The 56,882-nt window shown below is 72.7% G+C and carries 50 protein-coding genes and 1 tRNA gene (1 of these 51 running past the window's edge); 33 read left to right on the forward strand and 18 right to left on the reverse strand.

The genetic code is table 11. From position 1 onward, the window contains the following. On the forward strand, window positions 1-602 hold a 602-nt coding region (locus tag IEZ07_RS14110), incomplete at its 5' end, for a dolichyl-phosphate-mannose--protein mannosyltransferase (RefSeq protein WP_507763582.1). Here the strand turns inward: IEZ07_RS14110 and IEZ07_RS14115 are convergent. Then, entirely contained in the window at window positions 518-2,062 is a 1,545-nt protein-coding gene (locus tag IEZ07_RS14115) for a hypothetical protein (protein WP_191895185.1), read from the reverse strand. The two genes, IEZ07_RS14110 and IEZ07_RS14115, sit on opposite strands and share 85 nt — an antisense overlap. Window positions 2,063-2,162: 100 nt before the next feature. Here IEZ07_RS14115 and IEZ07_RS14120 point away from each other — a divergent pair, with 100 nt between their 5' ends. Both IEZ07_RS14120 and metG read left to right on the forward strand, forming a co-directional pair. After that, the gene (locus IEZ07_RS14120; protein WP_191895186.1) at window positions 2,163-3,452 is read left to right on the forward strand and encodes a glycosyltransferase; all 1,290 of its coding nucleotides are present in this window, start codon (window positions 2,163-2,165) and stop codon (window positions 3,450-3,452) included. A 66-nt stretch (window positions 3,453-3,518) separates the two neighbouring features. Then, window positions 3,519-5,297: a methionine--tRNA ligase gene (metG, locus tag IEZ07_RS14125; protein ID WP_191895187.1), complete on the forward strand. Its 1,779-nt coding sequence runs from the start codon at window positions 3,519-3,521 to the stop codon at window positions 5,295-5,297. Window positions 5,298-5,422: 125 nt separating this feature from the next. Here the strand turns inward: metG and IEZ07_RS14130 are convergent, their stop codons facing one another. Beyond that, window positions 5,423-6,031 carry a TetR/AcrR family transcriptional regulator gene (locus IEZ07_RS14130; protein ID WP_191895188.1) on the reverse strand — a complete coding sequence of 203 codons (609 nt, stop codon included), beginning with the start codon at window positions 6,029-6,031 and terminating at the stop codon, window positions 5,423-5,425. 129 nt (window positions 6,032-6,160) lie between these two features. On the opposite strand from IEZ07_RS14130, the gene IEZ07_RS14135 reads away from it, so the two are divergent. Continuing rightward, complete coding sequence (locus IEZ07_RS14135; protein WP_191895189.1) at window positions 6,161-7,021, forward strand: SDR family NAD(P)-dependent oxidoreductase; 861 nt, start codon at window positions 6,161-6,163, stop codon at window positions 7,019-7,021. A 24-nt stretch (window positions 7,022-7,045) separates the two neighbouring features. Here IEZ07_RS14135 and IEZ07_RS14140 read toward each other — a convergent pair whose 3' ends face one another. After that, entirely contained in the window at window positions 7,046-7,633 is a 588-nt protein-coding gene (locus IEZ07_RS14140; protein WP_191895190.1) for a TetR/AcrR family transcriptional regulator, read from the reverse strand. A gap of 108 nt (window positions 7,634-7,741) precedes the next feature. Here IEZ07_RS14140 and IEZ07_RS14145 point away from each other — a divergent pair, with 108 nt between their 5' ends. Beyond that, entirely contained in the window at window positions 7,742-8,005 is a 264-nt protein-coding gene (locus IEZ07_RS14145; RefSeq protein WP_191895191.1) for a hypothetical protein, read from the forward strand. Between the two features lie 127 nt (window positions 8,006-8,132). Further along, complete coding sequence (locus IEZ07_RS14150) at window positions 8,133-8,978, forward strand: TatD family hydrolase (protein ID WP_191895356.1); 846 nt, start codon at window positions 8,133-8,135, stop codon at window positions 8,976-8,978. A 158-nt stretch (window positions 8,979-9,136) separates the two neighbouring features. Here the strand turns inward: IEZ07_RS14150 and IEZ07_RS14155 are convergent, their stop codons facing one another. Next, window positions 9,137-10,579, reverse strand: a complete 1,443-nt coding sequence (locus IEZ07_RS14155; protein WP_191895192.1) for an FG-GAP repeat protein — start codon at window positions 10,577-10,579, stop codon at window positions 9,137-9,139. Further along, window positions 10,576-12,513 carry a serine/threonine-protein kinase gene (locus tag IEZ07_RS35655; protein WP_239320031.1) on the reverse strand — a complete coding sequence of 646 codons (1,938 nt, stop codon included), beginning with the start codon at window positions 12,511-12,513 and terminating at the stop codon, window positions 10,576-10,578. Before IEZ07_RS35655 ends, IEZ07_RS14155 begins: the two co-directional genes overlap by 4 nt. A gap of 234 nt (window positions 12,514-12,747) precedes the next feature. Between IEZ07_RS35655 and rsmA the strand changes: the two genes are divergently transcribed. The 5 genes from rsmA to IEZ07_RS14185 all read left to right on the forward strand — a co-directional run bounded on the left by rsmA (window position 12,748) and on the right by IEZ07_RS14185 (window position 17,837). After that, on the forward strand, window positions 12,748-13,593 hold the full coding sequence (gene rsmA, locus IEZ07_RS14165) for a 16S rRNA (adenine(1518)-N(6)/adenine(1519)-N(6))-dimethyltransferase RsmA (RefSeq protein WP_068901066.1): 846 nt from the start codon (window positions 12,748-12,750) through the stop codon (window positions 13,591-13,593). Window positions 13,594-13,683: 90 nt separating this feature from the next. After that, entirely contained in the window at window positions 13,684-14,586 is a 903-nt protein-coding gene (locus IEZ07_RS14170; RefSeq protein WP_191895193.1) for a 4-(cytidine 5'-diphospho)-2-C-methyl-D-erythritol kinase, read from the forward strand. A gap of 39 nt (window positions 14,587-14,625) precedes the next feature. Next, on the forward strand, window positions 14,626-15,072 hold the full coding sequence (locus tag IEZ07_RS14175) for a MarR family winged helix-turn-helix transcriptional regulator (protein ID WP_191895194.1): 447 nt from the start codon (window positions 14,626-14,628) through the stop codon (window positions 15,070-15,072). 220 nt (window positions 15,073-15,292) lie between these two features. After that, on the forward strand, window positions 15,293-15,865 hold the full coding sequence (locus IEZ07_RS14180) for a hypothetical protein (RefSeq protein ID WP_191895195.1): 573 nt from the start codon (window positions 15,293-15,295) through the stop codon (window positions 15,863-15,865). Window positions 15,866-16,010: 145 nt separating this feature from the next. Then, the gene (locus tag IEZ07_RS14185; protein WP_191895196.1) at window positions 16,011-17,837 is read left to right on the forward strand and encodes an ABC-F family ATP-binding cassette domain-containing protein; all 1,827 of its coding nucleotides are present in this window, start codon (window positions 16,011-16,013) and stop codon (window positions 17,835-17,837) included. A 54-nt stretch (window positions 17,838-17,891) separates the two neighbouring features. Here the strand turns inward: IEZ07_RS14185 and IEZ07_RS14190 are convergent, their stop codons facing one another. Continuing rightward, window positions 17,892-18,422: a MarR family winged helix-turn-helix transcriptional regulator gene (locus IEZ07_RS14190; RefSeq protein ID WP_191895197.1), complete on the reverse strand. Its 531-nt coding sequence runs from the start codon at window positions 18,420-18,422 to the stop codon at window positions 17,892-17,894. A 57-nt stretch (window positions 18,423-18,479) separates the two neighbouring features. On the opposite strand from IEZ07_RS14190, the gene IEZ07_RS14195 reads away from it, so the two are divergent. Both IEZ07_RS14195 and IEZ07_RS14200 read left to right on the forward strand, forming a co-directional pair. Beyond that, window positions 18,480-19,259, forward strand: coding sequence for a trans-aconitate 2-methyltransferase (locus IEZ07_RS14195; protein ID WP_239320029.1), 780 nt, complete (start codon window positions 18,480-18,482; stop codon window positions 19,257-19,259). 65 nt (window positions 19,260-19,324) lie between these two features. Continuing rightward, the gene (locus IEZ07_RS14200) at window positions 19,325-20,806 is read left to right on the forward strand and encodes a CYTH and CHAD domain-containing protein (protein ID WP_239320030.1); all 1,482 of its coding nucleotides are present in this window, start codon (window positions 19,325-19,327) and stop codon (window positions 20,804-20,806) included. A gap of 130 nt (window positions 20,807-20,936) precedes the next feature. Here the strand turns inward: IEZ07_RS14200 and IEZ07_RS14205 are convergent, their stop codons facing one another. The 4 genes from IEZ07_RS14205 to IEZ07_RS14220 all read right to left on the reverse strand — a co-directional run bounded on the left by IEZ07_RS14205 (window position 20,937) and on the right by IEZ07_RS14220 (window position 26,275). Then, window positions 20,937-21,836 (reverse strand): NUDIX hydrolase, encoded by a 900-nt coding sequence (locus tag IEZ07_RS14205; RefSeq protein ID WP_239320028.1) that lies wholly within the window; start codon window positions 21,834-21,836, stop codon window positions 20,937-20,939. Then, on the reverse strand, window positions 21,829-23,892 hold the full coding sequence (locus tag IEZ07_RS14210) for an RNA degradosome polyphosphate kinase (protein WP_191895199.1): 2,064 nt from the start codon (window positions 23,890-23,892) through the stop codon (window positions 21,829-21,831). Before IEZ07_RS14210 ends, IEZ07_RS14205 begins: the two co-directional genes overlap by 8 nt. Before the next feature lie 183 nt (window positions 23,893-24,075). After that, window positions 24,076-25,068, reverse strand: coding sequence for a TetR/AcrR family transcriptional regulator (locus IEZ07_RS14215; RefSeq protein ID WP_275413818.1), 993 nt, complete (start codon window positions 25,066-25,068; stop codon window positions 24,076-24,078). 265 nt (window positions 25,069-25,333) lie between these two features. Beyond that, entirely contained in the window at window positions 25,334-26,275 is a 942-nt protein-coding gene (locus IEZ07_RS14220) for an acyl-CoA desaturase (protein ID WP_068901090.1), read from the reverse strand. A gap of 361 nt (window positions 26,276-26,636) precedes the next feature. On the opposite strand from IEZ07_RS14220, the gene IEZ07_RS14225 reads away from it, so the two are divergent. The 12 genes from IEZ07_RS14225 (at window position 26,637) to IEZ07_RS14280 (ending at window position 38,427) form a co-directional block, all read left to right on the forward strand. Next, window positions 26,637-26,708 (forward strand) — tRNA-Gln (locus tag IEZ07_RS14225). A 164-nt stretch (window positions 26,709-26,872) separates the two neighbouring features. Then, entirely contained in the window at window positions 26,873-28,327 is a 1,455-nt protein-coding gene (glmU, locus tag IEZ07_RS14230) for a bifunctional UDP-N-acetylglucosamine diphosphorylase/glucosamine-1-phosphate N-acetyltransferase GlmU (RefSeq protein ID WP_191895200.1), read from the forward strand. Continuing rightward, window positions 28,324-29,301: a ribose-phosphate diphosphokinase gene (locus IEZ07_RS14235; protein WP_068901092.1), complete on the forward strand. Its 978-nt coding sequence runs from the start codon at window positions 28,324-28,326 to the stop codon at window positions 29,299-29,301. The genes glmU and IEZ07_RS14235 overlap by 4 nt, the downstream gene beginning before the upstream one ends. Window positions 29,302-29,461: 160 nt before the next feature. Further along, a complete protein-coding gene (locus IEZ07_RS14240) occupies window positions 29,462-30,088 on the forward strand; it encodes a 50S ribosomal protein L25/general stress protein Ctc (RefSeq protein WP_191895201.1) in 627 nt (208 codons plus the stop codon). 54 nt (window positions 30,089-30,142) lie between these two features. Further along, on the forward strand, window positions 30,143-30,757 hold the full coding sequence (gene pth, locus IEZ07_RS14245) for an aminoacyl-tRNA hydrolase (RefSeq protein ID WP_191895202.1): 615 nt from the start codon (window positions 30,143-30,145) through the stop codon (window positions 30,755-30,757). 154 nt (window positions 30,758-30,911) lie between these two features. Next, window positions 30,912-32,318, forward strand: a complete 1,407-nt coding sequence (locus tag IEZ07_RS14250) for a sugar transferase (RefSeq protein ID WP_191895203.1) — start codon at window positions 30,912-30,914, stop codon at window positions 32,316-32,318. Further along, the gene (locus IEZ07_RS14255) at window positions 32,318-33,130 is read left to right on the forward strand and encodes a 3'(2'),5'-bisphosphate nucleotidase CysQ (RefSeq protein WP_191895204.1); all 813 of its coding nucleotides are present in this window, start codon (window positions 32,318-32,320) and stop codon (window positions 33,128-33,130) included. Before IEZ07_RS14250 ends, IEZ07_RS14255 begins: the two co-directional genes overlap by 1 nt. Before the next feature lie 33 nt (window positions 33,131-33,163). After that, window positions 33,164-34,078, forward strand: coding sequence for a sulfate adenylyltransferase subunit CysD (gene cysD, locus IEZ07_RS14260; protein WP_191895205.1), 915 nt, complete (start codon window positions 33,164-33,166; stop codon window positions 34,076-34,078). Between the two features lie 61 nt (window positions 34,079-34,139). Continuing rightward, window positions 34,140-35,402, forward strand: coding sequence for a sulfate adenylyltransferase subunit CysN (gene cysN / locus IEZ07_RS14265; protein ID WP_191895206.1), 1,263 nt, complete (start codon window positions 34,140-34,142; stop codon window positions 35,400-35,402). A gap of 111 nt (window positions 35,403-35,513) precedes the next feature. Then, a complete protein-coding gene (locus IEZ07_RS14270) occupies window positions 35,514-36,476 on the forward strand; it encodes a sulfotransferase family protein (RefSeq protein WP_191895207.1) in 963 nt (320 codons plus the stop codon). Continuing rightward, complete coding sequence (locus IEZ07_RS14275; protein ID WP_191895208.1) at window positions 36,473-37,417, forward strand: glycosyltransferase family 2 protein; 945 nt, start codon at window positions 36,473-36,475, stop codon at window positions 37,415-37,417. Before IEZ07_RS14270 ends, IEZ07_RS14275 begins: the two co-directional genes overlap by 4 nt. Then, complete coding sequence (locus tag IEZ07_RS14280) at window positions 37,417-38,427, forward strand: WecB/TagA/CpsF family glycosyltransferase (protein WP_239320027.1); 1,011 nt, start codon at window positions 37,417-37,419, stop codon at window positions 38,425-38,427. Before IEZ07_RS14275 ends, IEZ07_RS14280 begins: the two co-directional genes overlap by 1 nt. A gap of 43 nt (window positions 38,428-38,470) precedes the next feature. Here IEZ07_RS14280 and IEZ07_RS14285 read toward each other — a convergent pair whose 3' ends face one another. The 5 genes from IEZ07_RS14285 to IEZ07_RS14305 form a co-directional block, all read right to left on the reverse strand. Beyond that, entirely contained in the window at window positions 38,471-39,373 is a 903-nt protein-coding gene (locus IEZ07_RS14285; protein WP_191895209.1) for a sulfotransferase, read from the reverse strand. 94 nt (window positions 39,374-39,467) lie between these two features. Then, window positions 39,468-40,325, reverse strand: coding sequence for a sulfotransferase family protein (locus IEZ07_RS14290; protein ID WP_239320026.1), 858 nt, complete (start codon window positions 40,323-40,325; stop codon window positions 39,468-39,470). Beyond that, window positions 40,322-41,221: a hypothetical protein gene (locus IEZ07_RS14295; RefSeq protein WP_191895211.1), complete on the reverse strand. Its 900-nt coding sequence runs from the start codon at window positions 41,219-41,221 to the stop codon at window positions 40,322-40,324. Before IEZ07_RS14295 ends, IEZ07_RS14290 begins: the two co-directional genes overlap by 4 nt. Next, window positions 41,218-42,513: an O-antigen ligase family protein gene (locus IEZ07_RS14300; protein WP_191895212.1), complete on the reverse strand. Its 1,296-nt coding sequence runs from the start codon at window positions 42,511-42,513 to the stop codon at window positions 41,218-41,220. Before IEZ07_RS14300 ends, IEZ07_RS14295 begins: the two co-directional genes overlap by 4 nt. Next, a complete protein-coding gene (locus IEZ07_RS14305; protein ID WP_191895213.1) occupies window positions 42,510-43,697 on the reverse strand; it encodes a YveK family protein in 1,188 nt (395 codons plus the stop codon). Before IEZ07_RS14305 ends, IEZ07_RS14300 begins: the two co-directional genes overlap by 4 nt. Before the next feature lie 326 nt (window positions 43,698-44,023). Here IEZ07_RS14305 and IEZ07_RS14310 point away from each other — a divergent pair, with 326 nt between their 5' ends. Beyond that, a complete protein-coding gene (locus tag IEZ07_RS14310) occupies window positions 44,024-45,097 on the forward strand; it encodes a glycoside hydrolase family 26 protein (protein WP_191895214.1) in 1,074 nt (357 codons plus the stop codon). Here IEZ07_RS14310 and IEZ07_RS14315 read toward each other — a convergent pair. From IEZ07_RS14315 to IEZ07_RS14325, 3 genes are all read right to left on the reverse strand, one after another. Beyond that, the gene (locus IEZ07_RS14315) at window positions 44,981-45,934 is read right to left on the reverse strand and encodes a sulfite exporter TauE/SafE family protein (protein ID WP_191895215.1); all 954 of its coding nucleotides are present in this window, start codon (window positions 45,932-45,934) and stop codon (window positions 44,981-44,983) included. The genes IEZ07_RS14310 and IEZ07_RS14315 overlap by 117 nt on opposite strands. 178 nt (window positions 45,935-46,112) lie before the next feature. Further along, window positions 46,113-47,381 carry an adenylyl-sulfate kinase gene (cysC, locus tag IEZ07_RS14320; protein WP_191895216.1) on the reverse strand — a complete coding sequence of 423 codons (1,269 nt, stop codon included), beginning with the start codon at window positions 47,379-47,381 and terminating at the stop codon, window positions 46,113-46,115. A 78-nt stretch (window positions 47,382-47,459) separates the two neighbouring features. Continuing rightward, window positions 47,460-48,176 (reverse strand): class I SAM-dependent methyltransferase, encoded by a 717-nt coding sequence (locus IEZ07_RS14325; RefSeq protein WP_068901120.1) that lies wholly within the window; start codon window positions 48,174-48,176, stop codon window positions 47,460-47,462. Between the two features lie 156 nt (window positions 48,177-48,332). Between IEZ07_RS14325 and mfd the strand changes: the two genes are divergently transcribed. The 7 genes from mfd to IEZ07_RS14360 form a co-directional block, all read left to right on the forward strand. Further along, on the forward strand, window positions 48,333-51,911 hold the full coding sequence (mfd, locus tag IEZ07_RS14330; RefSeq protein WP_191895217.1) for a transcription-repair coupling factor: 3,579 nt from the start codon (window positions 48,333-48,335) through the stop codon (window positions 51,909-51,911). Window positions 51,912-51,939: 28 nt separating this feature from the next. Continuing rightward, complete coding sequence (locus tag IEZ07_RS14335; protein ID WP_191895218.1) at window positions 51,940-52,566, forward strand: SurA N-terminal domain-containing protein; 627 nt, start codon at window positions 51,940-51,942, stop codon at window positions 52,564-52,566. Between the two features lie 22 nt (window positions 52,567-52,588). After that, entirely contained in the window at window positions 52,589-53,539 is a 951-nt protein-coding gene (locus IEZ07_RS14340; protein WP_191895219.1) for a nucleoside triphosphate pyrophosphohydrolase, read from the forward strand. 214 nt (window positions 53,540-53,753) lie between these two features. Next, window positions 53,754-55,031, forward strand: a complete 1,278-nt coding sequence (gene eno / locus IEZ07_RS14345; RefSeq protein WP_191895220.1) for a phosphopyruvate hydratase — start codon at window positions 53,754-53,756, stop codon at window positions 55,029-55,031. Between the two features lie 330 nt (window positions 55,032-55,361). Further along, window positions 55,362-55,775, forward strand: coding sequence for an FtsB family cell division protein (locus tag IEZ07_RS14350; protein ID WP_239320025.1), 414 nt, complete (start codon window positions 55,362-55,364; stop codon window positions 55,773-55,775). Between the two features lie 64 nt (window positions 55,776-55,839). After that, window positions 55,840-56,385: a DUF501 domain-containing protein gene (locus IEZ07_RS14355; protein ID WP_191895222.1), complete on the forward strand. Its 546-nt coding sequence runs from the start codon at window positions 55,840-55,842 to the stop codon at window positions 56,383-56,385. Then, on the forward strand, window positions 56,382-56,882 hold the 5' portion of the coding sequence (locus tag IEZ07_RS14360; protein WP_191895223.1) for a Ppx/GppA phosphatase family protein. Its footprint extends 459 nt past the window's final position; 501 of the gene's 960 nt are visible here — the first part of the coding sequence; it begins with the start codon at window positions 56,382-56,384; its stop codon lies beyond the right edge, outside the window. Before IEZ07_RS14355 ends, IEZ07_RS14360 begins: the two co-directional genes overlap by 4 nt.

Here is a 56,882-nt window from a genome sequence, read left to right on the forward strand (position 1 = left end):
TCTTCGACTCCGTCCGCTCCTGGCTGGCCTACCACTTCCAGGTCCTCGGCTTCCACACCGGGCTGGCGAAGCACCACGACTACCAGTCGGAGCCGTGGGAGTGGCCGCTGCTGCTGCGCCCGGTCGTGTTCCACTGGAAGACCCCCGCGAGCGGGTGCGGCGGGGGAAGCTGCGCGCAGGAGGTCCTGGCGGTCGGCACGCCGGTCATCTGGTACGGCGGGCTGGCCGCGCTCGTCGCCATGGTCGCCTGGTACGTCGCCACCCGCGACTGGCGCGCCGGAGCCGTGCTCCTGGCCTACGCCGCCGGCTGGCTGCCCTGGTTCTACTACGCCCTGGCCGACGACCGCACCATGTTCATGTTCTACGCCATCCCCATGGTCCCGTTCATGATCCTGGCCCTCGTCCTGGCCGCCGGACTCGTCATCGGCCCGGCGCGCGCCCCGCTCAACCGCAGGGCGCTGGGAGCCGCGCTGACCGGGACGTTCGCGCTGCTCGCGCTGGCCAACCTCTGGTGGCTCTACCCGGTGCTGACCGGCGAGGTCATCCCGTACGAGGACTGGTCGTCGCGGATGCTCACCGGGGACTGGATCAAGCCCGGCTGACGCCGGGCCAGGGTGATCGCCGCGGCGAGGCAGGCCAGCGGCACCGCGGGCAGCAGGTAGCGGTAGTCGAACTCGGCGGTCGCCGCCGGGGCCAGGATGAGCCCGAAGGCGGCCAGCCACGGCAGCAGCACCGGCCCGCCCAGCGTGCGCCAGCGCACCGCCACCCCGCCCAGGCCGATCAGCAGCAGCGCGCCGAGCACGATGCCGGGCAGCCGGACGATCCGCTGGTAGCCCTGCATGAAGGCGGCCCACGGATCGTGCACGTCGGTGCCGATCACCCGGAGCCTGCCCTCGATCTGCGCGGTGGGCAGATCGGGGTCGTAGATCTGCGCGTCCCGGTCGGTGGTGCTGCCCTTGGGCGAGGACCAGGCGGGCAGCACCTTGTTCTCCGGGAGGAACTCGTACTGCCGGTAGGTGTTGGCGTCGGGGAAGCGCGGCCGGTCCCAGCGGAAGGCGCGGAAGAAGTCCCGGGTGACGACGGCGAGGTAGTCACCGGGCTGGGAGAGGATCGCCCGCTTGGCGAAGTCGCCGGCGGTCTTGTTCATCTCGGGGGTGAAGGTCGTGCCCACCCCGAAGGCGTGGAAGCGCTGGCCGTTGCGCGCCCACCACAGGTACATCTGCCCGAAGAGCCGCTTGTCCGGCGGATCGCTGATGCACAGCAGCGCGAGCTCCAGCTCCCTGCGCTTGTCGATCTCCATCTTGCTGCAGTCGGCGAACATCGCGGTCCGCATGTACAGGATCGCGCCGTCGCTGTTGGTCATCGCGACGTTGCCGTGCGCCGAGGCGAACCAGGCCATGTAGCCGGCCACCGGGATCGCGCACGCGGTCACCATGGCCGCGACCGGCTTCCACCCGGACCGCTTGACCAGCAGGTAGACCACCACCAGGGCGAGGATGGGCAGGCCGATCGAGCGGGTCAGCGCGGTGAGCGCGAGCAGCAGGCCGATCAGCGCCCCCATCGGCCAGGTCATCCGCCGGTGCCAGAGCACGAGCGTGATGACGCCCACCACCAGCAGCATGAACATGGTGTCGGACATGATCAGGTGTTCGAGCTGGATCTGGTAGGCGTCGAAGAGCACCGGCACCGCGGCCAGCGCCGCCCCCCACCCCGGCAGGGAGAACCTCCGGCGCAGCAGGGCGTACACCAGCACGCCGACGGCCAGGCCCATCAGGTGCTGGGTGAACGCCACCAGGCTGAAACTGTGGAACGGCCGCAGCAGGAGCAGCCAGAAGGAATAACCGTTCGGCCGCAGGGCACTGGGTCTATCGGGGTTGACGGCTCCGGAGACGTACTCGTAGGAGTCGTTGAACCACAGCGCCGGGCCGTACCCGAGCATGGTGACCACCCGCAGCGCGAAGGCCGCCGCCAGCACCACCGCGAACACGCGGTGGCGGTGCAGGAACGCCCGGAGACGGGCGCGCGCACCGGTCGGAGGTGGAGGATCCGCGACGGTCACCATGCATTACAGAATGCCAGCCGTTTGACGGACTCGACGCGGGCACCCGGACGAGAGGGCATCATGGTGGGATTGCCTGTGCCGTGACTGAAGGGTTCGAGACGTGGAACTGACCGTGGTCATGCCGTGCCTCAACGAGGCGGAGACCGTGGAGACCTGCGTACGCAAGGCCCTGGCCTGCATGCGGGAACACGGGATCGACGGAGAAGTCCTGATAGCCGACAACGGGAGCACCGACGGCTCGCAGCAGCTGGCCCGGGACGCCGGGGCGCGGGTCGTGCACGTGGACGCCAAGGGGTACGGCAACGCCCTCATCGGCGGCATCCGCGCCGCCCGCGGGACGTACGTCATCATGGGCGACGCCGACGACTCCTACGACTTCACCGCGCTGATGCCGTTCGTCGAGCAGCTGCGCGACGGCGCCGACCTGGTGATGGGCAACCGCTTCAAGGGCGGGATCGCGCCGGGCGCCATGCCCCCGCTCCACCGCTACCTCGGCAACCCGGTGCTCTCCTTCATCGGGCGGCTGTTCTTCCCCAGCGCCATCGGCGACTTCCACTGCGGCCTGCGCGGGTTCCGGCGCGACTCCATCCTCAGGCTCGGCCTGCAGACCGGCGGCATGGAGTTCGCCAGCGAGATGGTGGTGCGCTCGACGCTGTCCGGGCTGGACGTGCGCGAGGTGCCCACCACGCTCTCCCCGGACGGGCGGAGCCGGCCCCCGCACCTGCGCTCCTGGCGCGACGGCTGGCGCCACCTGCGCTTCCTGATGCTCTACAGCCCGCGCTGGCTGTTCTTCATCCCCGGCCTGGTCATGATGACCCTCGGCCTGGTCGCGGGCACCCTGCTGACCTTCGGCCCGGTCTACATCGGCAAGCTCGCCTTCGACGTCGACACCCTCGTCGGCGCCTCGGCCATGCTGGTGATCGGCTTCCAGGCGGTGCTGTTCGCCCTGTTCACCAAGGTGTACGCCGCCGAGGAGGGGTTCCTGCCGGAGGACCGGCGGGTGCGCAAGCTCGTCGACATCGTGAGCCTGGAGAAGGGCCTGATCGCCGGCGGCCTGCTGGCCCTGGCCGGGCTGGGCGGACTGGTCGCCTCGCTGGTCCACTGGCAGACCCGCAGCTTCGGGCCGCTGATCCCGTCCGAGTCGCTGCGCATCGTGGTGCCCTCGGCCACCGCGCTGATCATGAGCTTCCAGACCATCTTCGCGGCGCTGTTCATCAGCATCCTGGGCATCCGCCGTACCAAGGAGACGCCCATCGACGTGGCGGCCTCCGCCGCGGAGGAGGCCGCCGAGGCGGTCAGCCGGGAGCGCGCCGGGAGCGCCGGAAACGCTGGGAGCACCGCGGACGGCGTCGTCCCGGTGGAGACGGGCGCGGACAGCGGCACGGCGTGACCCGCCGCCTGAGCACCGGGGCCTAACCGGGAGGAAGATTCACAGGACAGGCTCTAGGCTTAGAACATGTCCCAGCACATCCTGACCGCGGTCGCCTGGCCCTACGCCAACGGCCCCCGCCACATCGGGCACGTCTCCGGATTCGGCGTGCCGTCCGACGTCTTCAGCCGCTACCAGCGGATGGCGGGCAACAAGGTCCTCATGGTGAGCGGGACCGACGAGCACGGCACGCCCATCCAGGTCCAGGCCGACAAGGAGGGCCTGGGCGTCCGCGAGGTCGCCGACCGCTACAACCGGCTGATCGCCGAGGACCTCACGGCCCTGGGCCTGTCCTACGACCTGTTCACCCGGACCACCACGGCCAACCACTACGCGGTGGCGCAGGAGATCTTCAAGGGCCTGCACGCCAACGGCTACATCTTCCCCAAGACCACGATGGGGGCGATCTCGCCCTCCACCGGCCGCACCCTGCCCGACCGCTACATCGAGGGCACCTGCCCGATCTGCTCCTACGACGGGGCCCGCGGCGACCAGTGCGACAACTGCGGCAACCAGCTCGACCCGATCGAGCTGATCAACCCGGTCAGCCGGATCAACGGCGAGACGCCGGTCTTCGTGGAGACCGAGCACTTCATGCTCGACCTGCCCGCCTTCGCCGAGGTGCTGGGCTCGTGGCTGCAGTCCAAGCAGGGCGAGTGGCGGCCCAACGTGCTGAAGTTCTCCCTCAACCTCCTCGGCGACCTGCATCCCCGCGCGATCACCCGCGACCTCGACTGGGGCGTGCCGATCCCGCTGGAGGGCTGGAGCGACCAGGCCAACAAGCGGCTCTACGTCTGGTTCGACGCGGTCATCGGCTACCTCAGCGCCTCCATCGAGTGGGCCCGCCGCTCCGGCGACCCGGACGCCTGGCGGCAGTGGTGGCAGAACCCCGACGCCCGCGGCTACTACTTCATGGGCAAGGACAACATCGTCTTCCACTCGGAGATCTGGCCGGCGCTGCTGCTCGGCTACAACGGCCAGGGCGCCCGCGGCGGCACGGCCGGCTCGCTCGGCGCGCTCAACCTGCCCTCCGAGGTGGTCTCCAGCGAGTTCCTGACCATGGAGGGGCGCAAGTTCTCCTCCTCCCGCCAGGTCGTCATCTACGTCCGCGACTTCCTGGCCCGCTACGACGCCGACGCGCTGCGCTACTACATCGCGGTGGCCGGGCCGGAGAACCAGGACACCGACTTCACCTGGTCGGAGTTCCTCAACCGGAACAACGGCGAGCTGGTGGCGGCCTGGGGCAACCTGGTCAACCGCTCGATCTCCATGGCCGCCAAGAACTTCGGGGCGATCCCGGAGGCCGGCGACCTCACCGACGCCGACCGCGCCCTGCTGGCCAGGTCCCGGGCGGCCTTCGGCCCGGTGGGCGCGGAGCTGAACCGCTCGCGGTTCAAGAACGCGGTCAACGAGGCGTTCGACGTCGTCCGCGACGCGAACAGATACCTCGCGGAGCAGGAGCCCTGGAAGATCAAGGACGACCCCGAGCGGGTCAAGTCCATCCTGCACGTCGCCCTGCAGGTCGTCGACGACGCCAAGACGCTGCTGACCCCGTTCCTGCCCACCTCCTCCAACAAGATCTACGCGATGCTCGGCGGCACCGGCGTCTGGTCGGGCATGCCGGAGATGAAGGAGGTCGACGAGGACGGCCGGAGCTACCCGGTCATCACCGGGTCCTACGAGGGCGCCGCCCGCTGGGAGTCCGCCTCCATCAGGCCAGGCACCCCGCTGGCCCCGCCGACCCCGCTGTTCCGCAAGCTCGACCCGAAGATCGTCGACGAGGAGCTCGCCCGCCTCGGCGAGTAGCCGCGCCCGCCGGTCTCCCCGCCGGTCGCCCCGTCGGTTTCTGCGGAGCCGCCCGGACCACCCGAGGTCCGGGCGGCTCGTGCGTCTTCCGGGAGGCCGTCGAGCAGCCGGCGAGGGGTCGGCGTTCAGGGACGCGGGCGCAGGCCGTTCAGCGCGGTCTCGACGACGCGGTCGGCGTATTCGGGGGTGAGCGGCCCGCCGCGCAGCATCCACCGGTTCTGCAGCGGGCCCCACAGCATCTCGACGGCCACGTCGAGGTCGAGGTCCGCCGCGAGCTGCCCGGCCCGCTGGGCGCTGCGCAGCCGATCCTTCTTGCGCTCCCGCATCGGCCCCTCCAGCCGTTCGGCGTAGGCGGCGGCCAGTTCGGGATCGTGGGCGATCTCGGTGTTCAGGGCGCGCATCGGCTCGTCGTAGCGGGGGTCGTCCAGCTCCGCGACGGTGGCGCGCAGGACCGTCTTCAGATCGGCCTCCAGGTCCCCGGTGTCGGGGAGGGCGGGGTCGCCCTCCGCTCCCTCGCTGAGCATCAGGAAGGCGTCGAAGAGCACCGCGCCCTTGGAGGGCCACCAGCGGTAGATCGTCTGCTTGCCGACGCCGGCCCGGGCCGCGATGCCCTCGATGCTGAGCCTGGCGTAACCGACCTCACCGGCCAGGTCGAACGCCGCGGTGAGGATGGCCCGCCGGGAGGTCTCGCTGCGGCGGGCCGCGTTGGCGGTGGTCGTGCGCTGCGTCGTCATGCGACCCAACCTAACAACAACTAGACGAGACGGACCGTCTTGACTTGATGAAGGCGCCTCCGGTACCGTCATCGCCATGGAGCGAGACGGACCGTCTCGACTCGTTAAGTGAACGATCGGAGAATCCGTATGCGCACCCCGGGAACCGCCCCCTCCCGCACCTGGTTCGTCACCGGCGCGAGCCGCGGCCTGGGCCGCGCGTTCACCCTGGCCGCGCTGGAACGCGGCGACCGGGTGGCCGCCGCGGCCCGGACCGTCGCCGCGCACGACTTCGGCGACCGGTACGGTGACCGGCTGCTGGCCCTTCCCCTCGACGTGACCGACCGCGACGCGGTCTTCGCCGCCGTGGACGCGGCCGCCGAGCACTTCGGCCGGCTGGACGTCGTGGTCAACAACGCCGGGACCATGTCCTCGGGGATGGTCGAGGAGTTCACCGAGGCCGAGGCCCGCGCCCAGTTCGAGGTCAACCTCTTCGGGGCGCTCTGGGTCTGCCAGGCCGTACTGCCGCACCTGCGCGCGCAGGGCTCCGGCCACATCCTGCAGATCTCCAGCATCGCCGCCCTCGGCGGCTTCCCGACCACCGGGATGTACAGCGCGAGCAAGTTCGCGCTGGAGGGGATGAGCGAGGCGCTGGCGATGGAGGCCGCGGGCTTCGGCGTCAAGCTCACCATCGTGCAGCCCGGCGGCTACTGGACCGATCTCTACACCGGCATGGCCATGACCGCGCCCGCCGAGCCGTACGGCCCGCTCCGCGCCGAGATCGAGAAGCAGTGGGCCGAGGGATCGGTCGACAGCGAGCCGCGCCTGGCCGCCGAGGCGGTGCTGGAACTGGTCGACAGCGACGACCCGCCGCTCCGGCTGCTGCTCGGCGGCATGGCCTACGACCTGGCTTTCGACGTCTCCCGGCGGCGGATGGAGACCTGGGCCGGCTGGGAGCGGGTCAGCCGCGCCGCCGAGCGCGCCGTGCCCGCTCCCGGGACCGCCGGGTGACCCGCTCCGCCCCGGGCTCCGGCCTCAGTCCGGGCGGCCGGGGCCGGGCAGGACGCGTTCGACCACGTCGGTGACCAGGGTGTGGATCCGGTCGGCGGGAAAGACGTCGGGCAGGGTGAGCCTTTCCACGATCAGCCAGTTCAGTGCCAGATAGAGCAGGACCACGGTGGTCTCGTCACCCGGCATGCCGGACCGCAGATGGTTGTCGACGTTGAAGTCGAGGTCGGCGCGGACGCGCTCGGTGAGCAGGCGGCGCAGCTCCGGGCGGCGGGTGGCCTCCAGCCGCAGCTCCAGCAGGGCCAGGTAGCCGGAGCGGAAGTCGCTGATGCGCTCCACCAGGTCGTGCATGAGGCGGGTGACGTGGTCGCGGTCGCGCGGCCCCTCCATCGAGGCCGCCAGCATGCCGGGCTCGGGCGCCAGGCGCTCGTAGAAGCGGTGACCGACCTGGGTGAGCAGGTCGTCGCGGTTGGTGAAGTAGTTGGAGGCCGTGCCGTTGGGCACCTTCGCCTCCGTGTCGACGGCGCGGAAGGTCAGGCCGCGCGCCCCCTCGCGGGCCAGGACCTCGATGGCCGCGTCGAGGAGGGCCGCCCGCCGTGCCGGGTTCTGCCGCATCACGTTCTCTCCCTGGAGTTCGGTGTTGACACCACTTTAATCGTAGTACTACGTTTTAACCACTCCAAACAGAGTACTAAATACGTAGTAGTAAGAAGAGGAACAGAGATGCGAGTTCAGCTCACCGCCCCGGTCACCCCCACCGCCCCGGTCGCCATCACCACCGCGGTCTCCTTCGTCCCGTCGGCCGCGGCCGACGCCGCCCCGGTCGTGCCCGCCGCTCCGGTCGCCTTCGCCGCCCCGGTCGCGGCCCACTCGCCGGTCGCCGGGCCGACTCCGTTCCCGGCACGGCCGGCGCACCGGCGGCAGGCCCCCCGGCCGCGCTCGGTGCCGCGGCCCAGGCCCCTGCCCAAGCCCGGCGGCAACCGGTGACCGGCGCCACCGTGCGGCCGACCGGGCTGCCGGAGGCGCGGCCGCAGGCTTCCCCGGGACGGGCCGCAGGCCTCCCTCGGGACGGGACCGCCGATCTCCGGGCGGTAGGTTGGGCAGGGTGACCACGATGCCCGCCGCGCCGGAGCCGTTGACCGGCGAAGTGTTCGACAGCCACTGCCACCTCGACATCATGGTGGGCAACCGCCAGGCGTCCTCGGGGGACCCGGTCGCCCAGGCCGCGCAGGCGGCCGAGGCGAGCGTGGAGCGGATCGTCGAGGAGGCGCGGGCGGTCGGGGTGACCCGGCTGATCACGATCGGCTACGACCTCGCCTCGTCCCGGTGGAACGCCGACGTCGCCCGGCTCCACCGCGACGTCTACGCCGGGGTGGCGATCCACCCCAACGAGGCGCACGCCTCGACCCCGGAGGTCCTCGCGGAGATCGAGGAACTGGCGAGGGAGCCGCAGGTCAGGGCCGTCGGCGAGACCGGGCTCGACTACTACCGCGACTGGGCGTCCAAGGACGACCAGCACGCCAGCTTCCGGGCGCACATCGAGATCGCCAAACGGACCAGGAAGGCCCTGGTCATCCACGACCGGGAGGCCCACGACGACGTGCTGCGCGTGCTCGCCGAGGTGGGCGCGCCCGACGTGGTGGTCTTCCACAGCTACTCCGGTGACGCGGAGATGGCCGCCGCGTGCGCGGAGGCCGGCTACTTCATGTCCTTCTCCGGGCCGGTGACCTACAAGAACGCCGGCTACCTGCGGGAGGCCGCGGCGGTGGCTCCGACGGAGCTGATCCTGGTCGAGACCGACGCGCCCTACCTGCCGCCGGTCCCGCACCGGGGCAAGCCGAACGCGCCCTACCTCATCCCGCTGATCGTGCGCTGCCTGGCCGAGGTCAAGGGGATGGAGCCGGACGAGCTCGCCGCCGCGGTCAGCGCGAACGGGGAGACCGCCTTCGGCGCCTGGTGATCCTGCTGACCGCCTGATGACCGCCCGCCCGGCGGTGTCCGCGGCCTTCGTGGGTCCGAGACCCGGCGGTGTCCGCGGCCTTCGTGGATCCGGTGCGCTCGAGCCGGCCGGGGAACCTCGTCGGCGGGCTGAGGATCCCCGGCGGGGCCCGGTGATCCTCAGCCCGCCGCCGCGCCGAAGTCGACGGAGGCGCCGCCGGTGACGGCCGGGATTCGGTCCGCGCCGGGGGAGAGCAGGGTGACCGCCCCGTCGTTACGGCCCAGCAGCGCCACGGCCCCGGAGGGACCGTGGTCCGGGGCGCCGGCGACCAGCTTGTTCCCGGCGGAGGCCAGCGACCAGCCCAGGCGCCCGCCGGGTTCGGTCCCGGACACCATCCGGGACCGGGCGGGATCGGCGGGCGGGACCAGGTGGACGCCTCCCCGCTGATCCGGTCCGTCGAACGGCACGCCCACGGCCAGCCGTACGTCCCCGCCGGAGGCGAACGCCAGCGCGGAGCCGTACCCGCCGCCGGGAGAGCCCTCCGCGCCCCGGCTGAGCGTGGGACCCGGCGTGATCTCCGCCGTGCTGGACGCCTGGAAGAGCTGGACCAGGCCGGAGTCCCGCACCGATCCGCCGTCGCCGAGCGGGGCGCCCACCGCGAGATAGGACGTGTCGCCCTGCTCGGTGTAGGCGAGGGCGTAACCGAACCGGTCACCCGCCTCGGCGTCCAGGACCTCGCGGAGGTCCCACTTCCTGGACAGCTGCGCACCGGTCCTGGCCCGCACGTCGAACAGGACGGTCACCGCGCCCGAGTCGAGGTTCCCCTCACCGGCCTGCACACCCTGCCCGTCGTCGTTCTCGTACGGCAGGCCGACCGCGAGGTCGGGCTCCCCGGCGTCCCCGCCCAGCCTGCCGAGCTCCACGGCCCAGCCGAACATGTCCCCGGCCTCGCCGTTGCCGGTGACCCCCTCGGTGTTCTGGGAGAGCCGCCGGGCGGTGCCGAGCGCGGACGTCTCGAACAGATAGACCGCACCGGAGTCGGCCACCCCCTCGGCGTCCTCGTGCGGCGCCCCGACCGCGACCAGGGGGCCGCGCCCGGTCAGGGACCAGCCGAAGTGGGCGTCCGCCTCCGGGACCGGGGCGGCCAGGCGGACGGGCTCCCGCCGGCCCCCGCCGTACACGGCGTAGACCGCGCCCGCGTCCCGCACTCCCGCCACGTCCGTGTACGGCGCGCCGACGAGCAGGTCGGCGCAGCGGTCGCCGTCGAGGTGGACCAGCCTGACCGACCAGCCGAAGCCGTCGCCCGCCGCGGGGGAGGGCGCGGTCACCGCCGTTCCCTCCCCGCCCTGCCCGGCCACGCCCGACAGCACGTGCACGGCTCCGGCGCCGTCGGCCCTCCCCGGTCCCCCGGAGCCCTCCGGGGGACCGGCGTCCGCCAGGGGGTCGCCGACCACGGCGTCGTCCACCCCGTCACCGTCGAAGTCCTCGCCGGGGTCCTCGGTGCCGGTGCCGGCGCAGGCGGACGCGGGCAGGTGTCCGGCGGAGGGGAGCGCCGGAAGGGCGGGGAGCGCGGGGAGCACGGGGAGCGCCACCGCGGCGACGAGGGCGGTCAGGAGCCTCACGACAGTTTCACCTCGATGTCCTCGCCACTCTCGACCACGGGGCCGGTGAGCTTGAGCGGCCCGCGGGCCGGCGGAAGGTCGTAGACGAGGACCCCGTCCGCCCTGCCGCCGGGGGCCAGGACGGACGGCGGCCCGGACGAGACCGGCTCGGGGGTGTGCGCGGAGCCCCGGTCGTCCACCAGGACGAGCGGAGTACGGCTCAGCCGGACCTCCTCGCCGCCGGTGTTGAGCAGGGTCCAGCGGACCGCGCAGAACCGCCCGCGGGCCGGGGCCGCCCCCCGGTAGGAGGCCAGATTGCAGGAGGGCGCGACGGGCACGATCAGCTGCGGGCCGCCGATGGCGGCGCCGAGCGCGATCCGGCGGCCCACGTCGGCGCCCACGTCGGCGCCCCCGGAGGCCGACGGCGTCGCCGGGCTCCGCCCTCCACCGACGACGTTCGCCAGCACGGCCCCCGTGACGGCCAGTGCGGCCACCACGGCCAGCCCGGCGAGCACCCACCGCCACCGGGGCGTCCCCGTCCGGCCGGACCGGCCGGGAGGCTCCGCCGGGACCGGCGGCTTCATCGGTACCGCCGGTCCGGCCGGGACCGCCGACGTCGCCGGAGACGCGGAGAAGGAGGCGGGAACCAAGGCCGCGGCGGGCCCCGGAGCCGCGGAAGGCACGGAAGGCGCGGAAGGCGCGGTCGCCGCGGGCCCCGGAGGCGTGGAAGGCGTGGTGGCGGGCCTCGGCGGCGCTGCAGTGGCGGGCCCGGCGGGCCCGGTGGCTTCGGTGGGTCCGGCCGCTCCGGGCGGTACGGCTCCGGGGGGCCCGGCTCCGGCGGCTCCGGGCGGCGTGGCGGTGGCGGGTCCGACGGCTCCGGGGGGCACCCGGGGGTCGGTGGGCGCGGTGTGCGCCGGGGGGATCGAGGGGCCCGTGGCGGCTCCCGGCACCGTGGAGGGCTCCGCGGGCGCGGGTGCGGCGGGGACCTGCAGGTCGAGGACGCTGAGCGTCAGCGTGGCGTCCGACTCGACGTTGGGCGGGGCCTGCCACGACTCGGCCAGCGCGTCGGTGGCGACCAGCGTGGGCGGGTCCACCGGGAGGGCCGCCGCGGGAGCCGGGGCCGCGATGCCGCCGCCGACCAGGGCGATCAGCAGGTCCTGGGCGGTCGGGCGCTGATAGGGGTCCATCGAGGTGGCCAGCCGGGCCAGGTCGTTCAGCGGGGCGGGGAGCGCGCCCAGATCGGGCGGGCCGTTGAGCAGCCGGGAGGCCATGGTGATCATGTTTCCGCGGCCGTAGGGGTGGCGGCCGTTCCCGGCGTAGGCGACCAGGCAGCCCCAGGCGAAGATGTCGGCCGCCGGGGTGATCTCCTGGCCCCGTACCTGCTCCGGAGCCCACCAGCCGGGGCTGCCGAGCACCTCGCCGGACTTGGTGAACCCGGAGGTGGAGTCCAGCGCGCGGGCGATGCCGAAGTCGATCACCCGGGGCCCGGACAGCGACAGGATCACGTTGGCCGGCTTGAGGTCGCGGTGGACCAGCCCGGCCACGTGGATCGCGGCCAGCGCGGCGGCCACGCCGAGGGCCACGCCGTGCAGCGGGCCGGGTTCGAGCGCGCCGTGCTGGAAGATCTGCCGGGACAGGGGGGTGCCCGCGATGTACTCGGTCACCATGTACGGCCGGCCGTCGTCGGCGTTGCCGTTGTCGAGCACCTGGGCGGTGCAGAACGAGGCCACCCGCCGGGCGTTCTCCACCTCCGCGTGGAACCGGGAGGCGAACCCCTCCTCGATCGCGAACTCCGCCTTCACCACCTTGACGGCGACCGGCCGCCCGGTGGGCGCCTGCGCCAGGTAGACGGTCCCCATGCCGCCCTCGCCGAGGCGTCCGAGCAGGCGGTACGGCCCGATCCGCTCGGGATCGCCGATGCGGAGCCCTTCGACGCCGGGCTGGTCCACGGCCACCTCACCCAAAAGATCATCGTCCCTTGAACCCTCGAATGAGCCCTCGAAGGCCGTCCCCCGGGGGACAACGGTATCCACAGGCGAGCCTTTCGTGTCCAGGATGCGTCTTCGCACGGCATTCGATGCGCGAGACTTGTCGGATGGCATGGGGAGAGGGAAAGTGATCGGACGCGGACGAGACCGCAGGCACGGCGGGGTGCGCACCTGCGCCGCGCCCGGGGGCGGAGATCGAGCATGAGCCTGCTGGGCCCGGTGGAGATACGTAATCTTGCACAGAGGCTGGACATCCGCCCGACCAAGAAACTCGGCCAGAACTTCGTGATCGACGCCGGTACGGTGCGCAGGATCGTCCGGACCGCGGAGCTGCGCCCCGACGACGTGGTGATCGAGGTCGGCCCCGGCCTGGGCTCGCTCACCCTGGCCCTGCTGCCGGAGGTCCGCTCGGTGGTCGCGGTGGAGATCGACCCGGTGCTCGCCGCGCAGCTCCCGGCGACCGTCGCCGAGCACGCCCCCGAGCTGGCCGACCGGCTCACGGTGGTGCTCGCCGACGCCATGCGCGTGCTGCCGGAGGAGCTGCCGGAGGACAGGCCGACCGCGCTGGTGGCGAACCTGCCCTACAACGTCTCCGTGCCGGTGGTGCTGCACCTGCTGGAGGTCCTGCCCTCGCTCCGCAACGTCCTGATCATGGTCCAGTCGGAGGTGGCCGACCGGCTGGCGGCCGCGCCGGGCTCGAAGATCTACGGGATCCCCTCGGTCAAGGCGGCGTGGTACGCCGACGTCCGCCGCGCCGGCCCGGTCGGCCGTACGGTCTTCTGGCCTGTGCCCAACGTGGACTCCGGGCTGGTGGCGATGACCCGCCGGGAGCCTCCGGCGACCGGGGCGACCCGTGAGGAGGTCTTCGCCGTCGTGGACGCCGCCTTCGCGCAGCGCCGCAAGACCCTCCGCGCGGCCCTGGCCTCCTGGGCGGGTACGGCCGCCGCCGCCGAGAGCGCGCTGCGCGCCGCGGGGATCGACCCCTCGGAGCGGGGGGAGCAGCTCACGGTGGAAGATTTCGCGCGGATCGCCGAGAACCGCACATAGCGTGATTTGTCGACGTGCTGGCGTGGGCGGACCGGCGCCCCCGTTACCATCGGTGACCATGCATGAGCAAGAGCCGGTGGAGGGCGCCGCATGAACTCCGTGACCGTCCGCGTCCCCGCCAAGGTCAACCTGCAGCTCGCGGTCGGGCCGCTCCGGGACGACGGCTACCACGACCTGGTCAACGTCTTCCACGCGGTCTCGCTCTTCGACGAGGTGACGGCCGCCGCGGAGACCGGGATGAGCGTCCGGGTCGAGGGCGAGTCCGCCGACCAGGTGCCCGAGGACGACGACAACCTCGCCATCCGGGCCGCCGTCGCGCTGGCCCGGCACGCGGGCCGCTCGTACGGCGTGAGCCTGGCCATCCGCAAGGCGATCCCGGTGGCCGGCGGCATGGCCGGGGGCAGCGCCGACGCCGCCGCGGCGCTGGTCGCCTGCAACGAGCTGTGGGGCCTCGGCCTGCCGCTGGAGGACCTGATGGAGATCGCCGCCGACCTCGGCAGCGACGTGCCGTTCGCGCTGCTCGGCGGCACCGCCGTCGGCACCGGCCGGGGCGAGCGGCTGACCCCCCTGGAGGCGGCCGGGCCGTTCCACTGGGTGTTCGCGCTGGCGGACGGGGGCCTGTCCACGGCGAAGGTCTACGCCGAGTGCGACCGCATCCGGGCGGAGGAGGGGCTGCCGGTCGCCGAGCCCCGGGCCGCCGGGGCGCTGCTGGCCGCGCTCCGCGACGGCGACGCCAAGGCGCTCGGCGCCGAGCTGACCAACGACCTGCAGCGGGCCGCCCTGCGGCTGCGCCCCTCCCTGGCCGCCACCCTGGAGGCCGGGCGCGGGCACGGCGCCCTCGGCGCGCTCGTCTCCGGCTCCGGACCGACCTGCGCCTTCCTCGCCGCCTCCGCGGCGCACGCCGGGGAACTCGCCGGGGCGCTGCGGGGCGCGGGCGTGGCCCGCGAGGTCCTGACCGCCCACGGCCCCGTCCCGGGACCCGCCGTCGTGTAGTGCGCGGTCCCTCCGGGAGCGGTGCGGGAGACTTGGGCGGTGACGATCGAGAACGCCCGTCCGGGCCCGCCGGCGACCAGCCCCTCCATCGTGCTGCTCACCCTGGCGCACCGGATCGAGTCCGAACTGGGGGCGGCTCTCGCGCCGCTCGGGCTGACGGTCAGCAGGTTCGGTCTGCTCGGACACATCTCCGGGGTGCCCGGCGCCTCGTTCAGCGACCTGGCGCGGATGTCCGGGATCACCGTCCAGAGCGTCCACTCGGCGGTGAAGGCGCTGTCCGGCGCCGGGCTGGTCCGCGACACCACCGCCCGCGCCGGATCCGCCTCGGCCATCGAGCTCACGCCCGAGGGCGAGCGTCTCATGCGGGAGGCGATGAAGGCCGTGACCGAGGTCGACGAGCTGCTGTTCGGCCCGGACGCCGACCCGGTCCAGCGCCGGATCGCCGACACCGTGCGTGCGGCCTTCGGGGGACGCGCCCAGCCCTGATCTCCGTCCTCCGCCGGGCGGGATCCTCCGCCGGGCCCCCGCCGGCTTCTCGTCGGTGGCCTTCCACCGGGAGGTTCTCCATCAGACAGCCCTCCCCCGGGCGGTTCCGTCCCGAGGAGAGGTCCCGGGCGGCGCGGACTCCTGGCCTACCGCAACCTTCAGACCGCCTGAAGCATCTGTTACGCTTCAGGCATCCTGAAGGTTGCGATGGGAGGAACCCGTGGAAGGTCTGCTGCTCTCGATACATGTGCTCGCCGGCATCGTGTTCGTCGGGGGTTCCGCGGTCGCGGCGAGCCTGTTCCCCCGCTACGCCCCGATCGCCGCGGCCTCGCCGGCCGTCCCGGTCGCCTCGGGCGCCCCGACGGGTGCCGCGTCGGCCGTCCCGCCGGCCTCGGGCGTCCCGGTGGACGCGGCGGACCCGGCCGCCGCGGACGCGACCGCCGGTCCGCGTCCGGAGGAGCCGGGTGACCGCAACCGGGCCGTGGCCGTCGCGATGCACCGCGTCACCCGCGGCTACGGCGTGCTCGCCGTCATCGTGCCCGTCGTGGGGATCGTCCTGGCCTTCGTCCAGGGCCGGATCGGTGAGATCTGGATCAGCGTCTCCATGGCCCTCACCGCGGCCGCGGGCGGGCTGCTCACCCTGTGGATCCGGCCGCTGCAGAGCGAGGCGCTCGCCGACCCCGACGACGGCGGGCGGCTGCGCACCCTCGGCATGCTCGCGGGGGTCTACAACCTGCTCTGGGCGGCCGTCGTGGTCCTCATGATCGTCCGTCCGGGGTCCGACTACTCCTGAGCACCGCCCCGGCAGGGCGGGCCGTCCCATCCGTCCGGGGTCAGGCCACCCCTGAGCGCCGCCCGGGCAGGGGGCGGCGCGGGACCGAGGAGCGCGACGCCGGGAAGCCGGAGCCCCGCGCCGCCTCGGATACCCTTGTCACAAGATGAATCTGGTCAATCTTGAGTCGGTCTCCCACTCCTACGGTCCCAAGCCGCTGCTGAAGGACGTCTCCCTCGGCATCGAGGCGGGCGACCGCATCGGCGTGGTCGGCCGCAACGGCGGCGGCAAGACCACGCTGATCTCGGTGATCGCGGGCCACCTGAAGCCCAACGAGGGCCGGGTCACGCACAACCGCGGCCTGCACGTCGGCACCCTGTCGCAGGGCGACGACCTCGATCCCGCGCGTTCGGTGGCCGAGATCGTCCTCGGCGACCGGCCCGAGCACGAGTGGGCGGGCGACGCGGGCATCCGAGAGATCCTCGCCAACCTGCTCGGCGACATCGACCTGACCGCCCCGGCGCGGAGCCTGTCCGGCGGTGAGCGGCGCCGTACGGCCCTGGCCCGGCTCCTCATCGAGGAGCACGACCTGATCATCCTGGACGAGCCCACCAACCACCTGGACATCGAGGCCATCGACTGGCTGGCCAGGCACCTGTCCGCGCGGCGGACCGCACTGGTGGTCGTCACCCACGACCGGTGGTTCCTCGACGCGGTCTCCACCCGGACGTGGGAGGTCGTCGACGGCGCGGTCGAGCGCTACGAGGGCGGTTACGCCGCCTACGTGCTGGCCAAGGCCGAGCGCGCCCGCATCGCCGCGGCCTCCGAGGCCCGGCGGCAGAACCTCATGCGCAAGGAGATCGCCTGGCTGCGCCGCGGCCCGCCCGCGCGCACCTCCAAGCCCAAGTTCCGCATCGACGCCGCCCAGGCGCTGATCGCCGACGAGCCGCCGCCGCGGGAGAGCGTCGAGCTGGTGAAGTTCGCCGCCGCCCGGCTGGGCCGTACGGTCTACGACCTGGAGGACGTGACCCTGCACGCGGGCGGACCCGACCAGGGCCCGCTGGTGCTCGACCGCTGCACCTGGCAGTTCGGCCCCGGCGACCGGATCGGCCTGATCGGGGTGAACGGCTCGGGCAAGTCCTCGCTGCTGCGACTGCTGTCCGGCACCGTCCAGCCCGACTCCGGCAAGGTCGTGCGCGGCCGGACGGTACGGCTGGCGCACCTGTCGCAGGAGCTGGGCGAGCTCGACCCGTCCCGCCGGGTGCTGGAGACCGTCGAGGAGATCCGCAAGTTCGTCCAGGTCGGCAAGAAGGAGTGGACGGCCTCGGCGCTGCTGGAGCGCCTCGGCTTCAAGGGCGAGGCGCAGTGGAAGGTCGTCGGCGACCTGTCGGGCGGCGAGCGCCGCCGCCTGCAGCTGCTCCGGCTGCTCATGGACGACCCCAACGTCCTGCTGCTCGACGAGCCGACCAACGACCTCGACATCGAGACGCTGAACGAGCTGGAGGACCTGCTCGACGGCTGGCCCGGCACGCTGATCCTGGTCAGCCACGACCGCTACTTCCTGGAGCGGGTCGCCGACCGCTGCGTGGCGCTGCTGGGCGACGGGAAGCTGTCGATGCTCCCCGGCGGCGTGGACGAATACCTCCAGCGGCGCGCCTCGGGCGCGGCCCTGTCGGCCCGCGCGGCCTCGGGCTCCGGTGCGCCCTCCCCGGCGGCCCCCTCGGGCGCCGCCGCCTCCGCCGCCCCGGCCGCGGAGGCCGGTCCGGGCCTGTCGGCGAAGGAGGAGCGCGAGCTCCGCAAGGAGCTCTCCCGGCTGGAGCGCCAGCTCGACAAGCTGGCCGGCCGGGAGGCGAAGCTGCACGACTCCATGGCGGCGGCCGCCGCCGACTACGGCCGCCTGGCCGAGCTGGACGCGGAGCTCAAGGCGGTCCGGGCCGAGAAGGACGACATCGAGACCGCGTGGATGGAGCTCGCCGACCGCCTCGGCGAATGACATTCCGCAGATCGCGTTTATCCCCCGCAGAGCGGGCACAGAGAGTCCTGTGGTTCAGGGTGCTCCGGTGTCCGTCGCGTCAAAAGGGATGAGTAGCGTGCGCAGCAGGCCCGCGAGGGCCTGCTGTTCATGCTGTCCGAGGCCGGCCAGCAGCTCGCGCTCGCGGCGGAGCAGGTCGGCGAAGGCGTCGTCCACGCGCTTGCGGCCCGCCTCGGTCAGCGAGACCAGGACGCCGCGCCGGTCCTCGGGATCGGGACGGCGGGTGACGAGTCCGGCGGCGGCCAGGCGGTCGATCCGGTTGGTCATGGTCCCGGAGGTGACGAGGGTCGCGCGGAGCAGGGCCCCCGGGCTCAGCTCGTACGGCTCGCCGGCCCGGCGCAGGGCGGTGAGTACGTCGAACTCCCAGGTCTCCAGATCGTGCTCGGCGAACGACGCGCGCCGGGCCCGGTCGAGGTGGCGGGCCAGCCGGGAGACGCGGCTGAGCACCTGGAGCGGTTCCACGTCGAGGTCGGGACGCTCCTGCCGCCAGGCGGTGACCAGGCGGTCGACTTCGTCCTCGGTCCTGTCCGGGTGGTGCGAGGTCATGGCAGGGAGTGTATCTGTCTTGACATCGAGATATATAACTTGATATCGATTATCTTGATGTCAAGAGATATGTGGGACCCCGAGGTCTACGCCCGCTACGCCGAGGAGCGGGCGCGCCCCTTCCACGACCTGGTCGCCAGGATCGGCGCGGAGCGCCCCGGCTACGTCGTCGACGCGGGCTGCGGCAGCGGCGAGCTCACCGCGGAGCTGGCCCGGCGCTGGCCGGAGGCCGAGGTCCACGGCTTCGACTCCTCGCCCGCGATGATCGAGCGGGCCCCGGCCGGCGACCGGCTGTCCTTCTCCGTCGGCGGCGTCGCGGACTGGCGCCCGGAGCGCCCGGTGGACGTGATCGTGTGCAACGCGGTGCTGCAGTGGGTGCCGGACCACCCGGAGCTGCTGACGCGCTGGGTCGAGGACCTCGCCCCCGGCGGATGGCTCGCCTTCCAGGTCCCCGGCAACTTCCACGAGCCCAGCCACGAGGCGGTCCGCGAGGTGATCCGGGTCAAGTGGTTCGACTGGCTCGGCGACCTGGTCCGGCACGACCCGGTCGGCGGGCCCGCCGACTATCTGGACCTGCTCGCCGGACCGGGCCGCGAGGTGGACGCCTGGGAGACCACCTACCTGCACGTCCTGCCGGGCCGGAACGCGGTCCTCGGCTGGATCGCGGGCACGGCCCTGCGCCCCATGCTCGACCGCCTGCCCGAGGCCGAGCACGAGGAGTTCCTCACCGACTGCGGGATCCTGCTGAACGAGGCCTATCCCCGCCGGCCGTACGGCACGCCTTTCCCCTTCCGGCGCGTCTTCGCCGTGGTGCGCAAGGTCGCCACGGGTGAATAACGGATTGTCGGTAAATAACGCGATAGCATGGTAGATGGTCGGGCAAAAGGGGTGGGCTCGTGGCGATGGAGATCGAGGACAAGTTCGACGTCCCGGAGGACTACCGGCTCCCCGACCTGACGGGACTGCCGGGCTGCGACGAGACCGCCGGCCCCAAGTCCCACCGGCTGGTCGCGATCTACTTCGACACCCCCGACCTGAGACTCGCCGCCCGCGGCATCACCCTCCGCCGCCGCAGAGGGGGCCTCGACCCCGGCTGGCACCTCAAACTGCCCAAGGCCAAAGGCGTCCGGCGGGAGATCACCCGTCCGCTGACCCCCAGCACCAAGATCGTTCCGGCCGAGCTGGCCGACCTCGTCCTCGCCTACACCAGAGGCGCCCCCCTCACGCCGGTCGCCGAGCTCGACACCCGCCGCTCGGTCACCCACCTGCGCAACGGCGCGGGCGTACGCCTGGTGGAGATCGCCGACGACCGGGTCAAGGGCACCGTGCTCGGCGGCGAGCCGTACGTCGAGCGCTGGCGCGAGGTCGAGGCCGAGCTGATCGAAGGCGACGCGAAGCTCCTGCGCAAGGTCGGCAAGCGGCTCCGCAAGGCGGGGGCGGTCCCCGCCGGATCGGCCAGCAAACTCGCCCGCCTGCTCGGCGCCGCCCGCGGGATCCCCCGCCCGCGGCTCGCGCGGACCGCGCCGGGAAGCGCCGGAGAGGCCGTCGTCGGCTACCTGGCCTCCCAGGCCGCCGTCCTGCTCGCCGAGGACCCCCGGGTGCGCCGGAACGAGGAGGACGCCGTCCACCGGATGCGCGTCGCCTGCCGCCGGACGCGCAGCGCCCTGAAGTCCTTCAAGGGGATCGTCGCCGGCACCCGCCCGCTGCGGGACGAGCTCAGATGGCTGGGCGAGGTCCTCGGCGAGGCCCGCGACCTGGAGGTCATCAGGGAGCGCTTCGCCCGCGCCCTGGACGGGCTGGACGAGGACCTGGTCGCGGGCCCGGTCCGCGCCCGCCTCGGCTCCGACCTGCTCGACGACGAGCACGAGGCCCACGACCGCATCAGGGAGGCACTCGGCGGCGAACGCTACTTCGCCCTGCTCGACGCCCTCGACGACCTCCTGGCCACCCCCGCGCTGACCGAGGACGCCGGCCGGCCCGCCGCCTCCCTCACCGCCGTCGCGGTCAGGAGCTGGCAGCGCGTCACCCGCGCCTACAGCGCCGCCCAGGCCGCCCAGGAGGCGGAGGACCCCGGCGAGCGGGCGACCGCCCTGCACGAGGTGCGCAAGGCCGCCAAACGGGCCCGCTACACCGCCGAATCACTCGGCATGACCGAGCTCGCCGAGCGGGCGGAGACCGTGCAGGAGGTGCTCGGCGCCCACCAGGACGGCGTGGTGGCCCAGCGGCGGCTGGCGGCCGAGGCCCGAGCCGCGCGGCGGGCCGGGGAGGACACCTTCACCTACGGCGTCCTGACCGGCCTGGAGCGGGCCCGCGCCGACCGGGCCCACGCCGACTTCCCCGAGGTGTGGCGGAAGACGGCCAAGGCCGTCGCCAAGCTCCTCTGATCCGCCCGGCGGCCCGGTCCGCCGCGCACCCGCACCCGTACGACCGGCCGCCGCACGCGCCCCGGGGCGCCGGGACGACCGCCCCGGAGACCGGGGACGGCCCCGCCCCCGCGGGGCCGTCCGGCCCGTCTCAGGCGGGGTAGCGGTCCGCGGCGACGATCCGGCCGCCCGCCCGGTGCACGACCAGGAACGCGCCTTTGTCGAGCCGTACCTCGTCCGGTCCGCCGACGAGGCCGGCGATCAGTCCCGGGAGCACCTTGCCGTGGCTGCACAGCGCCGCCGGCGCGCCCGACTCCAGCAACGCCGTCGCGACGCGCAGGGTCTCGGCGGGGTCGTGACGGCTCTCCGAGAGCAGCGGCTCGCGGCGGATCTCCAGGCCCGCCCGCCCGGCGTACGGCTCCAGGGTCTGCACGCACCGCAGGCTCGGCGAGCTGACCAGCTCCACCGGGCGGTAGCCCGCCAGCGCGTCCGCCAGCCGCCCCGCCTGCGCCCGCCCGGTCCCGTCCAGGGGACGCAGGTCGTCGTCGCCCTCCCACGCGTCGCGCGAACCCGCCACGCCGTGCCGGACGAGGACCAGCGGCACGGTCGCCAGCGGGGCCCCCGACGGTGACCGGAACAGCGACCGGAGCAGCTCGGCGTCCTGCTCGTAGGTCAGCCGCCGCCACGCCTCCTCCGGCGGCAGCCAGGCCACCTCGTCCACCTCGTCCGCCGCGGTGGGCGTCCCCTCGGCGACCGCCCGCGCCACCCAGTAGTCGACCCGCTTGAGCCGGCCGCCCTTCATGTAGTGGGCCGGGGGAAGGGCCCGGCCCAGCACGACCGTCGCCCCGGTCTCCTCCGCCACCTCGCGCAGCGCCCCGGCGATCACGTGCTCGCCCTGCTTCAGCTTGCCCTTCGGCAGGGACCAGTCGCCGTACCCCGGCCGGTGCACGACGGCGATCTCCGGAGCCGACTCCTCGCCCCGCCACACCACCGCCCCGGCGGCACGGATCATGCCGCCCGGACGGGTGCGCGCCCGAACGGGCTCAGTCATCGACCGACCTCCACCGCCGCGTGCCCACCAGGTGGCTCTGCAGGTCCTCGCCTCGGTGCCGGCTCCAGGAGCCGTCCGCGTTCAGCCACCACGTCGCCGTGTCCTCCGCCATCGCCCGGTCCAGCAGGTCGCTGAGGTAGAGCCGGTGCTTCTGGCCGGTCACCTTCACCAGCGCCTCCACCCGGCGGTCCAGGTTGCGGCGCATCAGGTCGGCGCTGCCGATCCAGATCTCCGGCCTGCGGCCCTGGCCGAATTCGTAGATCCGCGAGTGCTCGAGGAACCGGCCCAGCACGCTCCTGACCCGGATGTTCTCCGACAGGCCCGGGATCCCCGGCCGCAGCGTGCAGACCCCGCGCACCCACAGGTCCACCGGGACGCCCGCCTGCGAGGCCCGGTACAGCGCGTCGATGAGCGGCTCGTCCACCAGGGAGTTCGTCTTCATCCGGATCCGGGCCGGACGGCCCGCCCGCTGGTGGGAGATCTCCCGGTCGATCCTGGCCAGCAGGCCGCCGCGCAGCGAGTGCGGGGCGACCAGCAGCCGCCGGTAGGCCGTGTGGTTGGAGTAGCCCGTCAGGTGGATGAACAGGTCCGTGACGTCCTCGCCCACCAGCGGGTCGGCGGTCAGCAGCCCCAGGTCCTCGTAGAGCCGCGCCGTCTTCGGGTTGTAGTTGCCCGTGCCGATGTGGCAGTAGGTGCGCAGCTCGCCGGAGGGCTCCTGCCGTACGACCAGGGCCAGCTTGCAGTGCGTCTTCAGGCCCACCACGCCGTAGACCACGTGGCACCCGGCCCGCTCCAGCTTGCGCGCCCAGCTGATGTTGGCGTGCTCGTCGAAGCGCGCCTTGATCTCCACCACCACGACGACCTGCTTACCCGCCTCCGCCGCGTCGATGAGCGCGTCCACGATCGGGGAGTCGCCGCTGGTGCGGTAGAGCGTCTGCTTGATGGCCAGCACGCCCGGATCGGCGGCGGCCTGCTCGATGAAGCGCTGCACGCTCGTGGCGAACGAGTCGTACGGGTGGTGCAGCAGCACGTCCCGCTCCCGCAGCACCGTGAAGATGTCGTCCTCGACGTGCACGACCTCCGCCGGCACGAACGGGCGGAAGCTCAGCTCACCCCGGTCCAGGTCGGCGATCGTGTGCAGCCCCGTCAGGTCCAGCGGGCCGGGCAGCCGGTAGATCTCGTGCTCGGCCACGCCCAGCTCGTCGACCAGCAGGTCGAGCACCTCGGGCGTGATGGTGTCCTCCACCTCCAGCCGGACCGGCGGGCCGAACCGCCGCTTGAGCAGCTCCTTCTCCAGCGCCTGCATGAGGTTCTCGGTGACGTCCTCGTCGACGTCCAGGTCCTCGTTGCGGGTGACCCGGAAGACGTGGTGCTCGACGACCTCCATGCCCTTGAACAGCTGGCCCAGATGGGCCGCGATCACGTCCTCCAGGGGGACGAAGCGCTCCCTGGACGCCGCGACGAAACGCGGCAGCCGGCTCGGCACCTTCACCCGGGCGAACACCGTGTGGCCGGTCGCCGGGTTGCGGACGGTCACCGCGAGGTTGAGCGAGAGCCCGGAGATGTAGGGGAAGGGGTGCGCCGGGTCGACGGCGAGCGGCGTCAGCACCGGCCGGATCCGCTCCCGGAACAGCCTGCGCATCTCGGTGCGCTCGTCGCGGCTCAGGTCGTTCCAGCGGACGATCGCGATGCCCTCGGCGGTGAGCTCGGGGCGCACCCTCTCGTGGAAGCAGGCCGCGTGCCGCTGCGCGAGGCCGTCGGCGATCGCCGCGATCCTCGCCAGCTCCTCGCGCGGCTTCAGCCCGCTCTTGGTGCGGAGCAGCAGGCCGGTGGCCATCCGGCGCTTCAGGCCGGCCACCCGGACGCGGAAGAACTCGTCCAGGTTGCTGGCGAAGATGGCCAGGAACCTGACCCGCTCCAGCAGCGGCAGGGACGGGTCCTCCGCCATCTCCAGGACACGCTGGTTGAACTGGAGCCAGCTCTCCTCGCGGTTGAGGAAACGCTCCTGGGGGAGAGGCAGCCCTTCCGGGGAGGGGGGTGCAGGTTCTGCGGACATATGACCAGAATGCCCGCTTTCGTTGAACGTAACGTTAACTACGGCTCAACGGACGCTGTTGCTTCTCCCGCCTTCCCGACCTCAGGGGCGGAAATCCCGCACCTGAGGCGGGGGAAGCCCGCTCTCGGAGGCCGGGAAGCCTCCTCCCGGGGGCGGGGAAGCCCGCTCCTGGGAGAGGGAAGCTCACTCCCGGGAGCGGGAAGCCTCCTGTTCCGCCTCCCGCCCGGCCGCCTTCGCCAGCCTCGCGGCCTCCCGCTCGGCCGCCCGCGCCTCCCGGAGCCGGATCTTCTCCAGCTCCCGCAACTCCCGCTCACGGGCCTTCTCCTGCTCGCGCAGCAGCCGCTCCTGCTCCTTGAGCTCCCGCTCGCGCGCCTTCTCCCGCTCCCGCAGCTCCCGCTGCCGCGCCTTCTCCTGCTCGCGCGCCAGCTTCTCCGCCTCGCGCTGCTCCCGCTCGCGGATCCTCTCCAGCTCCTTGAGCTCCCGCTCGCGCGCCTTCTCCCGCTCCCGCAGCTCCTTGTCCGTCGGCCGCGGCGCCACCGGACGCCGCCTCTCCGCCTCCCGGGAGGTCGCCGTCAGCCGAGGACGCGGATCCAGGCCCGTCAGGCCGTTCCAGGAGAGGTTGACCAGATGCGCGGCCACCTCCTCGCGCGACGGCGTGCGCACGTCCAGCCACCACTGGCCGGTCAGCGCCACCATGCCCACCAGCATCTGCGCGTACATCGGCGCCAGCTTCGGGTCGTAACCGCGGCCCGCGAACTCGGCCACCATGACGTCCTCGACCTGGCTGGCGATGTCGTTGATCAGACTGGCGAACGTGCCCGTCCCCGACGCCGCGTGCGAGTCGCGCACCAGGATCCGGAAACCCTCGCTGTTCTCCTCGACGTACGCCAGCAACGCCAGCGCCGCCCGCTCGAGCTTCACCAGGGCGTGCGAGGCCGACAGCGCCTCCGTCACCATGCTCAGCAGTTTCTGCATCTCCCGGTCGACGACGACCGCGTAGACGCCCTCCTTGCCGCCGAAGTGCTCGTAGACCACCGGCTTGGAGACGTGGGCGCTCGCCGCGATCTCCTCCACCGACGTGCCGTCGAACCCCTTCTCTGCGAACAGGGTGCGGCTGACCTGGATCAGCTGCTCCCTGCGCTCCTTACCGGTCATCCGCCGCCGAGGTTCGTTCACACGTTCAATGATGACGCCGGCGACCGGGGAGGCGGGCACCGTACGGGACGGAGCCGCCGCGAGCGCCGCGCCGGGAAGGACCGCCAGGGCGGTCCCCGGGGCGCTTCGCCGAGCGGTCCGCGGGACGGCCGGGGCCCGGCCGGTCGACGCCGCCGGGCCCACCGGGACGGGCGGACCTCCGGACCCGCCCGCCGGACCCACCGGGACGGGCGGACCCGGGACGGCCGTCGCCACCGGGCCCGCCGGAACGGACCCCGCGGGCCGGTCAGCCTCCAATGCGCTTCGCCGCCAGGCGCTCCGGCGTCGGCCAGCGGACGTCGTAGGCCCAGCCCGCCTTCTCGAACCAGCGGATCACCCCGGCGCTGAGGTCGATCTGACCCTTCAGCGCGCCGTGGCGGGCGCAGGTCGGGTCGGAGTGGTGCAGGTTGTGCCAGGACTCACCGAAGGACGGGATGGCCAGCCACCACACGTTGCGGGACTTGTCGCGGGACTCGAACGCCTCCTCGCCGAAGACGTGGCAGATGGAGTTGATCGACCACGTCACGTGGTGCAGCAGCCCGATCCGGATCAGCGTGCCCCAGAAGAAGGCCGTCACCGCGCCCCACCAGGACCAGGTCAGCAGCCCGCCCAGGACCGCCGGGGCCGTCATCGAGGTGATCGCCAGCACCGGGAACCACTTGTGCAGCCTGATGATGTCCGGGTCCTTCAGCAGATCCGGGGCGTACTTCTCCCGGTTCGTGCGGTGCGTCTCGAACAGCCAGCCCATGTGCGCCCAGAGCAGGCCCTTGGCCATCGACCAGAAGCCAGGCCCGAACCGCCACGGCGAGTGCGGGTCGCCCTCCTTGTCGGAGAACTTGTGGTGCTTGCGGTGGGTGGCCACCCAGTCGAGCACCGACATCTCCAGGGAGATGCTGCCCGCGATCCCCAGCGCCAGCTTCAGCGGGCGCTTCGCCTTGAACGAGCCGTGGGTGAAGTAGCGGTGGAACCCGACCGTCACCCCCAGTCCGGACACCACGTAGAAGACGGCGGCGATCGCGATGTCGACCCAGCCCAGCCCCCAGCCCCAGGCGAACGGGATCGCGGCGACCAGGGCGACCAGCGGCGCGGCCACGACCACGCCGAAGGTGATGAGTTCGGGGAGCGTCTTCGGCTCCGGGTCGATCTCCGGCTTGGGACCCGGTGCGGGGCGTTCGGATACGACTGTCATGCGGTACCTCATGAGATCGGGAAGGTGGTGCGTATTGCTTGCCTACGCAACCGTAACCTACGCAACAGTAAGTTAGAACCCCTAAAGCGCCAACGCCGTGAACAGGACTCTTTTCCGGCGATTTCCTGACGTCGCCGTGACTCGCCGCCCTCGGGCCGGCCTGCTAGGGGTCCCATCACCTTCCCGCCTGCCCTGCCCGCTGATCGGTAATCCCGGCCCGCCTCCGCGTCTACCGCGGCCGTACGGTGGGCGTCCGGCCGGGTAGGGCCGGGGAAGGCGGAGATCGGCGCGCACCGGAGCGGGAGGGCTCGGTATCGTAGGGGTGTCCGGCCTTCGGGATCCGTCCGAATTGTCGGATCGATCCGGCATTGGGTAATTGGCAGCCCCCAAGGTTTTGGTCCTTGTTGTCCAGGTTCGAGTCCTGGTGCCGGAGCTGTGATATTTGTCCGGTTTGGTAAGCGGCTGGTCGGCTGGGGGGATCCCCGGGGGGAAGGTATCCTCACGTTGTCGAGCGGGTGACGGTGCGGTGCCCTGGCGGTAGCCGCGAGTCACCCCGTTTCGTCATGTCTCAGCCGCGATGCCGAGGGAGCCTCGCCCGTGAGTGTGCCGCGCCCGGCCGCCGTCATCGTCCTCGCCGCAGGCGAGGGCACCCGGATGAAGTCGAGAACACCCAAGATCCTTCATGAGCTGTGCGGCCGCACGCTGGTCGACCACATGCTCACCGCCGCCCGGGGGCTGGAGCCCGAGCGACTGATCGTCGTCATCGGCCACGAGCGGGAGCGGGTCCGGGCGCACCTGGAGGTGAGCAGCCCCGACGCGCTGGCCGTGGTCCAGGAGGAGCAGAAGGGGACCGGCCACGCGGTGCGGACGGTCCTGGAGGCCGTCGGCACGGTCGCCGGCACGGTCCTGGTGACCTACGGGGACACGCCGCTGCTGCGCACCGGCACCCTGGCGGGCCTGCTGGAGCGGCACGCCGAGGACGGCAACGCCGTCACCGTGCTCACCGCGGAGGTCCCCGACCCGTACGGGTACGGGCGGATCGTCCGCGACTCCTCGGGGGCGGTCCTGGCGATCGTCGAGGAGAAGGACGCGAGCCCGGAGCAGCGGGCGATCAGGGAGATGAACTCCGGCGTCTACGCGTTCGACGGCCTGCTGCTGGCCGACGCGGTCAAGCGGGTGTCGGCCTCCAACGCCCAGGGTGAGGAGTACCTCACCGACGTGCTGTCCATCCTGCGCGAGGACGGCCACCGGGTGGGCGCGCACGTCGCGGCGGACTACGTCGAGGTGGAGGGCGTCAACGACCGGGTGCAGCTGGCGTTCGCGCGCCGGGTGCTCAACGCCCGGCTGCTGGAGGGGCACATGCGGGCGGGTGTGACGGTGGTCGACCCGGCCAGCACGTGGGTCGACGTGGACGTCGTGCTGGGGCAGGACGTGGTGGTCCATCCGGGCACCCAGCTGCAGGGCCGTACGACCGTCGGGGAGGGCGCCGAGATCGGCCCGGCCTCGACGCTGACCGACACGGTCGTCGGCGAGGGGGCGGTGGTCCGCAACGCGGTCTGCGTGGAGGCGGAGGTGGGTCCGGAGGCGACGGTCGGGCCGTACGCCTACCTGCGGCCGGGCAGCGTGCTGGCCCGCGGGGCCAAGGCGGGGACGTACGTCGAGCTGAAGAACGCCCGGGTGGGCGAGGGCTCGAAGGTGCCGCACCTGTCCTACGTGGGCGACGCCACGATCGGCGCCGGGGCGAACATCGGCGCCTCCTCGATCTTCGTCAACTACGACGGAGTGAACAAGCACCACACGACGGTGGGCGACCACGCCTTCGTCGGGTGCGACACCATGCTCGTCGCGCCGGTGAACATCGGCGACGGCGCCTACACCGCCGCGGGTTCGGTCATCGACTCCGACGTCCCCGCCGGGGCGATCGGGGTGGCCCGCGGCCGGCAGCGAAATATCGAAGGGTGGACGGTGCGCAAGCGCCCGGGCACCAGATCGGCGCAGGCGGCGCAGCGGGCCGCCGAGGCCGGAGATCAGCAGGGGAGCACCTCCGAATGAGCAGCATCAAGCAGACCGGTGAGAAGAAACTGATGTTCTTCTCCGGGCGCGGATATCCGGAGCTGGCGGAGGAGGTGGCCAGTCACCTGGGGATCGGGATCGCCCCGACCACGTTGCGTGACTTCGCCAACGGCGAGATCTACGCGCGTTACCAGGAGTCGGTCCGGGGCTGCGACGCGTTCGTGATCCAGAGCCACACCGGGCCGATCAACCAGTGGATCATGGAGCAGCTGATCATGGTGGACGCGCTCAAGCGCGCCTCCGCCAAGCGGATCACCGTGATCATGCCCTTCTTCGGCTACGCCCGGCAGGACAAGAAGGGCCGGGGCCGCGAGCCGATCACGGCCCGGCTGATGGCCGACCTGTTCAAGACCGCCGGGGCCGACCGGCTGATGTCGATCGACCTGCACACCTCGCAGATCCAGGGCTTCTTCGACGGCCCGGTGGACCACCTGTTCGCGATGCCGGTGCTGGTCAACTACCTCAAGGACAAGCTGGACCTGGCCAACACCACGGTGGTGTCGCCGGACACCGGCCGGGTGCGGCTCTCGGAGCGCTGGGCGGACACGCTGGGCACTCCGCTGGCCTTCATCCACAAGCGCCGCGACCTGGACGTGGCCAACCAGGTGAAGGTGAACGAGGTGGTCGGCCGGGTGCGGGGCCGCACCTGCGTGCTGATCGACGACATGATCGACACGGCGGGCACGATCTGCAAGGCGGCGGACGCGCTGTACGAGCAGGGCGCGACCGACGTGGTGGTGGCGGCGACGCACGCGGTCTTCTCCGACCCGGCGGTGGACCGGTTGAAGAACTCGCGCATCTCCGAGGTCATCGTCACGAACACGCTCCCGCTGGCGGAGGACAAGCGGTTCGACAACCTGACCGTCCTGTCGATCGCGCCGCTGATCGCGCGGGCGATCACCGAGGTGTTCAGCGACGGCTCGGTGACGAGCATGTTCGAGGGCGACAGCTAGGCGCGTCCGCCGGGATTCCCGTCCGTCTCCCGCGGGGAGGCGGACGAAGCCCTGCGACGAGCCGATAGGCTGTGCAGGTTGCGCGCGCTCGTAACGCCTTCCGCTAGGGCGGGTGAGGGGGAGCGCGCTTTCACCGTCGAGGATCCCTAGGAGATCTGCCGTGTCTGAAGTAGTCATCGCCGCCGAGTCGCGCACCGGTTTCGGCAAGGGCGCCGCCCGCAAGATCCGCCGCGAGCACAAGGTGCCCGTCGTCCTCTACGGGCACGGCACGGACCCCCGCCACCTGTCCCTGCCGGGCCACGAGCTGCTGCTGGCCCTGCGCACGCCGAACGTGCTGATCCGTCTCGAGGGCGCGGTCGACGAGCTGGCGATCCCGAAGGGCGTGCAGCGCGACCCGATCAAGGGCTTCCTGGAGCACGTCGACCTGCTGCTGGTCAAGCGCGGCGAGAAGGTCACCGTCGACATCCCGGTCAACGTGGTCGGCGAGGTCTCCGAGGGCATGATGGACCAGCAGATGGTCTCGGTCTCGGTCGAGACCGAGGCGACGCACATCCCCGAGGGCGTCGAGGTCGACGTCGCGGGCCTGGCGGTCGGCACCCAGATCACCGCCGGCGACCTGAAGCTGCCGAAGGGCACGACGCTGGCGGCCGACCCGGAGGCGCTGGTCCTGATCATCGCCGGTGAGCAGGCCGCCGAGCCGGCCGAGGGCGAGGCCGCCGAGGGCGAGTCCGCCGAGGCCGCCGAGGGCGAGTCCGCGGAGGCCGCCGAGGGCGAGTCCGCCGAGTAAGTTCTCTCTGCTACACCTGTCAGGGCGGCCCGGGAGCGGGCTGCCCTGACGCGCATGGAAGGGGTGCCGGCCGTGGACCGCTGGCTGGTGGTCGGCCTGGGGAATCCGGGGCCGGAGTACGCCGGGAACCGGCACAACGCCGGGTTCATGGTGCTGGACGAGCTGGCCGCGCGGGCCGGGGGGCGGTTCAAGGCGCACCGGTCGCGGGCCGAGGTGCTGGAGGGCCGGTTGGCGGGCGCCCCGGCGGTCCTGGCCAAACCGCTGTCGTTCATGAACCTGTCCGGCGGCCCGGTGAAGGCGCTGGCGGACTTCTACAAGGTCGATCCGGCGCGGGTGGTCGTCGTCCACGACGAGCTGGACGTGCCGTACGGCGCGCTCCGGGCGAAGCTGGGCGGAGGCGACAACGGTCACAACGGGCTGAAGTCGATCACGAAGTCGCTGGCGACGCGTGACTACCTGCGGGTGCGGTTCGGCATCGGCCGCCCGCCGGGCCGGATGGACACGGCGGCGTACGTCCTGCGGGATTTCGCGACCGCGGAGCGCAAGGACCTGGCGTTCCTGGTGGACCGGGCGGCGGATGTGGTGGAGTCGCTGGTCCGGGTGGGGCTCGAGGCGACGCAGAACACCTTCCACGCCGTCGATCTGAAGCTGTCGGGCCCGCCCCGCTAGCGGACCCGGCGGACGGCGCGCCGGGGCGTGCGTTCCGGCGTTCGCCCTCCCTTCTTTCTCCTCGCCGATACCATTCCATTACTGTCAGTAGACGAATGGTTACGCGGAGGGGTGCGTGCGCGACGTAACGGCTCTCCATGTGGTGTCCGGGTCCGTGCCGGCGGCGCGTTGGCGGGAGCCGCTCTGGGTGCGCGGGCACCGGGCGCGAGCGGTCGTCGCCGACTTCGGGTGCGCCTCCCTCTCCGGCGCTCTGGCGTTCTTCGTGCGGTTCGGCGAGGTCACGCCGTACGTCGTCCCCTATGTGGTGCTGAGCGCGGCGCTGCCCGTGGTGTGGGTGTGCGCGATCGCGTTGAACCGGGCTTATGAGGCGAGGCTGATCGGTCTGGGCCCGGAGGAGTTCCAGCGGGTCCTGCAGTGCGGTTTCATGATCACTGCTGCGCTCGCGGTCGGCGCGTACGTGACGAAGACCGACGTGGCGCGCGGTTACGTGGTGCTGGCGGTGCCGCTGGCCACGGCTCTGACGCTGCTGGCGCGCTACCGCCTGCGCCGGTCCCTGCATCGGAGGCGGGCACGGGGCGGATGCATGCGGCGGGTGGTGGCGGTGGGCCACCGGGCGGCGGCGGCGGAGCTGGTCGACCGGCTGCGCCGGGAGCGCTACCACGGCATGGAGGTCGTGGGGGTGTGCGTGCCGCGCGGCGGCGGTCCCGAGGTGGCGGGGGTGCCGGTGCTGGGCGGCCTGTCGGACGTGCCGCTGGTGGTGGGGCAGGCGGAGGCGGACACGGTGGCGGTGCTGGCCTGCCCGGAGATGGACGGTACGGCGCTGCGGCGGCTGGCCTGGCGGCTGGAGAAGACGCACACGGACCTGGTGGTGGCTCCGGCGCTGATGGAGGTGGCGGGGCCGCGGACCACGATCCGCCCGGTGGCGGGCCTGCCGCTGCTGCACGTCGACCATCCGGAGCTCGCGGGGCTGCGGCAGGTGGTCAAGATGCTCTTCGACCGGGTGGGGGCGGGGGCGCTGCTGGTGCTGCTGTCGCCGCTGCTGCTGGCGCTGGCGCTGGCCGTGCGGATGTCGGGACCGGGGCCGGTGCTGTTCCGGCAGACGCGGGTGGGCCGGGACGGCGCGGAGTTCATGATCTACAAGTTCCGGACGATGGTGACCGACGCGGAGCAGCGGAAGATCACTCTGATGAGCGACGACGGGGGGGTGCTGTTCAAGATCCGGAACGATCCGCGGGTGACCCCGGTCGGCGCCTGGCTGCGCCGCCATTCCATGGACGAGCTGCCGCAGCTGATCAACGTGGTGCTCGGCCACATGTCGCTGGTGGGCCCCCGGCCGCCGCTGCCGGAGGAGGTGGCCCGGTACGGTGACGACGTCCGGCGCCGGCTGCTGGTCCGGCCGGGGATGACGGGGCTGTGGCAGGTGAGCGGGAGGTCGGACCTGAGCTGGGAGGAATCGGTCAGGTTGGACCTGCGTTACGTGGAGAACTGGTCCCTCATGCTGGACCTGCAGATCCTGTGGAAGACTTGGTCGGCTGTCGCGCGAGGGGCTGGAGCATACTGATGACGATTCGCGACGATCATGTCCTGGCCGGGGATCTGGCGGCCGAGGCCGGCGAGAGGCTGCTGGCGCTGCGGGACGAGGAGGGCTTCGGCGATCCGTCCGCGCTGCGTGCGCGGGGCGACGCCGAGTCGCACCGGTTCCTGATGGAGGCCCTGGCGCGGCTGCGCCCGAGTGACAGCGTGCTGTCGGAGGAGGCGACCCAGCAGGAGCGCCTCGACTCCCGCCGCCTGTCGGCGGAGCGGGTGTGGATCGTCGACCCGCTGGACGGCACCCGCGAGTTCGCCGAGGAGGGCCGCCAGGACTGGGCGGTCCACGTGGCGCTGTGGGAGCGGGGCGTGCTGACCGCCGGAGCGGTGGCGCTGCCCGCGCAGGGCAGGACGCTCTCCACGGCGGAGCCGCCGGTGCTGCCCGGGCCGCCCGCCGGTCCGGAAGCAGATCCGGGCCAGGACCCGGTCGCGCGGCCGGGCGGCGGCCGGGTGCGGATCGCGGTTAGCCGGACGCGTCCGCCGGAGTTCGTCCAGAAGCTCGCCTACCTCGTCGGCGCGGATCTGGTGCCGATCGGCTCGGCGGGGGCGAAGATCTCCGCGGTGCTGACCGGAGAGGTGGAGGCGTACGTGCACGCCGGGGGTCAGTACGAGTGGGATTCGGCGGCTCCGGTCGCGGTGGCGCTGGCCTCCGGGGCCCATGCGAGCCGGATCGACGGCTCCGCGCTGACCTACAACCAGGACGACCCCTCACTACCGGATATTCTGGTATCCCTACCAGGACTGGCGCCAACGCTGCTCGCCGGAATCCGGGATCTGCACCGATAGGGGCGCACCCCCAATCCCCGATGGGAGAGTCAGATGCTTCAGCGCGACTACACCACGTCGCAGCTCGATGTCCTCGAGGCGGAGGCCATCCACATCATGCGTGAGGTGGCGGCGGAGTTCGAGCGACCGTGTCTGCTCTTCTCGGGGGGCAAGGACTCCATCGTGATGCTCCGCATCGCGGAGAAGGCGTTCTGGCCCGCGCCGATCCCGTTCCCGCTGATGCACGTGGACACCGGCCACAACTTCTCCGAGGTCATCGAGTTCCGCGACCGGCGGGCCGCGGAGCTGGGCGCGCGCCTGGTCGTGGCGTCCGTCCAGGACTCGATCGACGCCGGGCGCGTGGTGGAGGAGACCGGCCGCCGGGCCTCCCGCAACCGGCTGCAGACCACCACGCTGCTGGACGCGATCGAGGACAACGAGTTCGACGCGGTGTTCGGCGGCGCCCGCCGCGACGAGGAGAAGGCCCGCGCGAAGGAGCGGGTGTTCTCCTTCCGCGACGACTTCGGCCAGTGGGACCCGAAGAACCAGCGGCCGGAGTTGTGGAACCTCTACAACGCCAAGATCCGCAAGGGCGAGCACATCCGGGTCTTCCCGCTCTCCAACTGGACCGAGCTGGACATCTGGGACTACATCCGGCGTGAGGGCATCGAGATCCCGTCGATCTACTACGCGCACACGCGCAAGGTGTTCGAGCGCGACGGCATGCTGCTGGCCGACAGCGAGTTCGTCACCCGGGACGAGGACGAGCAACTCGTGGAGATGACGGTCCGCTACCGCACGGTCGGCGACATCACCTGCACCGGCGCCGTGCAGTCCGCCGCGGCGACCGTCGAGGAGATCATCGAGGAGATCGCCGCGACCCGGATCACCGAGCGGGGCGCCACCCGCGCCGACGACCGCGCCTCCGAGGCCTCGATGGAGGACCGCAAGCGGATGGGCTACTTCTGATGCGGCACCTCCCCTCCCCGTCCCCCCGCGCACGCCGTACGACCTCTGGAGAGCAGAACTGATGGACATCCTTCGCTTCGCCACCGCGGGAAGTGTCGACGACGGGAAGTCGACCCTGATCGGGCGGCTGCTCTTCGACTCCAAGGCGATCTTCGAGGACCAGCTCGAGGCGGTCGAGCGCACCTCCCGCGACCGGGGCACCGAGTACACCGACCTGTCGCTGCTCACGGACGGCCTGCGGGCGGAGCGGGAGCAGGGCATCACGATCGACGTGGCCTACCGCTACTTCGCCACCCCCAAGCGCAAGTTCATCATCGCCGACACCCCCGGGCACATCCAGTACACCCGGAACATGGTCACCGGCGCCTCCACGGCGGACCTGGCGGTCGTGCTGATCGACGCGCGCAAGGGCGTGCTGGAGCAGTCGCGCCGGCACGCGTTCCTGACGACGCTGCTGCGCGTCCCCCACCTGGTGCTGGCCGTCAACAAGATGGACCTGGTCGGCTACTCCCAGGAGCGGTTCGAGGAGATCCGCGAGGAGTTCACCGCGTTCGCCTCGAAGCTGAACGCGCCGGACCTGACGTTCATCCCGATCTCCGCGCTGCACGGCGACAACGTGGTCTCCCGGTCGGAGAACATGCCGTGGTACAACGGCTCGTCGCTCCTGCACCACTTGGAGAACGTGCACATCGCCTCCGACCGGAACCTGGTCGACGTGCGCTTCCCCGTGCAGTACGTCATCCGCCCGCAGAAGGCGACCGACCCGGCCTTCCACGACTACCGGGGCTACGCGGGACAGGTGGCGGGCGGCGTGCTCAAGCCCGGTGACGAGATCGTGCACCTGCCGTCCGGGCTGACCACGCGCATCGCGTCCATCGACACGTTCGACGGCCCGGTGGAGGAGGCGTTCGCGCCGATGTCGGTCACCCTCCGGTTGGAGGACGACATCGACATCTCGCGCGGCGACATGATCTGCCGCCCGAACAACCAGCCGCACGTCGCGCAGGAGGTGGAGGCGATGGTGTGCTGGATGACCGACGCGTCCAAGCTGGCCCCGCGCACGAAGCTGACGATCAAGCACACCACCAGGACGGCCCGCGCGCTTGTGCGGGACCTGCACTACCGGCTCGACGTCAACACCCTGCACCGCGACGAGTCGGCGACCGCGCTCGGCCTGAACGAGATCGGCCGCGTCTCGCTGCGCGTCACCCAGCCGCTGTTCGTGGACGACTACGCGCGCAACCGGCTCACCGGCGGTTTCATCCTCGTGGACGAGGCCACCAACAACACCGTCGCGGCAGGCATGATCGTCGAGGCGCGGTAACCGGCCGGTCACCCACCGTAGGTAGATCCTTTGACCGTTCACTGACTACGAGGTTACTCTCCGCGATATCGTCGGCACGTTCCGTATCCATAACGGTGAGGATTCGTGCCTGTGTCTGTTCGTCCGCAGCCCACCCGGGTGGTCTTCCTGGGTGGGCTTGGCCGTAGCGGAACCACGCTGCTGGAGCGCCTGCTCGGGGAGCTCCCCGGCTGCGTCGCCCTCGGCGAGGTGGTCCACCTCTGGGCACGGGGTGTGCTGGCGGACGAGGCCTGCGGCTGCGGCGAGCCGTTCGGCGCGTGCCCCTTCTGGCTGAAGGTCGGTGACCGCGCGTTCGGCGGGTGGTCCGCGGAGCGGGCCGAGCGGGTGCTCGAGCTGAGGCGCCGGGTGGACCGCACCCGGCGGATCCCGGGCCTGGCCCGGCTGCTCGCCGAGGAGCGGGCGGGCGCCGGGGTGTGGCGGTCGCCGACCGTGACCGAGGAGCTGGGCGAGTACGCCGTCGCCTACCGCAGGCTCTACGAGGCGGCGGCCGAGGTCGCGGACAGCCCGGTCGTCGTCGATTCCAGCAAACACGCCTCCCTGGCGTTCTGCCTGGCGGCGGCCGGAGTCGACGTGCACGTCGTGCACGTCGTGCGCGACCCCCGCGCGGTCGCGTACTCCTGGCGGCGCCGGGTCGCACGCCCGGAGGACGGCGTCCCCATGACGGTCTGGTCGCCCGCCCGGACCTCGCTGCACTGGCTGACCCAGAACCTCGGTCTCGAGCTGCTGGCCCGTGAGGGCGTGCCCGTCACCCGGATCCGCTACGAGGACCTGCTGGGCTCTCCCGCCAGGACGCTGCGGCGCCTGGCCGCGGGGCTCGGCGTCCGCCCGAGCCTGGGCTTCCTCGGCGACGGCGAGGCCGAGCTGTCGGTGGCGCACACCGCCTCGGGCAACCCCATGCGGTTCGCGGTCGGCCGGATCGGCCTGACGCGGGACGACGGCTGGCGCACCGGCGCCCCGCCCCGGCAACGGAGCCTGGTCACCGCACTGACCTGGCCCCTCATGCTCAAGTACGACTATCCCTGGAGGCTCTCGTGAGTCCATCGGTGGGCGTGGTCATCCCCACGCGCGGAGATCGGCCCGACCAGCTGCGCGCGGCCGCGTGCGCCGCGCTCGCGCAGGACTACCCGGGCTCCGTCGAGATCGTCGTCGTCGTCGACGGCGGCGACCCGTCGCGGGTGGCCGGCCAGGTGGCCGACCTCCTCGCGGGCCGGGCCCCGGCGGTCCGGGGGGAGACCCCGCCGCCGGAGCGCGGCGTGCGGGTGCTGGCCAACCGGTTCACCCCCGGCCTGCCGGGGGCGCGCAACACCGGCATCGCCGCGCTCGGCACCGACCTGGTGGCCTTCTGCGACGACGACGACCGGTGGCTGCCGGGGAAGGTCGACGCGCAGGTCGCGGCGGTGGAGGCGGCGCCGGGGGCGGAGTTCGCCAGCTGCGCCATCGAGGTGGAGTACGGTTCCCGGCGGGTCCCGCGGCTGGCCGGCACCTGCCGGGTGACCCGTGAGCAGCTCGTCCGCTCGCGCATGGTGATGGTCCACTCCTCGACGTTCCTGTTCCGGCGCGGAGCCCTCTGGGTGGACGAGAGCGCTCCCGGAGGCCAGAACGAGGACTGGGACCTGGCCCTGCGCGCGGCCGGCCGCCATCCGATCGTGCATGTCGACCGCCCGCTGGTGCGGGTGCGCTGGGGCGGCTCCATGTACGCGACCCGCTGGGCCGATCGCATCGCCGGTCTCGAGTGGATGCTCGCCCGGCACCCGGATCTGGCCGTAGACCCGCGCGGCGCGGCGCGGATCTACGGCCAACTCGCCTTCCACCACGCGGCCCTGGGCCGCCGGAGGGAGGCGGGCCGCTGGGCCTGGCGGGCCTTCACCGCCAGGCGCGGCGAACCCCGCGCGCCGATCGCCTTGGCCGTGGCGCTCGGCCTGGTGCCCGCCCAGGCGGTCCTCAGCCGCCTGCACCACCACGGACACGGCATCTGATGCGGGCCGGAGCAGGCCACGCCCCGGTGGCCGCGGACGGGTGCCTCGCGATGGCGGCGGGGCCGAAGGACCCGGCCGGGCGGTTCGGGCCGTTCGGACCGGGGAGGACGGCGAAACCGGTGCAGTCGGTGAAGTCGGCGCTCCCCGCGGACCCGGCCCAGGCGGCGAGGCCGGGGAAGTCGGCGGCCCCCGCGGGCGCGGCGGTCCCGCGGCAGCGACCGCGACCGGACAAGGCCACCCGCAGGCGGCTCCGCCGCCGCGTCCGGGTGGCGGGCGTCGCGATCGACCCGATGACCGAGACCGAGGTGGTCGACCACGCGGTGGCCGCGTTGAAACGGGGCGAGGGCGGTCACATCGTCACCCCGAACGTGGACATCAGCCGGGCCGTCGCCCGCGACGAGGCACTGCGCCGGCTGGTCGAGGGCGCCGATCTCGCGGTGGCCGACGGCATGCCGCTGGTGTGGGCGGCGAGGCTGCTCGGCACCCCCGTCCCGGGCCGGATCACCGGCGCGGACCTGATCTGGTCCCTGTCGGAGGCGGCGGCCTTCTACCGCTATCCGATCTACCTGCTGGGCGGTCCGCCGGGCGTGGCGGAGCAGGCCGCGGTCAGGCTGGTGGACCGCTACCCGGGTCTGCTCGTCTCCGGGGTGGACGCGCCGCCGTACGGGTTCGAGGACACCCCCGAGGGCTACGAGCGGATCCGGGAGGCGATCGTGGCCGCCGGGCCCCGGGTGGTCTTCGTCGGGCTGGGCTTCCCCAAGCAGGACCGGCTGATCGCGGCGCTCCGCGAGGAGCTGCCGGGGACCTGGTTCATCGGCTGCGGGTCGGCCATCGCCTTCGCCGCCGGGGCCGTGCGCCGGGCGCCGGAGTGGATGCAGCGGTCCGGGCTGGAGTGGCTCTTCCGCCTGCTCAGCGAGCCGGGCCGGCTGGCCCGTCGCTACCTGGTCGACGACCTGCCGTTCGCGCTGAGACTGCTCACCGTCTGCCTGTTCAAGCGGCTGTTCTCCTGAAGATCCGGGTCTCCCGCCGCTCGGCGTCCGCCGGGGCAGCGGCTCAACCTCGGGCCAGTTCCCTGACCCGCCGGGCGTCCTCCTCGCTGAGGCGGCCTCCCGCCTCGGCCAGGGCCCGGCGGGAGTCCATCGGCCGGTAGGCCGTGCGGGACAGGCCGTGCCAGGCGAAGCCGCGGGCGGTGGAGCCCGGGGCCGTGCAGGCGCGGCGGACGCGTCCCTCGGCGCGCGCGGACCAGGTCAGGCCGGCCCAGTCGTACAGGCGGCGGAAACCCTCCACCGGGGCGGCGGCCAGGTCCTCGTAGCGGACCAGCAGGATCTCCGGGTGCCGGGCGGCCAGGTCGGCGGCGACGGCCGCGGCCGTCCGCCACAGGGCGACGTTCTTGAGCAGCCGGTCCTGGCAGCCGACCAGCGGCCGCAGCTCCTCCACTCGGGGGTGGTCCCGGACCAGCAGCGGCTGCTCCAGCAGCTCGTGGAAGTAGACCGTCCAGCCGAGCCGCTGCCAGCTCCCGGCGAACGCCACCGGGTCGCGGACCAGGATGATCACCCGGCAGCCCAGCCGGTGGGCGAACCAGCCCGCGGAGAACAGCGCGAACGGGTCGTCGAGCAGCGCCCGGCGACCGGTCAGCCGCCCGAGGGTGAACGCGGTGCCGTACCGGACCATGCGGGCCAGGTCGTACGGCGCGCGGTTGCGGCGGAGCTCGGCGAGGAACCGGTAGCGCAGGGAGACGGTGTCGGTGAAGGCCCGCAGCCACGGCTCGTCGTCGTCGGCGCAGATGTACTGGAAGCGGTGGGTGACGTCGGCGTCGAGCACGCCGGGGGAGCGGCCCGGCCGGGGCAGCGGGTTGAGCGGCTCGTTGACGTAGACCAGTTCGCCGCCCGCCGCGAGCATCCTGCCCGTCCAGCTCGTCCCGCTCCGGGGCAGCCCGGTCACCAGTACGGGGGTCACCGGCCGCCTCCGGAGGCCGGTGCCGCGGGAGCGGGGGCGGCCGGACCCCGGTCCCCGGCGCGGGCGGCCCCGGCCGGTCCGGTCGCGCCCCGCCTCAGGACCGCCACGACGGCTCCGCGCCGAGCCAGGGGGCCAGCAGGGCGTCGGACCCCTCGAACCGGGCGGCCAGCTCGCGACGGAGCGACGGGGGCATCGGAGCGGGCCGGGGGCGGGCGTTGTGCCGGTCGAACACCGGGTCGCCGAGGTGCGGCAGGCCGAGGAACCGCAGCACCCGGTCGTAGACGGGCTCCGGCCGGGCGAAGAACTCCCCGCTGTCCAGTACGAGGATCCGCTCCCGGCCGATCAGGGGCTCCACCCGGGCGAGCTGCTCGGCGTAACGGCCCCGGGCCAGGTAGGCGTGGTGGCGGTGGGCGTGGTGCGTCGAGTACGGCGAGGCGACGAGGGACTCCTCCGCCCCGGCCAGCCGCTCCTCCTCCAGCTCCAGGGCTCTGGCGAAGCAGCGTTCGCTCTCGAAACCCCGGGCCAGCTCGTGGGCGTGCGCGGAGAAGGCGCGCTCGACCGGGTCGCGGACCAGCACGATCAGCTTCACCCCCGGCAGGTCCGCGGCGATCCGGGCGGCGGCCAGCGGGTGGAAGAGGTAGTAGGGCGCCGACTCGAAGGCCTGCGGGCGGTGGCCGTGGCGGCGGGACAGGCGCAGGGTCGCCCCCCGCAGCGGGAAGTGCGCCCGGTACCAGGACAGGCCGCGGTCGTAGGCCACGTCGAAGTAGTGCACGCCCTTGTGCAGGACGGGCTTGAGCACGAGCGGGTGGCGGGCCAGCGCCCGGTAGAGCGAGGTCGTGCCGGAGCGCTGCGCCCCGACGACCAGGAAGGACGGCAGGATCCGGTTGCCGGAGGTGAGGCGTCCCGTGGTCCGGGACACGGCGTGCACGGAGCGTTTCAGCGCGGGTTTCACACCAGGACCTCCTGGGAGTCGACGACCGGGTTGAGCCATGCGGCGGGCGGGCCGAGCGGCTCGTGTCCGTCGGCGGCGTGCCGGTGGGCCAGCGCGGTCAGGTAGTGGACCGCGGTCAGCCGGGCCTCGCCCGCCGACAGGCCGAACGGGGCCAGCAGCGGCAATGCCTGCGCCACGCACGCGCGGGCGGCGGTCGGCGGGTCCATCCGGCGCAGGGCCCGCTGCAGGAAGTGGTGGAGCGCGTCGAAGCCGAGCGGCACGCCGGTGCCGAACCGCTCCCAGTCCCACACCAGCAGCCGGTCGTCCGGGCCGCGCGCGATGTTCCACGGGGAGAAGTCGCCGTGCCAGGCGAAGCGCTCCCCGCCGATCCCGCTGATCTCACGGATCGCCTCGGCGCGCAGGTCCGCCCCGGCCGCGCCGCGCCGTACGGGCAGGGGGGAGAGCGCGAGGACCGACAGGTCGCGCCAGGAGCCGTGGTGGAGCACGGTCGGCGGGATGACGGTCTTCAGCGGCGTCTCGGCGAGCATGGCGAGCGTCCGCGCCTCGTGCGCGACGAGTTCGCGGGTGCGGTCGGTGTCGCCGATCTTGACGAAGGCGACCGTGCCGTCCGGGCCCCGGGCCTCCAGGACGGGTTTGCGGTTGGCCCGCCGGGCGGGGCGCACGTGGAGGGTCACCCGGATCGGGATGCCCAGCACCTCGCTCAGGTGGGTCTCGATGCTGTCCCGCCCCGCGGGGACCATGACCCTGCCGCAGGGGTGCCACCACGCCCGCGGGGTGAGCCTGCGGGGGATCAGGGGGTGCGGGAGCAGGCTGTACGGCCGGTCCTCGCCGGGACCGGGGAACAGCAGGCTGATCGTCCGGTCGAGGTAGCGCCGCCGGACCCGGGCGTCGTTCATTCGGTGGCCCCCCGTGCCATGGTGTTCCTCCAGAGCAGTGCGAAAGAGATCAGGTAGAGGATGAGCGGTGTGACCAGCCCGTCGTAGACGAACATGTAGAGCAGGGTGAGGATCATCACCAGGACGCCGGCCGCGCCGATCGGCGAGCGGTCGGACCAGTGGCGCCGGACGGCTCCGGCGAAGAACGCGACGTAGAGCGCGGCGCCGACGAAGCCCTGGGTGATCATCAGGTGCCAGAGCTGGCCGTCGCTGCCCAGCGGCGGGTGGCCGCAGGTGTCGCACCAGTCGCTCTTGCCGGTGGTGATCGTCCGGTAGTTGCCCCGGGCGTTGCGGTTGTTGCCGTAGCCGATGAAGGGGGAGGTGCCCGCCGCGGCGATGGTGGACGACACGGTGAAGGCGCGGATGTCGTTGCTGTGCGGGTTGTCCAGCCGCTGGGCGACCAGCGGCTGGAGCGGGCTCAGGACGAAGGCCAGCGCTCCCGCCGCGACGGCCGCGCACATCACCAGGCGGCGCCGCGCGCTCGTCCTCAGGACCAGGTAGGCGGCGGCGACGCCCAGGCCGATCCAGAGGCCGCGGTTGAGCGAGTAGACGACCGGGATGGAGGCGAGGGCGAGCAGCACGAGCGCGGCCAGGCGGCGGTGCGGCCCGCCGTACACCCACCAGCCGACCACGAACCAGACGAGCAGGACCGAGAGGTTGCTGCCCCAGGCGTTGGCCCACTCGAAGGGCGCCTCGGGGCGGGGCGAGGCGTGCCCGAGGACCTTCTGCACCTGGGCGGCGGTGGGGTGGATCAGGTTCTGCACGAAGGAGTTGCCGCTGATCCATCCGGGCAGGAGCCGTTCGACGGGCGAGGTGAACTGCACGTGCGGCGCGAACACGCCCAGCAGGCCGCCCGCGACGGTCGTGACGAACAGCGCGCCCAGCATGCGCACCAGCCTGAGCTGCGGCAGTTCGTGCTCGGTGAGGCTCCCCAGGTAGAGGACCATGATCGTCATGGAGACGTAGAGGGCCAGGCGCATCAGGTAGCCGATGATCCGCCCCGCGCCGAACTCGCCGTAGGTGTCCGGTGGCATCTCGCCGAGCATGAGCGCGCTGACGAGGTAGCCGGCGAGCAGCAGCAGCCAGATCCCGAACCCCTTCGGGACCCGGATCGGCCGTCGCCGCCACAGGACGACCGCCATCGGCGGAGCGAGCACGATCACCGCCAGCCCGCCGAAGCCCAGCATCCACCAGACGGGGTAGCCGACGAGGAGCACGGCGATGGGCCAGCTCGCCGGGTGCGGGCCTGTCACGGGGGGAACACCCGCCTGCCGGTGGGCGGGGTCCCGCGCAGGGCGGCGTGCACGTCGGAGAGGGCGATCTCGGCCGTGGCGTCGGCCTCGGGGAGGGTGGCGCGGGGGTTCCCGCCGCCCGAGGGGATCAGCGTGCCCCCGGCGGGCTCGACGAGGCGCACGGCCCGGGGCTTGTCGGGAGCCGCCTCCGCGGCGACGACCGCGCCGAGCACCGGGACGCGGCTCTCACCCAGCTGCCGTACGGCCCGGGCCACGTCCTGGGACGACGTCCCGGGCAGGGGGACCAGCAGCACGGCGCCGCCGGCGCCCGCCAGGTCGGCCACCTCCCGGCCGGTGACGAGGTCGATGCCGGTCAGGCGGGCGAGGTCGCGGGGGTCGCGGATCCGGGTGTCGAGGCGGTCGCGGATCCAGGCGAGCCCGACTCCGGCGAGCAGGCCGATCATGAATCCGCTGCCGAGGTACAGGGGAGGGCTGGGCGTGCTGGGGCGGTCCGGGGCGACCGCCTCACTGATCACCGAACCCGGGGTGACGGCGACGGTCTTGAGCGCGTCGTATTTGACGGTGAGGTTGTAGACCTGGCGGCTGAGGACGCTCCGCCGCTGCAGGGCGATGGTGTGGTCGGCCGTGCCCCGGTCCAGCCCGGGCAGTTCGGCGACCACCTCGGTGAGGCTCTCGTTGACCTGCCTGAGCTTGGACAGGAGCGTCTTGAGCTGGACGGTCAGGGCCTCGTCGGCGGCCTCGCGCCGGTGCGCCAGGTAGGCCTGGGCGTACGCGCTCGCCCCCGCGGCGGCGCTGTTGGGATCGGCGGCGGTGTAGGAGATCTCCAGGACCGAGGTGTTGGGCGGCACGGCGACGTCGACGGGGCCGGGAGTGCTCTTGAGCGCGGCCTGGGCCTTCTTGGCGACCACGGCGGACTGGGCGATCTGGGCCTCGGTGTCGAGGTTGAGGGCCTCCCGCTGCCGGTTGGTCACCTGGTTGGTCTGCTCCTGGACGCCGGTCGGGGTCACCAGGACGTAGGTGGAGGCGGTGTAGGCGGGCGGGGTGGCCCACAGCAGGGCGCCGCCGCCGCCGGTCCCGGCGGCGAGGCAGAGCAGGAGGGCCGGCCAGCGGCGGCGGAGCAGGGACGCGTAATCCGCCAGGTCTCCGCCGGAGCGGCGGACGGGGGGGTCCGGCGACAGGCTCATGCGTTCGGTCCCTCTCGGGGGCTGGGCCTCGCGGGGGGAGGCTGACGCTGGGAACCCTAGGACTATAGGCCGGAACGCTATTTTCCCGTCCGCATACCCAGGATTTTCCTGGTGCGGCGGCGGCCAATCACGCCGAGATAACTGGTGTTTATCCGATATTTCCTCGCCGCTCCGCCGGGGAGGCGGAACAGTCCGGCAAAGTATGCGACGCGGCACGTCCGGAGGATGGGAGGGTGTGTCCCGCGGAAGGTAAAGAAACGCGCGGACGGACCATCTGTGAGGAACCGTTGTATCGGACAAATGCCGATTTAAGGCCAACTCCGAAGATGTCCCTGATCGCCGGCGCCGGTACGGCTCTCGTGCTCGGACTGGGCGCGTGCGGCCAGGCGTCGGGCGTCGCCTCGGAGGCGGCGCGGCACAGCCCGGCCCGCGGCGGGCTGCTGGACCTCCGCACGACGCCGGCGGCGGGCTGCGAGGCCAGCGTGAAGCTCATCCCCTCGTGCGGCGCCTGGTGGGGCGTGGCCCCGGAGGTCTTCACCGGCAGGCCGCCCGACCGGGCGCTGGCCCGGGCCGAGCGCCGCATGGGCCGTACGGCCGGCGTCGTGCACGTCTACCACCGGGAGGGCGAGCTCTTCCCCACCCCGCAGGAGGTGGCGATCGCCCGCGACCCCGCCGGGCGCAGGCTGCTGCTGGTCAACTGGAAGCCGTCGTTCGGCCGCACCTGGGCGGAGATCGCGGACGGGGCGCTGGACAGGCGGATCGACCGGCTGGCCGCGCACATCCGCACGACCTTCCCCGAGCGGTTCTTCCTGACCGTGCACCACGAGCCGGAGAACGACGTGCGGGACGACCCGGCCTCCGGGATGACCGCGCGCGACTACGCGGCGATGTTCCGGCACGTGGTCGAGCGCCTGCGGGCCGGCGGCGTGCGGAACGCGATCACCGTCATGACCTACATGGGCGCGCCCAACTGGGCGGCCGAGCCCTGGTTCGAGCAGCTCTACCCCGGCGACGACGTGGTCGACTGGGTCGCCATGGACCCCTACGCCGACGCCCGGGTCCAGACCTTCGACGGGCTGATCAACAAGACCCGCAAGGAGTTCCCCGACTGGCCGGGGTTCTACCGCTGGATGCAGTGGCGCTTCCCGGGCAAGCCCGTCATGGTCGCCGAGTGGGGCGTGTTCGAGCGCCGGGAGCAGCCGTGGTTCAAGTCGGCGTTCTTCGCCTCGGTCCGCCAGGAGCTGCGGCGCTACCCGCAGATCAAGGCGCTGGTCTACTTCGACTCACCGAGCGCCCCGCGAGGGGACACCCGGTTCGACACCACTCCCGCCGGACGCCGCGCCTTCCGGGAGCTCGCCCGCGACCCCTACCTGAACGCCACCGCGGTGCCGGAGAAGTGACCAGCCGGCCGCTCCGGCGGCCGTCGCGCCGCCCAGGATCCAGAGCGTGGCCGCGTTGCCCACGCCGAGGAGCTTGAGCGCCGAGGCGAGCAGCACCACCGCCAGCAGCGCGCGGATGACGCCGCCGGGGGCCCGGGAGGAGATCCGCGCGCCGAGGTAGACGCCGGGGATCGAGCCGATGAGCAGCGAGGTGGTGAGGTCGAGCTGGAAGTCGCCGAAGAACAGGTGGCCGAGGGCGGCCGAGGCGACCAGCGGGACCGCCTGGACCAGGTCGGTGCCGACGAGCTGGTTGGCCCGCAGCGCCGGGTAGAGCGCGAGCAGCGCCACGATGATCAGCGAGCCGGAGCCCACGGAGGAGATGCCGACCACGACGCCTCCGACCATACCGACCAGTAACGTCGGGATCGGGCGCACGACGATCTCACCGAGGTCCGCCGAGACCGGGCCCTCGTGCCGGGACAGCCAGAACTTGGCCACCAGGCCCGCGACGGCCAGCAGCAGCGCGACGCCCAGGGCGTACTTCACCGTCTGCTGGACCTGCTCCCCGTCGCCGAAGGCCCGCGCGATGAGCACCCCGCTGAAGGCGGCCGGCACCGAGCCCGCGCACAGCCAGCCGACCAGCCGCAGGTTCACGGTGCCGCGGCGCATGTGCACGACCCCGCCGACCGGCTTCATCACGGCCGAGGCCACGAGGTCGCTGGAGACCGCGGCGAGCGGCGGCACGTTGAAGAACAGCATCATCATCGGCGTCATGAGCGCGCCGCCGCCCATGCCGGTCAGGCCGACGACGATCGCGACGAAGAACGATCCGATGACCAGGGAGATGTCGATGCCCATCAGGCGCTCACCGCTTCCTCGCCCGCCGCACGGGCGGTCAGTGTCCTAGGCGTCCTCGGTGTCCTCAGTGTCCTCGGTGTCCTCAGTGTCCCCAGTGTCCCCAGTGTCCCCAGTGTCCCCGGCGTCCTCGGGGGCCTGAACGTTCCCGGTGTCCCCGGCGTCCGTACGGAGGTCCCGCTCACCGCACCCAGCCCCCCTGCACGAGCGGGTCCAGCACGGTCCGCACGGCCTGCTCGACCGTGACGGTGGTGGTGTCGACGACCAGGTCGGCGTCGTCGGGCTCCTCGTAGGGGGCGGAGATCCCGGTGAACTCGGGGATCAGGCCCGCCCTCGCCTTGGCGTAGAGCCCCTTGCGGTCGCGCCGCTCGCACTCGGCCAGCGGGGTGGCGACGTGGACGAGCAGGAAGTCGGCTCCCACGGCCTCGACCATCGCGCGGACCTCGTCCCGCGTCGCGGCGTACGGCGCGATGGGCGCGCAGATCGCCAGCCCGCCGTGCCGGGCCGCCTCGGCGGCGACGAAGCCGATCCGCCGGATGTTGAGGTCGCGGTCCTCGCGAGAGAAGCCCAGCCCGGCCGAGAGCAGGTGGCGGACCACGTCGCCGTCGAGGTAGGTCACCGTACGGCTGCCGCGCTCCAGGAGGGCGTCCCGCAGGCCGCGGGCGACGGTCGACTTGCCCGAGCCGGACAGGCCGGTGAAGAAGACCACCAGGCCGCGCCGGTGCGGCGGCCCGGGGAGCGTGACGGGCTCCGGGCCGGCCAGGTGCTCGGCGGCGCCGTAGGCCTCGGCGACGCGCTCGCGCAGCTCCAGGTCGACGGCGTGGTCCTCGCGCGGCGCCAGCGGCACCACGGCGATCGAGACGTCCTTCACCGTGCCGCCTGTGCCGCCTGTGCCGCCTGTGCCCTCCGTCAACCGGTCGCGGGCCCGGAGCGCGGCGCGGACGACCGCGGGACCGCCCTCGCCGAAGGCCAGGGGGAGCAGCAGGACCGCCGCGCCCAGCTCCCCGGCGGTCGCCTCGATCTCCGTCAGGTCGTCCAGCGGGCCGCGCATGGTGACGGCCAGGACCTCCCGGCCGGCCAGCTCCTCGCGGACCTCGGCGGGAGTGCGGCGCAGCCGGGCGAACGGCCCGTGCTCGGGGGCGCCCAGCGCCTCGACCGGCCCGGCGGCCAGGCCGCCGGAGCGCTCGGTCACGGTCAGCACGGCCAGCGGGGCGCCCTCGGGGTCGCGCAGGGTGATCCGGTCGCCGGGGGCGGCCGGGTGGTCGCCGGGCAGCGCGAGCGTGACCGGGGCCGGCCACGGCGTGCCGTCGGCGAGCGTGCCGTGCTCGTCCACGGAGTGCGCGTCGGCCGATCCCATGAAGCCCGTCAGCGGGCGGTAGGCGCCGGAGAGCAGCAGCTCCAGGTCGGCGAGCTCGCGGGCGTCGGGGGTCCACTCGAAGGGCGCCGTCATCTGCTCCACATTCCCGATCGACTTAGTCGGATATGGCCACTGTAGCCACTCTGGTTGTCCCACATCAACCGGTCCGGTTCAGAGCACTCGCGTGAAGTAGTCCTCCGGCTTGCGGATGATCATGGTGATCTCGTCGTGCGAGGCGGGGATGCGGCCCCGTGAGACGGCCTCGATCACCGAGCACGCGGCGCGCACCAGCGGCCGGTCGGCCGCCGGGCTGCTGGTCCCGAGGAACTCGTCGGTGACCACCAGCCCCCGGGTCAGGCAGTAGGCGCGGATGCCCTCCCGTGAGATGGACGGGCCGTACACCTTGGGCAGCGGCCCCGGCGTGCCCGCGGGGACGAGCTTGGGCCACAGCAGCCGCCGCAGCGGCCACGGGGTCAGCCGGGCGCACGTGCCGTAGGCCGACTCCCGGTCCCGCATCCGCAGTAGCAGCAGCCCGTTCGGCCGCAGGCCCCCGAGCAGCCGGTCGAGCACCAGCTCGGGGTGCTCCAGCCGCTCCAGCAGGAAGGGCGCGTAGACCACGTCGAAGGCCCGGGGCGGCACCGGGATCGACCGCAGGTCGCCCAGTGCCCACGAGGTGAGGTCCCCCCGCGCCGAGGTGTTCGCCCGCACCACCGGGTGGTCCTCGTCGATCCCGACGACGCGGCTCTCCATCTCCAGCTTCAGCGGGTCGGGCCATCCGCAGCCCGCGATCAGGACGTCGAGCCGGCGTCCGCGCCGCTCCGTCCACCGCTCCTGGATCCGTCGCTCGAAGAGGTCGCCCTGTGCGGCGACCGGTCGCATTCCTCTCATATCGCCTAGAGTAGTGGAACGATTACGATAAGTCACATGACCCCCGATCGTTCCCGCCGCCCGGACCCGGGCAAGTAGTCTTGGACGCGCAACCCCCGTGTCCTGCGCGTCCGGGGGCCTTTCGTGTTGCCGTCGTGGGGGCTGTGGGCGATTTCAATGAGCCTTTCCGGACTGCTTGACCTCGTCGTGGCCGACCCGGCCCTGGACTCCGTGCTGGCGGACGTGCGCGGGGGCGACCTCTCCGACGTCTCCCTCGTCGCGCCGCCCGCGCTGCGGCCCTTCGCCGCGGCCGCCCTGGCCGGCGGCGGCACGGGCCGGGAGGGCGGGACCGCCGGGCACGGCCCGCGGACCGTGCTCGCGGTGACCGCGACCGGGCGCGAGGCCGAGGACCTCGCCTCGGCGCTCTCCAGCCTGCTGGGGGAGAACGCCGTCGCGGTCTTCCCCGCCTGGGAGACCCTCCCGCACGAGCGGCTGTCGCCGCGCAGCGACACCGTCGGCCAGCGCCTGGCCGTACTGCGGCGGCTGTCGCACCCGGTGGCCGGCGACGCCTCGGCCGGGCCGCTGCGCGTCGTCGTCGCGCCGGTCCGGGCGGTGCTCCAGCCGATCGTGCGCGGGCTGGGCGACCTGTCGCCGGTACGGCTGCGCGCGGGCGACGACGCCGACCTCGACGGCGTGGTCCACGCCCTGGTGGGCAGCGGCTACCACCGGGTGGACATGGTCGAGAAGCGCGGCGAGGTGGCGGTGCGCGGCGGCCTGCTCGACGTCTTCCCGCCTACCGAGGAGCACCCGCTCCGCCTGGAGTTCTGGGGCGACACGGTCGAGGAGATCCGCTGGTTCAAGGTCGCCGACCAGCGGTCGCTGGAGGTGGCGCAGGACGGGTTGTTCGCCCCGCCCTGCCGGGAGCTGCTGCTCACGCCCGAGGTGCGCGAGCGGGCCGCGGCGCTGGCCGCCGAGCACCCGGCGCTGGCCGAGACCCTCGACCAGCTGGCCGAGGGCGTGCCGGTCGAGGGCATGGAGGCGTTCGCGCCGGTGCTCGCCGGGGAGATGGACCTGCTCATCGACCACCTGCCCGGACCGGCGGCGGTCTTCGTGTGCGACCCCGAGCGGATCAGGAGCCGGGCCGACGAGCTCGTGCGGACCAGCCAGGAGTTCCTGGAGGCCTCCTGGATCAACGCCGCGGCGGGCGGGGAGGCCCCGATCGACCTGGGCGCCGCCGCCTTCCGGACGCTGGGGGAGATCCGCGACCACGCCCGCAAGCTCGCGCAGCCGTGGTGGTCGATCGCCCCGTTCGGCGGCGGAGACGACCTCGGCGACGCCGGGGACGCCGGGGATGCGGTCGGCGCGCTGGTCCTGGACGCCCAGGAGGCGGAGGCCTACCGGGGCGACACCCAGCGGGCGCTGGCCGACATCAAGGGCTGGCTGGAGTCCGGCAGGACCGTCGTGCTGCTCAGCGAGGGCCACGGCCCGGCCGAGCGCATGGTCGAGCTGCTCAAGGGCGTCGACCTGCCCGCGCGGCTGGAGCCGGAGATCGGCCCGGCGCCCGACCCCCGGGTCGTGCACGTCACCACGGCCCTGGTCGACCACGGCTTCGTCACCCCCTCGCTGGCGGTGCTGACCCATCTGGACCTGGTCGGGCAGAAGGCCTCCACCAAGGACATGCGCAGGCTCCCCAGCCGCCGCCGCAACATGGTGGACCCGCTCCAGCTCAAGGTCGGCGACCACGTCGTGCACGAGCAGCACGGGGTGGGCCGCTACGTCGAGATGGTGCAGCGGACCGTGCAGGGCGCGACCCGCGAGTACCTCGTGATCGAGTACGCCAAGGGTGACCGGCTCTATGTGCCGACCGACCAGCTGGACGAGGTCACCCGCTACGTCGGCGGCGAGTCGCCCACCCTCAACCGGATGGGCGGCGCCGACTGGGCCAAGGCGAAGACCAGGGCCAAGAAGGCCGTCAAGGAGATCGCCGGAGAGCTCATCCGCCTCTACAGCGCCCGGATGGCCTCGCCGGGGCACGCCTTCGGGCCGGACACGCCCTGGCAGCGGGAGATGGAGGACGCCTTCCCCTACGCCGAGACCGGCGACCAGCTGGAGGCCATCGACGAGGTCAAGCGCGACATGGAGCGCCCGATCCCGATGGACCGGCTGATCTGCGGCGACGTCGGCTACGGCAAGACCGAGATCGCGGTGCGGGCGGCGTTCAAGGCCGTGCAGGACGGCAAGCAGGTCGCGGTCCTGGTGCCGACCACGCTCCTGGTCCAGCAGCACCTGTCCACCTTCGCCGAGCGGTTCTCCGGATTCCCGCTGAACGTGCGGCCGATGTCGCGCTTCCAGACCGACGCCGAGGTCAAGGAGACCCTGCGCGGCCTGTCGGAGGGGTCGGTGGACATCGTCATCGGCACCCACCGGCTGCTCTCGCCGGAGGCCAGGTTCAAGAACCTCGGTCTGATCATCATCGACGAGGAGCAGCGCTTCGGCGTCGAGCACAAGGAGGCCATGAAGCACCTGCGCACGCAGGTCGACGTGCTGGCCATGTCCGCCACGCCGATCCCGCGCACGCTGGAGATGGGCCTGACGGGCATCCGCGAGATGTCCACCATCCTCACCCCGCCGGAGGAGCGGCACCCGATCCTCACCTTCGTCGGCCCCTACGACGAGAAGCAGATCGCCGCCGCGATCCGCCGCGAGCTGATGCGCGACGGCCAGATCTTCTTCGTGCACAACCGGGTCGCCAGCATCAACAAGGTGGCGGCCCGCCTGCACGAGCTGGTCCCCGAGGCGCGCGTCGCCGTCGCGCACGGCCAGATGAACGAGCAGCAACTCGAGAAGATCATGGTGGGCTTCTGGGAGCGCGAGTTCGACCTGCTCGTCTGCACCACGATCGTCGAGTCCGGCCTCGACGTGCCCAACGCCAACACGCTCATCGTGGACCGGGCCGACAACTACGGACTGTCCCAGCTGCACCAGCTCCGCGGCCGCGTCGGCCGGGGCCGCGAGCGCGGCTACGCCTACTTCCTCTACCCGCCGGAGAAGCCGCTCACCGAGACCGCCCACGAGCGGCTGGCCACCATCTCCCAGCACACCGAGATGGGCGCGGGCATGTACGTCGCGATGAAGGACCTGGAGATCCGCGGCGCGGGCAACATCCTGGGCGCCGAGCAGTCGGGCTTCATCGCGGGCGTCGGCTTCGACCTGTACGTGCGGATGATGTCGGAGGCCGTGCAGGAGCAGAAGGCCAAGCTGACCGGCGCCGAGCCGGAGGAGCGGCCCGACGTCAAGGTCGAGCTGCCGGTCAACGCGCACATCCCGCACGACTACGTGACCTCCGAGCGGCTGCGCCTGGAGGCCTACAAGCGCGTCGCGGCGATCTGCACCGACGACGACATCGCGGCGGTCCGCGACGAGCTCACCGACCGGTACGGCAGGCTGCCCCAGGAGGTCGACAACCTGCTGGCGGTCGCGCGCTTCCGGATCCGCGCCCGCAGGGCGGGGCTCACCGACGTCACCCTGCAGGGCCAGCACATCCGGTTCGCCCCCGTGGACCTGCGCGACTCCCAGCAGGTCAGGCTTCAGCGGCTCTACCCGAAGGCGCTGCTGAAGCAGGCGACCGGTACGTTGCTGGTGCCCGTCCCCAAGACCAGACCGCTCGGCGGCCAGCCGCTGCGGGACCTGGACCTGCTCAAGTGGTGCGGCGATCTGGTCGAGGCGATGTTCCTCGAGAACATGCCGGTAAAGTGAAGCGGCATTTGTCGTGAAGGGATCGCAAGTGAAGTCGACTCGAGTGCGCGTCATCCTGGCGGCCGTGGCCGTGGGGGCCACGCTGACCGCCTGCTCCCCGGCGCAGGTCGGCGCCGCCGCCGTCGTGGGCGACCAGCGGATCAGCTCCAGCGAGCTGGAAGCCGACGTCAAGGAGTACGAGGCGGCGGTGGTCGCCTCCGGCCTCAACAAGAGCCAGCTCCAGCTCCGGGGCTCGGTCCCGCAGGCCGTGCTGACCAACGTGATCGCCATCGAGCAGCTCGACCAGCTCGGCGCGCGCAAGGGCGTCACCGTCACCGAGGCGGAGGTCGACGCCTTCCTCAACCAGATCGCCACCCAGGGCGGGCAGACCCAGCGCATGCCCGACGAGCAGATCGCCGTCAACGTCGGCGTGCCCCCGTCGAAGCTGCGCGACCTGGTCCGCATCACCCTGGTCGAGCGGAAGCTGCTGGCCGGGCTCGGCGCCGGGCAGGACGAGGCGTCCCAGCAGGCCGCGTCCCAGAAGCTCGCCCAGGAGGCGGCGACCATCAAGGTCGTGCGCAGCCCGCGCTACGGCGTGGCCAACCCGCAGTCGCAGGGCGGCGCGGACTCCTACGTCGACGCCGGCCGCTTCGGCGCGGTCCCCGCGTCCTCGTAACCGCCACGGACGCCCGACGGACATGCCGCTGATCCTCGTCACCACCTCGCCCCGGGTCGCGCCGGGCCTGCTGAGCCACCGCGCCTGGCAGGTCCTCGCCGCCGGCCCGGTGCGCACGGCCTCGCCCGACCACCCGCATCTGCCGTTCCTGGCCGAGGCGGGGATCGGGGTCGAGGTCGCGGAGCCCGATCCGGCCGCCCTGGTCCGCGAGGCCCAGGGCGGGGACGTGGTCTGGCTGGAGGCCGACGAGGCGCTGATGCGCCTGATCGGGCACGCGGCGGTCGCCCTCGACGACCCGCCGGTGATCGAGGTCGTGCCCGGCTCCTACGACCTGCCGGGCGCGCGCCTGCTCGACCTCGTCGCGGTGATGGACCGGCTCCGCACCGAGTGCCCGTGGGACGCGGAGCAGACCCACGAGTCGCTGGCGCCGTACCTCCTGGAGGAGGCCTACGAGGTGCTGGAGACGATCGAGGAGGGCGACCGCGGCGCGCTCCGCGAGGAACTGGGCGACCTGCTGCTGCAGGTGGCCTTCCACGCGCGCGTCGCGCAGGACCGCCCCGAGGGCGAGGGCGGGTTCGACGTCGACGACGTGGCAGCGGGCATCGTGGACAAGCTGGTCCGGCGCCACCCGCACGTGTTCGCCGCGGTGCGGGTGGACGGCGCCGAGCAGGTCAGCGACAACTGGGAGACCATCAAGGCGGCCGAGCGCGCCGCCAAGAGCGGCGGCGACGCCGGATCCCCGGTCGACGGCGTGCCCATGGGCCAGCCCGCGCTCTCCCTCGCCGCCCAGCTGCTGCGCCGCGCCGGACGCGCCGGCGTCCCCGCCGCCCTGCCGGAGGGCGTCCCGGCCGACGGCCTCGGCGCCCGGCTGTTCGAGCTGGTGCGGCAGGCGCAGGCCGAGGGGCTGGACCCGGAGGCGGAGCTGCGGGCGGTGTCCCGCGCCTACCGGGACATGGTCCGCAAGCGGGCCTGATCCGACGGATCCGGACGGGCACGGATCGAGCACGGAGCGGGTGCGGACCGGGCACGGACCAGGTACGAACCAGGTACGGACCGGGCACGGAGCGGGTGCGGGCCGGGGCGGGGACGCGTCCGGATCCACGCCCCCGGCGGGGCGGTAGCCGTACTGGGAAGTAGGGGTCGATAGGCTTTTGCAGCAAACTGTCCTACGACCTTAGGAGCGCTTCGTGGCTTCCATCGAGGGCGTACACGCCCGCGAGATCCTTGACTCCCGGGGTAACCCGACGGTCGAGGTCGACATCCTGCTGGACGACGGCAGCGAGGGCCGCGCCGCGGTGCCGAGCGGGGCCTCCACCGGCCAGTTCGAGGCCGTCGAGCTGCGCGACGGAGACGAGCGCTACGGCGGCAAGGGCGTGGAGAAGGCCGTCCTCGGGGTGACCGACGAGATCGCCGACGAGATCCTCGGCTTCGACGCGGCCGAGCAGCGCAGCATCGACCAGGTCATGATCGACCTGGACGGCACGCCGAACAAGGCCAGGCTGGGCGCCAACGCGGTGCTGGGCGTCTCCCTGGCGGTGGCCAAGGCCGCCGCCGAGAGCGCCGAGCTGCCGCTCTTCCGCTACCTCGGCGGGCCGAACGCGCACGTGCTCCCGGTGCCGATGATGAACATCCTGAACGGCGGTGCGCACGCCGACACCAACGTGGACATCCAGGAGTTCATGATCGCTCCGATCGGCGCGGAGAGCTTCCGTGAGGCCGTCCGGATGGGCACCGAGGTCTACCACGCGCTCAAGGCCGTGCTGAAGGAGAAGGGCTACGCCACCGGCCTGGGCGACGAGGGCGGCTTCGCACCGAACCTGCCGTCCAACCGCGACGCGCTGGACCTGATCCTGGTCGCCATCGAGAAGGCCGGCTACACGCCGGGCGAGGACATCGCGCTCGCCCTGGACGTGGCAGCCTCCGAGTTCCACAGCGAGGGCGTCTACACGATCGACGGCAAGGGCCTGTCCGCCGCCGAGCTGATCGCCTTCTACGAGGACCTGGTCGCCAACTACCCGCTGGTCTCCATCGAGGACCCGCTGGACGAGAGCGACTGGGAGGGCTGGAACGCCATCACCAGGGCGCTCGGCGACAAGGTCCAGCTCGTCGGCGACGACCTGTTCGTGACCAACCCCGAGCGGCTGGCCCGCGGCATCGCCGAGGGCACCGCCAACGCGCTGCTGGTCAAGGTCAACCAGATCGGCACCCTGACCGAGACCATGGACGCCGTGGACCTGGCCCACCGCAGCGGTTACCGGTGCATGATGAGCCACCGCTCCGGTGAGACCGAGGACACCACGATCGCCGACCTCGCCGTGGCCACCAACTGCGGTCAGATCAAGACCGGCGCCCCGGCCCGCTCCGACCGGGTGGCCAAGTACAACCAGCTGCTCCGCATCGAGGAGCTCCTCGACGACGCCGCCCGCTACGCGGGCCGCGCCGCGTTCCCGCGCTTCCAGCGCTAGCTTGACAGCGTACGGCTCGCGCCCGTCCTCCATCCCGGGCGCGAGCCGTACCGGCACGGCCCCGGACACGACGCCCGGACCGAGGAGCGAGGGGCTCCGGCGTCCGGACCGAGGAGCGAAGGAGCCCGCGAGGGGGCTCCGGCGTCTGGACTGAGGAGCGAAGGAGCGCAGCGGATGAGCGACGAGGGTGGACGCCGGTTACCGGCGCCCGAGCCGCGGCGCGCAGCGTCGCCGTCAGCAGAGCGGACGAGCGACGAGGGTGGACGCCGGTTACCGGCGCCCGAGCCGCGGCGCGCCGGCGTCGCCGCCGGCAAGGGGAAGCGGCCGCAGTTGACGGCGCGGGCCGCGGTGCTCGCGGTCGTGGTGTGCGCGATCGCGATGAGCCTCGCCTACCCGGTCAGGGAGTACATCGCGCTGCGCCGCAACATCGCCCAGCTGGAGCAGGACAAGGCCAGGGAGCTGGCGGCGATCAAGGCGCTGGAGGACCGGCGCAGGCAGCTGCAGGACCCCGGCTACATCAAGCGGCAGGCCCGGGAACGGCTGTTCTACTGCGAGCCGGGGCAGAAGTGCTATGTCGTTATGGACGACGAGCCCACGGGCCGGAAGGGCGCCGCCGCGCAGCAGAAGGCCGCCGTCCCGCCGTGGTACCAGACGCTCTGGGAGTCGGTCGAGGCCGCGGACACGGGCAAGGGGCGCAGGGCGCCCGCCGCCGGCGGAGCCGGTCCGGCGCGGCCCGGAGGGTGACCGCCCGCCCTTGGCGGGACCCGGAGGGCGATAGCCTGGACGCCGTTTCCAGGGGGTGTGCTGAATGGTCGACGACCGCGACGTGGCGGCGGTGGAACAGCAGCTCGGCCGGGCGCCGAGAGGGCTGCGGGCGGTGGCGCACCGCTGCCCGTGCGGACTGCCGGATGTGGTGGAGACCGCGCCGCGGCTGCCGGACGGCTCCCCCTTCCCGACGCTGTTCTACCTGACCTGCCCCCGGGCCAACTCCGCCATCGGCACCCTGGAGAGCACGGGGATGATGCGGGAGATGCGGGAGCGTCTCGCCGGGGACCCGGAGCTGGCCGAGGCCTACCGGCTGGCGCACGAGGACTACGTCGCGCGCCGCGACAAGGCCGCCGCCGCGGAGGGACTGGAGCCGCTGCCCCGGGGCATGCAGAGCAGTGGCGGCATGCCCGACCGGGTCAAGTGCCTGCACGCGCTGGTCGCGCACGAGCTGGCGGCGCCGGGGACCAACCCGTTCGGCCGTGAGGCGCTCGACGCGCTCGGCGAGTGGTGGGCCGACGGCCCCTGCTGCCGGGTGGAGGGGGCGGACACGCCCCGCACGACAGACTCCGAGGAGGACGACCAGTGACCCGTGTCGCCGCGATCGACTGCGGTACCAACTCCGTCCGTCTGCTGATCGCGGACATCCACCAGGACTCGCTGCACGAGGTCGAGCGGCGGATGGAGATCGTCCGGCTCGGGCAGGGGGTGGACGAGACGGGGAGGCTGGCCCCGGAGGCGCTGGAGCGGACCTTCGCCGCGATGCGCGGTTACGCCCGGCTGATCGAGGACCACGGGGCCGCCGCGGTCCGCGTGGTGGCCACCAGCGCCACCAGGGACGCGGCCAACCGGCAGGACTTCGCCGACGGCGTGCGGGAGATCTTCGGGGTGGAGCCCGAGGTCGTCACGGGCGCGGAGGAGGCGGAGCTGTCGTTCACCGGGGCCACCGGGGATCTGGTGAGCCTCTCGCCCGAGACCGGCCTGCCCACCCCTGTCGGCACCCGCCCGCCGTACCTCGTGGTGGACATCGGCGGAGGCTCCACGGAGTTCGTGGTCGGCTCGACGCACGCGGAGGCGGCGCTCTCG

This window comes from Planomonospora parontospora (assembly GCA_014647935.1).
Lineage (GTDB): Bacteria > Actinomycetota > Actinomycetes > Streptosporangiales > Streptosporangiaceae > Planomonospora > Planomonospora parontospora.

Excerpts from the sequence above, each read along its gene's own strand:
- IEZ07_RS14305 (WP_191895213.1), bottom strand. The coding sequence starts at position 43,697 with ATGAGCCTGTCGCCGGACCCCCCCGTCCGCCGCTCCGGCGGAGACCTG.
- IEZ07_RS14355 (WP_191895222.1), top strand. The coding sequence starts at position 55,840 with ATGGTCGACGACCGCGACGTGGCGGCGGTGGAACAGCAGCTCGGCCGG.
- IEZ07_RS14190 (WP_191895197.1), bottom strand. The coding sequence starts at position 18,422 with ATGACCTCGCACCACCCGGACAGGACCGAGGACGAAGTCGACCGCCTG.
- IEZ07_RS14325 (WP_068901120.1), bottom strand. The coding sequence starts at position 48,176 with ATGAGAGGAATGCGACCGGTCGCCGCACAGGGCGACCTCTTCGAGCGA.
- IEZ07_RS14255 (WP_191895204.1), top strand. The coding sequence starts at position 32,318 with ATGACGATTCGCGACGATCATGTCCTGGCCGGGGATCTGGCGGCCGAG.
- mfd (WP_191895217.1), top strand. The coding sequence starts at position 48,333 with ATGAGCCTTTCCGGACTGCTTGACCTCGTCGTGGCCGACCCGGCCCTG.
- IEZ07_RS14140 (WP_191895190.1), bottom strand. The coding sequence starts at position 7,633 with ATGCGGCAGAACCCGGCACGGCGGGCGGCCCTCCTCGACGCGGCCATC.
- cysC (WP_191895216.1), bottom strand. The coding sequence starts at position 47,381 with ATGACGGCGCCCTTCGAGTGGACCCCCGACGCCCGCGAGCTCGCCGAC.
- IEZ07_RS14185 (WP_191895196.1), top strand. The coding sequence starts at position 16,011 with ATGAATCTGGTCAATCTTGAGTCGGTCTCCCACTCCTACGGTCCCAAG.
- IEZ07_RS14220 (WP_068901090.1), bottom strand. The coding sequence starts at position 26,275 with ATGACAGTCGTATCCGAACGCCCCGCACCGGGTCCCAAGCCGGAGATC.
- IEZ07_RS14210 (WP_191895199.1), bottom strand. The coding sequence starts at position 23,892 with ATGTCCGCAGAACCTGCACCCCCCTCCCCGGAAGGGCTGCCTCTCCCC.
- IEZ07_RS14130 (WP_191895188.1), bottom strand. The coding sequence starts at position 6,031 with ATGACGACGCAGCGCACGACCACCGCCAACGCGGCCCGCCGCAGCGAG.
- IEZ07_RS14150 (WP_191895356.1), top strand. The coding sequence starts at position 8,133 with ATGCCCGCCGCGCCGGAGCCGTTGACCGGCGAAGTGTTCGACAGCCAC.
- IEZ07_RS14315 (WP_191895215.1), bottom strand. The coding sequence starts at position 45,934 with ATGGGCATCGACATCTCCCTGGTCATCGGATCGTTCTTCGTCGCGATC.
- IEZ07_RS14115 (WP_191895185.1), bottom strand. The coding sequence starts at position 2,062 with ATGGTGACCGTCGCGGATCCTCCACCTCCGACCGGTGCGCGCGCCCGT.
- IEZ07_RS14145 (WP_191895191.1), top strand. The coding sequence starts at position 7,742 with ATGCGAGTTCAGCTCACCGCCCCGGTCACCCCCACCGCCCCGGTCGCC.
- IEZ07_RS14280 (WP_239320027.1), top strand. The coding sequence starts at position 37,417 with ATGCGGGCCGGAGCAGGCCACGCCCCGGTGGCCGCGGACGGGTGCCTC.
- IEZ07_RS14340 (WP_191895219.1), top strand. The coding sequence starts at position 52,589 with ATGCCGCTGATCCTCGTCACCACCTCGCCCCGGGTCGCGCCGGGCCTG.
- IEZ07_RS14235 (WP_068901092.1), top strand. The coding sequence starts at position 28,324 with ATGAGCAGCATCAAGCAGACCGGTGAGAAGAAACTGATGTTCTTCTCC.
- rsmA (WP_068901066.1), top strand. The coding sequence starts at position 12,748 with ATGAGCCTGCTGGGCCCGGTGGAGATACGTAATCTTGCACAGAGGCTG.
- cysN (WP_191895206.1), top strand. The coding sequence starts at position 34,140 with ATGGACATCCTTCGCTTCGCCACCGCGGGAAGTGTCGACGACGGGAAG.
- metG (WP_191895187.1), top strand. The coding sequence starts at position 3,519 with ATGTCCCAGCACATCCTGACCGCGGTCGCCTGGCCCTACGCCAACGGC.
- IEZ07_RS14200 (WP_239320030.1), top strand. The coding sequence starts at position 19,325 with ATGGAGATCGAGGACAAGTTCGACGTCCCGGAGGACTACCGGCTCCCC.
- IEZ07_RS14195 (WP_239320029.1), top strand. The coding sequence starts at position 18,480 with ATGTCAAGAGATATGTGGGACCCCGAGGTCTACGCCCGCTACGCCGAG.
- IEZ07_RS14170 (WP_191895193.1), top strand. The coding sequence starts at position 13,684 with ATGAACTCCGTGACCGTCCGCGTCCCCGCCAAGGTCAACCTGCAGCTC.
- IEZ07_RS14295 (WP_191895211.1), bottom strand. The coding sequence starts at position 41,221 with ATGAACGACGCCCGGGTCCGGCGGCGCTACCTCGACCGGACGATCAGC.
- IEZ07_RS14135 (WP_191895189.1), top strand. The coding sequence starts at position 6,161 with ATGCGCACCCCGGGAACCGCCCCCTCCCGCACCTGGTTCGTCACCGGC.
- pth (WP_191895202.1), top strand. The coding sequence starts at position 30,143 with ATGGAAGGGGTGCCGGCCGTGGACCGCTGGCTGGTGGTCGGCCTGGGG.
- IEZ07_RS14205 (WP_239320028.1), bottom strand. The coding sequence starts at position 21,836 with ATGACTGAGCCCGTTCGGGCGCGCACCCGTCCGGGCGGCATGATCCGT.
- IEZ07_RS14310 (WP_191895214.1), top strand. The coding sequence starts at position 44,024 with ATGTCCCTGATCGCCGGCGCCGGTACGGCTCTCGTGCTCGGACTGGGC.
- cysD (WP_191895205.1), top strand. The coding sequence starts at position 33,164 with ATGCTTCAGCGCGACTACACCACGTCGCAGCTCGATGTCCTCGAGGCG.